Origin of the sequence: Hyphomicrobium sulfonivorans, assembly GCF_013306565.1 — a bacterium.
Lineage (GTDB): Bacteria > Pseudomonadota > Alphaproteobacteria > Rhizobiales > Hyphomicrobiaceae > Hyphomicrobium_A > Hyphomicrobium_A sulfonivorans.
Window position 1 is genome coordinate 572,658 of sequence record NZ_PZPO01000004.1, and the last position, 57,671, is coordinate 630,328.

Consider the following 57,671-nt stretch of genomic DNA (forward strand, 5'->3'; position numbering starts at 1 on the left):
TCAACGATTTCGAACGTCACGCGCTGCGGCAGCTCGATCGCGATCGGCACGCCCTCATGCAGCGACAGCGTGCAGGTCATGCCTTCCTGCAGCCACTGGGCCTGATCGCCTATCACGTCGCGCGAGACGGTGATCTGGTCGTAGGTTTCAGGGTGCATGAACGTGTAGCCGATCTCGTCTTCGTAGAGATAGTTGTAGTCCTTTTCCTCAAGGTAGGCGCGCTCGACCTGATCGGTGGTGCGATAGCGCTCCGTTACCTTCACGCCATCGGCAATGCGGCGCATTTCAAGATGGGTGACCGGCGTGCCCTTGCCGGGATGAATATTCTCGGCATGGATGACGACGGCGAGCTTGCCTTCGAGATCGAGCACGTTGCCCTTGCGCACCGAAGAGGCGATGACCTTAGCCACAGAGTTCTCCATTAATTCAAAAGGGGCCGGACCGGCGCTCGGGGGTGCGCTTCCTGCGGCCAATAGCGGTAAGTTTCGGCGCTCTCATACCCTTTCCAGGGCCAAACGCCAAGGCGCACCCGGCGCCGGAAGCCGACATTACCGCACCATGCCCCCCTGCTCCCGGGCGCCGCAATGGATTATGCAGGCACCATGAGCACTGACAGACCCTGGTGGAACGCCGAAGTCCACGCCGACCGCCGCCCGGCCCTGCTGGCCCGCGGGCGTATCAAGAGCGCCATGCGCGCCTGGTTCGATGAGCGCGGCTTCGTGGAGGTGGAAACCGCCATTCTCCAGACCTCCCCCGGCAATGAGGCGCATCTGCACGCCTACCGTACCGAACAGATCGGCACCGACCTGGAGCGGCGCGCCCTCTATCTGCACACCTCGCCGGAATTTGCCTGCAAGAAGCTGCTGGCCGCCGGCGAGAAGAAAATTTTTACCTTCGCGCCGGTGTTCCGCAACCGCGAGCGTGGCCCCCTGCACGCGCCCGAATTCACCATGCTGGAATGGTATCGCGCCGATGAGCCATATACAGCCGTGATGGATGACTGCGGCGAACTGCTGAAGCTGGCGGTAAAGACTGCCGGTGCATCGCTGGTGTCCTGGCGCGGCCACACCGCTGACGCTCGCGCTGCCCCCGAGCAGCTCTCGGTGGCTGAAGCATTCAGCCGTTATGCCGGCATAGACCTGATGGCGACGATCAAGCCCGCAGGCAACGACCGGGAGGCACTGGCCACGGCTGCGACGGCCGCCGGCATCGCACCGCGTGCCGATGACGATTGGGCCGACATCTTCGCCAAGGTGCTGACCGCACTCGTCGAGCCCAAGCTCGGACTGGGGCGCGCGACACTACTTACGCATTATCCAGCATCGGAAGCGCCTCTCGCCCGAGCCAGCGATGACGACGCGCGCCTGGCAGAGCGGTTCGAGATGTATTGCTGCGGTATCGAGCTGGCTAACGGCTTCGGTGAACTGACTGACCCGCAAGCCCAGCGCCGGTTGCTGACAGCGGAGATGGATCGCAAGCAAGAGCGTTACGGTGAGCGCTATCCGGTGGACGACGACTTCATCGCCGCGCTTGCGCATATGCCGGCCGCATCGGGGTGTGCGATGGGCTTCGACCGCGTGGTGATGCTGGCAACTGGCGCAACGCGTATCGATCAGATCCTATGGACGCCGCAAACCGCCGGAGAGGTGATTGCGTCCTAGAGTGCTTCCGGAAAAGTGGGAACCGATTTTCCGACAAGAAGCACGACAAAACAAACAGCTAGAGCCGATCCGCAATTCAATGAAACGCTGAAAGGCTCTAGAGTTGGAGAAGCGCAGGCGATGCGCCATATTCCATCCATGACTACTGAGCCCGAAGTCGAACTGACCGACAAGCAGGTTGCGCTGATCGCCCGCGCCCTGGCCGAGCCGCGGCGCCATCAAATTCTGGAGCAGATCGGCGCAGCTACGGACGGCCTGCCCTGCCTCGCGCTGGCGCAAAAGCACGACATCAGCGCGGCCACCATCTCCCATCATCTGAAGGAGCTGGAAACCGCTGGCCTCATCGACGTCACGCGCGTCGGCAAGGCGATGAGCATGACGGTGAACCGAGCCGTGCTGCGCGCGTATCTGTCCAAGCTCGCCAGCATCTGACGCGGTTGCGGGTCGCCCCACACAGGGCCGCCGCCGTTTCAGGCAAACCATTGCCAAAACCAGCATCGCCCCGCGCAAGGGCCTGCGCCTGAGGGCACACCAAGCGCGGACCAGGCGTCTGCGGCAGCGTGGCTTGGTACGCGATGCGGCCCCGCACCCCTAAGCGCAAAAATCCATCCGCCCCCCTTGATCAGCATGCTTCGATACTTAGATGATCGTCGAAGCGACGCCATCAGGCCACCGAAGTGGAGAACAATCGTGGGCAAACTCGACGAAAAAGTAGCAGTCGTGACCGGTGCTTCCAAAGGCATTGGCGCAGAGGTTGGGCGGGCACTGGCGGCTGAGGGCGCCTCGGTTGTCGTCAATTACGCATCCAGCCGGGAGGGTGCCGACCGCGTCGTAGCGGACATCACTGCGGCAGGCGGCAAAGCCATCGCCGTGGGCGGAGACGTCTCCAAGAGCAATGACGTCACAGCGTTGTTCGATGCTGCGAAGCAGGCCTATGGCCGCGTCGACATCCTGATCAACAACGCCGGCGTCTTTGACTTCAAGCCCCTTGAAGAGATCACGGAATCCCACTTCGAGCGCCATTTCCGCATCAACGTGCTGGGGCCGATCCTGACGACACAGGCGGCCGTGAAGCACTTTCCCAGCAGCGGCGGCGTCATCATCAACGTGAGTTCGGTAGTTGCGTTCAGCCCCGTGCCGAATTCGTCCGTCTATTCGGCCACGAAGGGCGCGCTCGACACCCTCACCCGCACCTACGCGCAGGAACTCGGCCCGCGCAACATCCGCGTGGTGTCGCTCAATCCAGGCCTTGTTTCGACGGAAGGAGCGCAGTCCTTGGGCGTAATCGGCTCTCCGTTCGAGCAGCAGGTGATCGCGGAAACGCCTTTGCGCCGGATTGGCCTGCCGACCGACATCGCAAAAGTTGCGGTGTTCCTCGCCTCCGATGATGCCGGCTGGATCACCGGCGAAATCATCACCGCATCGGGCGGCCAATCATAGCAAATGCGCCCAATACGAAAGCAACCGGCGTGGTGCGCCGGTTGCTCCAGAAGCCTTGCCCGCTAGGCGCGAAAGTTTTGACCTGATGGCGCGCTTAGTAGCCGAACTGGATCGAGTTGAAGCGATAGTTCAGACCAAACCGCACTAGGTTTCCGTCGGTCTCGACATGCCATGTGTTGGCGCCGATGCCGCCCCCCGCAGGCGTGGTCAGCGAAACGGTGCCCAGGTCGTAATAGAGATATTCGACCTTCGCCGTCCAGCCGCCCTGCAGCATCGTTTCCAGACCACCACCCAGCGTCCAGCCGTTGCGGAAACCCGTTGATGAAGCACTGACCACCGGCGATGCGCAGAACAGCGTGCAGGCTTCCAGCACCGACACCTGTGTATCGGCACCGAGGTAGCCGCCGGTCACATACCAGAGCCAGCCGTTCGCGACCACGCCAAGGCGGCCGCGCAAGCTGATGTAGAAGTCGGAATCCGTTGTGGTCGAAGCGTCATAGGCAAACGGCAGATAGTATCCGCCCGTGCCTGCGAGCCCGAGATAGCCGATATCGCCTTCAACGCCGAACACCACCGGCCCGGTCTGCCAATTGTAGCCAAGCGTTGCACCGGCCACGACGCCGCTAGGCGAAAAGCTCCAGGAGTCGTAAAGGATGGTGGCTCCGCCGACGTCGCGGGCAGTTGAGCTGCCCCAGGTTCCGCCGATGTGGGCGCCGAAGTACAATCCAGCCCAGGATTTGGGATCGGGCGGATAATAGTCGAAGCCCCCCGGTGTTCCCCCGGCCTGAGCCTCAACGGCGGCCCCGAAAATTCCTGCAAACGCAACGCACGCGGCAAACAAATGACGACGCATAAACGCCTCCTCAACAACCCACTACGGAGTGACTTCAACTGACGGGACGCATGCACTGGTTGGCCTCATCCGTACGCGAAAAGCGGCGTCCTGTAGTGTGGTTGTTCAGGCGTTTCCCCGCTATCAACAACGGCCGCAGCAAACTTTTTGCGCCGTGGCGCATTCATCACGCGGGCCATCCGGGGCCATTTTCGGAGGCGGCAACCGCAGCGTTTTCTGTTGAAGGCACAGGCAAAGCATGACGGCATTTCGCAGAACGCTAACCTCCACCGACGATCTGGCCGATGCCGGCCTGATCCCGGCGCGGCGTGCTGACGAACTGGCGCCGGTCGGCAGCCGGTATGCGGTTGCCGTTACGCCTGCGATGGCGGCACTGATCGATACTTCGAACCCTGACGATCCGATTGCGCGTCAGTTCATTCCCGATCCGCGCGAATTAGACATCCTGCCCGAAGAGAATGCCGATCCCATCGGTGACACACTGAAAAGCCCCGTGCCGGGCATCGTTCACCGTTACCCCGATCGCGTGCTGCTGAAGCTGGTGCATGTGTGCCCGGTCTATTGCCGCTTCTGCTTCCGGCGTGAGATGGTCGGCCCCGGCAAAAGCAACACGCTCGGCGAACATGAACTGCAGGCGGCGCTCGATTACATCCGCGCAACGCCGCAGATCTGGGAGGTCATTCTCACCGGTGGCGATCCGCTCATTCTGTCGCCGCGCCGCATTGCGGAAGTGACGGCTGCGCTTGACGCTATCGACCATGTGAAAATCATTCGCTGGCATTCGCGCGTGCCCGTGGTTGCACCCGAGCGCGTGACCGACGCAATGGTCAAAGCGCTGAAGGCGCCGCGCAAAACGGTATACGTCGCGCTGCACGCCAATCACCCGCGCGAGTTGACCGATGCGGCCCGCAACGCATGCTCACGCATGATCGACAGCGGCGTCGCCATGGTCAGCCAGACGGTGCTGTTGCGCGGCGTGAACGACAACGTCGAAACGCTGGCAGCATTGATGCGCGCCTTCGTCGAAAATCGCATCAAGCCCTATTACCTGCACCACGGCGACCTTGCGCCCGGCACAGCACATTTGCGCACGTCCATCGAAGAGGGGCAGGCGCTGATGCAGGCGCTCCGCTCCCGTATCTCCGGGCTCGCGATGCCGACCTACGTGCTGGATATTCCCGGCGCACACGGCAAGGTTCCCATCGGCCCGAACTACGTTCATCGCGACGGCGACAGCCTGTGCGTCAGCGACCCTCGCGGCGAAACGCATGCCTACCCCGGCAGCAGTACGCGCTGAGCCCGATTCGCGATCGCGCGGCGAGCCAATCTGAATTCGACCTGCATTTGGGTGACCTAACCGTTGCGCGCAACAACGCGTCCAACGCATCTGGGTGCGCTTCCCGGCCCCCGCTTGATCGACGTCAGCATCGATGCCAAAGTGCCGCATGACGCCCTCTATGGCGCGATAGAGCCATCCTATTGCTGCCGCTGAGTGCAATAACAAAAGACGTCGCTGGGGAGGCGCACAATGGACGATCAGGCAAAGCAGGAAACCTATTTCGGTGCCTGCCCCCACGACTGCCCCGATACCTGCTCGATGCACTACGAGGTTGAGGACGGTAAACTCGTCAACGTGCGCGGCAACAAGGATCATCCCATCACGCGCGGCACCCTGTGCGTGAAGCTAAAGGACTTCCACGATCACCACGCCAACCCGGAACGGCTGATGTATCCGCTGCGCCGCGTCGGGCCCAAGGGTTCCGGCCCCAACGGCGGCAACAATTTCGAGCGCATCACCTGGGACGAAGCGATCTCAGAGATTGGCCAGCGCTGGCGCGCGATCATCGATGAGCACGGCGCCCAGGCGATCATGCCCTACAGCTATCTCGGCAACATGGGGCTGGTGCAGGGCATCAACTCCGGCGATCCGTTCTTCAATCGCCTCGGCTCGACCGTCAACGAAAAGACCTTCTGCACATCGGGTTCATCGTCGGCTTGGCTGCTGACGAATGGCCCCACCGGCGGCGTCGATCCGGAAAGCTTCGTGCACGCGAAGTATATCGTCATCTGGGCGTGCAACACCATTTCCACCAACCTGCATCACTGGCCGTTCGTGCTAGAAGCGCGCAAACGCGGCGCGAAGGTTGTTGTCATAGATGCGTTCCGCTCGCGCACCGCCAAGGGCGCCGATTGGCATATCTGTCCGCGTCCGGGCACCGATGGCGCACTGGCAATGGGCATCATCAATTCCATGATCGAGCAGGGTCTCGTCGATCAGGAGTACGTCGACAATTACACGGTGGGCTTCCCCGAGCTGAAGGAGCGCGCCAGGGAATTCACGCCGGAATATGTGCAGGCAATCACCGGCGTGAAGGCCGCCGACATTATGAAATTTGCGCGCGAATACGCGACCTCGCAGCCGGCTGCGATCCGTATCGGGGTTGCTATCGAGCGCTCCGCCGGCGGCGCACAGGCTTCGCGCGCCATCTACTGCCTGCCTGCGCTAGCCGGTGCGTGGCGCCATGTCGGCGGCGGTGTGCTGCAATTGCCGCTGTGGGAGTTCCCGGTCGACTGGGCCAAGGCCGCACGGCCGGACTGGATCAAGCCCGGCACACGCGTGGTCAACAACCTGCGGCTGGGGCAAGCATTAACCGGCGAGATGCACCTCGATCCGCCAATCAAAAGCCTGTTCGTGTTCTGCACCAATCCGGTCAGTCAGGCTCCCGAGACAAACAAGATCTGCGCCGGATTGCAGCGCGAAGATCTTTTCACGGTCGTCGCCGAGCACTTCATCACCGACACGGCGAAGTACGCCGACATCATTCTGCCAGCGGCCATGGCGGCCGAAGCGGAAGACATGATGTGGTCGTGGGGGCACTTCTATCTCACCTATAACCAGAAGGCCGTTGAGCCACCGGGCGAGTGCAAACCCACCAGCGAGATGTGGCGCCTGCTGGCAAAGGAGATGGAGTTTGACGATCCCATCTTCCAGATGACCGACAGTGAACTGTGCGAAGCCTATCTGCTGTGGGACGATCCGCGCATGAGCGGCATCGACATGGAGCACTTCCGCACGCACGGCTATTTCCGCGTCAATGTCGGCACCGCCGACAACCGCCTGCCCCACGCTGAAGGCAACTTCCCGACGCCATCCGGCAAAGTCGAGATGCTGCTGAACGACGCCCGCAATTTTGTCGCTCCGCCGTTCCGCGCCATGTACGAGGGCGAACAGGACGGCGACCTGCTGGACCCGCTACCGGGCTACGTTCCCAATCGCGAATCACCACAAACCAGTCCTGAACTGGCGCGGCAGTATCCGCTCAACATCATCTCGCCCAAGAGCCACGCGTTCCTCAACTCCTGCTATGCGAACGAACCGCACAAGGTGCGCATTCAGGGCGAGCAGTATGTGCTGATTTCGCCGCTGGATGCGAACGCGCGCAACATTCGCGAGGGCGATCCGGTACGGGTTTCCAATGCGCGCGGCAATTTCGAAGGCGTTGCCCGCGTAACGGACGACGTGAACCCCGGCATCGTTGTCGCCACGCTCGGCTACTGGCGTTCGCGCAACCGCTCCGACGGTTCGGTCAATTCGATATCGTCTGACGCATGGTCGGGCATTGGCCGCGCGCCGACCTATTCCGACAATCTCGTCGAGGTCACACGCGTCAATTGATGTTCTGGCTTCTCGCTCATCCAACAAAGGGGCGCGGCATCCGCCGCCCCCTATTTTTGTTGCCACACCCGGCGCCAAAACCGTCATCGGCCACGGTGGCGGCACGCCTCCATCTCACGATGCCAATTGCGCGACGTCGCGAATCTCTAGAATTAACAATTGTGAATGCCGTCGTCTGATTATCACCACTCAATCGGTGTCATTGCAGCGGGCTTGGCGTCTCTATGCAGTTTGCCTGCGATTATGTTTCGTATTTCTGACATCTAACATTTGAACCCGCCAACACGCGGAGATCCTCCATGCTGTTAAAACCAACGGTTTTAGCAAGTGTTCTGCTGTGTGCTCTGTTGTTGCCCGGAGCGGCGACAGCCGGCGAATTACCGGCTGTTTCCGGTCCAAACGGCAAACTCAGTGTGGAAGGCGGCACATTCGATGATGAAGCCGCCGGCCTGGCGCTCGGCAGCTTTTCGCTCCCCCTCGGACATAATCTTGGCGTGCAGTTTGACGGCGCGGTCGGCAACGTCGATGGTGACGTTTTGGGTGGCGGCGGCGTGCATCTGTTCACGCGAGATCCGTCCAGCTATCTGCTCGGCGTGTATGGCAGCTATCACACTTGGGATTCCATCGACATCTGGCGCATCGCTGCCGAAGCCGAACTTTACCTCGGGCGATTCACAGTTTCCGCGCTGGCCGGATATGAGAACATCGACATGCCTTCGCTGGCGAGCGGCTTGCCGGTGCTGACGCAGGACGAAAAAAGCTTCTTCGGCATCGGCGACGTTGCCTATTACATCAACGATGATTTCAAGATCTATGGCGGCTATCGCTACGTTGCCGAGACCAGCCTCGGTGCAGCGGGTGCTGAATACCTGCTGCGCGATCACGGTGTGCCCGTGTCGCTGTTCGCCCGCGGAGATTTTGGCAACAGCGACTTCAACAGCATCACCGGCGGTGTGAAGATCTATCTCAGCGACGACCGCAACAAATCGCTGATCGACCGCAACCGCCGCGACGATCCTGAAATTTATGTGCCGGTGTTTCCGAAGGTGGTTACACAGACGGCAAAGCAGCAAGGATCCAACCAATGTGTTGTCGGTCCAAGCCCTGATTATAAGGTTGCGTCGAACTTCAGCTGTACGTGCCCTTCCGGCACGCCACTCTCCGGCCAGCAGCCGCAATTCATTCCAGCATTGGGCGGCTTCTATACGTGCGGAAATCCGGTCTAAATTGGCGATATCGTCAGCCGACGTACATTTGCCACTTAATCCGGCTATGTAAAAAGTGTTGGGATCTAAACGCGATTCACTCCATTAACTTTTAACTGTTGATGGAATGTCGCGGGCGCTGGTGTCGAATTCCCGTCAAAAAAATAGAACGGGAATATGACCATGCTGGCAATGGCGAAGCCTGTCCTGTTGGCTCTCCTCGTGGGTAGCTCGATTGCAGTAGCCGCATCCGCAAATGACTTATCCGCCGTGTCTGGACCAAACGGAAAAGTCAGCGTTGAAGGTGGCTCGGTTGACGACAGCGGCGCAGGCATCGCCACCGGCAGTCTCTCATTACCGCTTGGCCATACGTTCGGCTTGCAGGCCGATGGCGCGGTTGGTTCCATCGACGGCCAGATCATGGGCGGCGGCGGGCTTCACCTCTTTACCCGCGATCCATCCAGCTATCTGCTAGGCGTGTTCGGCAGCTATCACACCTGGGATTCCATCGGCATCTGGCGCGTTGCCGGCGAAGCCGAATTGTATCTCCAGCGCTTCACGCTGTCCGGCCTTGCCGGTTACGAATACATCGATTTTCCGCGGCTTTCCGATGGTCTGGCCGTACTCAACAAAGACGATGGAAACTTTTTCGGCCACGTCGATGCGGCCTACTACATCACCGACAATTTCAAGGTTTCGGCAGGCTATCGCTATGTCAGCGAGATGAGCCTTGGTTCGGCGGGCGCCGAATATCTTCTATCGGGAACCGATGTGCCGGTTTCGCTGTTTGCACGCAGCGACTTCGGCCGCAGCGATTATGCAAGCATCACAGGCGGCCTGAAGATTTATCTCAGCGGCGACAACAACAAGTCGCTGATCGATCGCAACCGCCAAGACGATCCGGAAGCGTATCTGCCTGTGTTCCCGAAGATCGTGAAGGCGCAATCAACGCCTGCGCCTGCGGGTCCCACCTACTGCTCAGTCGATAGTTCGTACCACGCCATCGTGTTGTCTGGCGCACCCAATTGTCTCTGCCCGGCCGGATCGATGCTGGAAGATTTGACACCGTATGACGACACTGTCGACCATGGTGTCTTCCGCTGCGGCGCGCCCATCTAGAGCCGCTCCGTCGCTGACGCTCCATTCGCAAGGTGGTTATGTCGTCGACGCATTTTTCGCCGAGAAAGTTGCCGATCGCGCTTTGATCGCCCACATTGCTCTGCATGACATCGCACCTGAGCGGACGACATCTGGTCGGCGACATCGGCGCCACGAATGCGCGTTTTGCATTAGCTGACGCCGATGGAAAGCTGTCGCATTTCGCAAGCTTCCTGTGCAGCAATCACTGTAACCTCGATGCGGCGATTGCAGCCTATCTCACCGACGTGCGCGCGCCTGCACCGAGACGCGCCGTTCTGGCAGTGGCGACAACACCCGACGGCGATCAGGTTCGTTTCACCAATAACCCCTGGTCGTTTTCAATCGTGCATCTGGCGCAGCGCACCGGCATCGGCGACTTACACGTCATCAACGACTTTCACGCCAACGCGCTGGCGCTACCCTATCTGCAGAATGAAGATGTCTTGCAGATCGGCGGCGGCAATCCAGCAACCTATGCTCCCATGGCAGTGCTCGGCCCCGGCTCCGGCCTCGGTGTCAGCGCGTGCGTATGGTCGGGCGAGCGCTACATCGCGTTGCCGGGTGAAGGCGGCCACGTGACCATGGCCGCAGGTGACAGTCGCGAAGCTGCCGTGCTGGATATTCTGCGCGCTCGTTTCGGGCACGTCTCGGCCGAGCGGCTGCTGTCCGGGCCGGGCATCACCAACATCTATGCATCACTGTGCGTCATCGATGGGCTGGGTGAGGCTCAACTGACACCTGCCGCCATCTGCGAGTCCGCTCTCGCCAACTCCGATGCACGCGCAGCCGAAGCGATCGCCATGTTCTGCGCAATGTTGGGTACTGTTGCGGGCGATGTCGCGCTGACAATCGGCTGCCGCGGCGGCATCTATATCGCGGGCGGAATTGTGCCTCGGCTGGGCAGCCACTTCGCAGCATCGCCGTTTCGCCAGCGCTTTGAATCGAAGGGTCGCTTCAGCGACTATCTGGCGGCAATTCCAACCTATGTCATCACACGCCATGACGCAGCGCTGATCGGCGCTGCCGCCCTGATGCGCGCGCCTCGCACCGGATTGTAAACGAAAATGCCGCGCAACCGGAGCAGCGCGGCATTCACGTATTCAAAGCGCTTGATTATATCGTCTGCCGATCAACCTAGCCGCGGCGACGTCACTGCGCCTTATTCAGCTTCAGGCCACTTGTCCAAAACTGCGATCGGCTTCGTCCTCATCAATCAACAGCGGCGGCTCATGCAGATAGCGCGTGGCCTTGCGCTTCGCCTCGATGTCCTGCCACACCAGCGTAACCTGCTCCTCCGTCAAGCCCGTTGCCTGCGCGACGGCTTCAGCGGTTAGCGCGTGCTCCAGCCCATAAAGGCACAGATCCATCTGCTCGTAGGGTAGCGCAAAATAGAATTCTTCCTGTGTCTGCGCCATCGACCAGGTGTCAGTCGTCGGCGGACGCTGGCGGATTTCAGCCGGGATGCCAAGTTCTTCAGCAAGCTGATAAACCTGCGACTTGTAGAGATGCGCGATCGGCTTGAAGTCGGCAGCGCCATCGCCGTTCTTCACGAAGAAGCCCTGATCGTACTCCAGCCGGTTCGGCGTACCGGCCACGGCATAGTTCAACCGGTCGGCGTGGTAGTATTCAAGCTGCTTGCGGATGCGCTGCTTCATGTTGGTCGCTGCCACCACCGCCTGATAAACGCCGATCGGCATCCGCGCCTCGCGGCGCTCACCGGCTGGCGTTTCAACCACAAGCTTGGTCAGGCTATAACGGTTGCCATGCAGCACGTTCGACAGAACAACCTTGCAGCTCCAATCGGAACCGAAATCCGGAAATAGCTCGCGGATGGCGCCATCGCGGCGCAGATAGCAGCCCGCGGCCGAAAGCGTCGGCGCGATATCCTCAACCACATGGCCAATGCCATAGGTCTCCGCAACCAGACGGCCGAGACGCAGGCTGTCGGGATCAGAATCCTTCTCCGGCATCAGCACGGCCATCACGTTCTGAGGCCCGAGAGCAGCGGCGCACAGCGCTGCAGTCACGCTTGAATCGATGCCGCCGGAAAGGCCGATCACAGCACCGCGACGGCGCAAGCGACGCAGCACCTGGTTGGAAATGCCCTGCGTGATCGCGCGCACAGCCACCGCAGCATCAAGCTGCAACGTCTCACGCGAGAACTCACGATCGACCACAGACGAAATATCAGAGCGCTGCATTCTGCCCTCTCTCGGCCTCACTGACGAGGCGACGGCTGATCTTTCCCGAGTCCGTCTTTGGCAGCGACGGCCGGAATTCTACAAGTTTGGGAACCATGTAATCTTCAAGAAAGCGCGCGCAGTGGCGGATGACGTCCTGCGCGCCGATGTCCGTATCGGGCTCCAGTGCAACAACCGCCTTGATAGCGCTGCCCAGCACTGCATCCGGCACGCCGATGACGGCAACTTCGGCGACGCCCGGCAGCGCATAAATGACGTTCTCAACTTCCTTCGGCGGAACTTTCTCGCCGCGCGATTTGATGATGTCGTCCTTGCGACCGACAAAATAGAGGAAGCCGTCGCTGTCGGTGCGGAACAGATCGCCGGTGTAAAGCACGTGCTCCCACGGATATGGCCCCGGACGCAGCGCCTTGGCGGTTGCTTCCGGATTTTCCCAATATCCCTTCATCACGTGCGCGCCACGGATCACCAGCTCGCCGACGACATCCGGCCCGACGCGCCGGCCCTCATCATCGACGACATAAGCTTCCGTGCCGGGAATGGCGACGCCGACAGACGAGATGCGGTTCTTAAGCTCGGTCGGCGGCAGCCACGTGCAGCGTTTGCATTCCGTCAGGCCATACATCGAATACAGCGCCACGTGTGGAAACAGCGCCTGCAGCTTTTCAATGTGCGTCGGCGGCAACGCCGCAGCGGTATTGGTGATGTAGCGCAGATGTGGCAACGCACCCGGTGCAAGGTTGCGCTGCCCTACGAGAATTGCCGCCATCGTCGGAACGAGTGGCAGGCCCGTCACGCGCTCCTCTTCACAGCGCTTCAGAATGACTTGCGGGAACGCAAATGACTTTTCAAGTACCAGCGTGGCGCCGACCTTGATGGCCATCAGCACCTGATACAATCCGTAATCGAACGCAACCGGCAGCACGTTGAGAATGATGTCGTCGGCCGTGTTCTCAAGGTACGTCGTGATGGATGTGGCGGCTGCGACGACATTCTGATGTGTCATCATCACGCCCTTCGGGAACCCCGTCGAGCCCGACGTATAGATCAACATCGCCAGATCGACATTGATGCCCGGTGCGCTCTGCAGCAGCGAAAACTCTGGTACTGCGAGCACATCATTCCAATGCAACGCGCCAAACCCGGCCGGCACCGATTCACCATCGGCGATCACACTGAACGCTACCGATGGCGCCGCTGCAATAGCATCCGCCGCAACAGATGCCGTCTTCTGCTGGGCAATGATCGCCTTCGCACGGCAGTTATTCAGGATGTAGCTGAGCTTATCGGTCTTGGTCGAAGGATTAACCGGACTGAAGACAGCACCGGCCTTCAAAACGGCAAAAATTGAAACAACCGCTTCAACGCTGTTGTCCAGAAACAGGACAACACGATCGCCCCTTTCGACGCCGCGATGGATCAACCCCTGCGCCAGCTCGTCAGAGATATCGTCGAGCTGGCTGTAGGTCAGGCGCCGATTGCCGGCAACGAGCGCCGTCTTATCGGGAAAGCGCATCGCACTTGCACGCAGAAACGATTCAAAGCGCATCGCCGTACCCCACCACCAGTTGACCGTATTTCAGAACGTGCGTTTGCGTCGGCTCAAACCGCAATGCCGGTAATCTTGGCGCCCTGCTTGCGAGCTACATATGCCGCAATCAGATCGATGGAATCGAGGTTTTCCGGAACGATCTCGTCATCCTCGACGGTGATGCCGAAGTTGGTTTCAAGATGCTCCACGAGCTCCAGGATGCCGGTAGAGTCGATGAGCCCGGCGGCGAGCAGCGATTCTTCGTTGGTCAGACCGTTTCGACCTTCGCGAAAAAGAAAGCTCGCTTCTACGAATTCGCGGATCGACGTTTTGAGTGCGTTTGACATGGTCTTGATACTCACCCGTACATTACGAATTGACGGCAACCGGCGCGCGGCCGTTGCCATCAGAGTTAACTGGCTGGGACGAAGCAAGCGGCGTGCCAATGCCCGCAGATGCCTGCTGCACAAAGGTCTCGTGCCAAACCTGCGTCGACAGCACACCGACAAAAGCCAGGTTGTCCCTGAAGCCTGTCGATGCAAATCGCGTGCACTTATTGACCAGCCGATCAACGAGCGCGCCGTCGAAATACCCCGCATCCGCAATGCTGGAGCGGCTCATACGCGTCAGCATCTCTGCTCCCGCCGCGGTGCCGACGAACGCGCGACTTTCCGGTGCGCGATAGGGCTGCTTGGGACGCCGCGCGATATCCGCCGGCAGAAGATCAGCAACGCTTTCACGCAGGATGTGCTTTTCACGCAGTCCCTTCAGCTTCAGGCGCGGCGGGATGCGCGCTGCAAATTCCATCAGGCGATGATCGAGGAACGGAAAGCGTCCTTCAACCGCGTTCGCCATAGCGACCCGATCGCCCTGCGATGACAGAATGTAGCCCGGCAACAGGTACGCACTTTCCAGATACTGCGCTTGTGAAAGCGGATGCCAGCGCTGGAATTCAGCCGGCAACCGCTCGCGCAGATCATCCAACGCGTCGTAGTCGCCAAGTTCATCCCGCAGCTCCGCCGAGAAAAACGCCTTCGCGCCCTGGCTGGAGCGGAAGCGCGGCAGATGCGAATAGAGCGGATCGCTGATGCTGTCCTGATGGTTGCCGAAAAACGCTTCCAGATAGCGCTGCGACTGCGCATTCATGCGCGGCATATAAGGATAAAGGCGACGCAGAAGCAGCGGCCGCAAACGCGATCCCGGCTGCGCGGCACAGAAGCGGCGCACCTTGGCTTCCTTGAACACATCATAACCGGCGAACACTTCGTCAGCGCCCTCGCCCGTCATCACAACCTTGATGCCGTTTTCGTGCACCAGTCGCGACAGCATGTACATCGGCGCCGGCGCTGTACGCATCAGCGGGCGCTCGGTATGCCGGATGACATCGCCCATCACCGCCGCGATATCGTTTTCCTGGCACACCGTCACCGCGTGGTTGAGATCGAGCGCCGCAACCATCTCCTGCTGAAAGGCGCTCTCGTCGAACTCTGCGTTGGCAAACGCAACCGAGAACGAACGCAACGTGTCGGGGGTGAATGTACGTATCGCAGCGGTGGTGATCGATGAATCCAGCCCGCCGCTGAGATACGCGCCGACCGGAACGTCAGCCCGCAACCGAATACGCACCGCGTCCAGCAGCAGCGCGCGCACTTCTTCCGTCAGGCGCGCTTCTTCCTTTGCTGATACCGGTCGGTCGTCCGCCGCATCGGGATAGTCGAAGCGCCAGTATTGATGCGTCCGCGCACCATCGTGATTGACGATCATCACGTGGCCCGGCGGCAGCTCGCTGATATTCTTGAATGGTGTGCGCGGCGCGAGCGGAAACCAGAACGTAAACATCTGATCGAGTGCGATCGGATCAAGCTCAGCTCTGACGCCAGGCAGCGTCAACAGCGCCTTGACCTCGGACGCGAATGCGATGCCGCCGGCGCTTTCCGTATAGTAAAGCGGCCGTACACCAGCGCGATCGCGCGCCAGCACCATGCGTTGGCGTTTGCTATCCCAGATGGCGAATGCAAAGTCGCCGTTGAACATCTCGACACAGTCAGGCCCGCGCTCTTCATACAGATGCACGATCACTTCGGTGTCGGACGTTGTTTTGAAAACGTGCCCGCGCGCGATCAAGCCCTCGCGCAGTTCGACGTAGTTGAAAATTTCACCGTTGAACGAAACCCAAACCGTGCCGTCTTCGTTGCTCATCGGCTGACGGCCACCGTCGACATCGACGATGCTGAGACGCGCATGGGCCAGCCCGGCATCGCCGTCGACATAAACGCCATCGCCGTCCGGCCCGCGATGGGCGAGCGTGCGGATCATGCGCTGCAGCTGACCGCGCTTGCGGTCAGGCGCAATCGGCAAACGATAAAAGCCGGCAATGCCGCACATCGTTACTCTCCCAGACGCCTGAAGCGTTACGCGAACTCGCCGCCGACCAAACGAGTCCAGGACTCACCCGCGAGCCCCGTCAGCAGCGCCGGTCCACTACGTACCTCCCGCAGCAATTCCTTGTCGCGGGCATGCACCAATGTCGATGCGCCGTGGAACAACACACAGCGACGTGCAACCAGCGCATCGAGCAGGACGTCGTCCGCACGGCCACGGATGGCGACGCATCCCAGCTCCTGCGCACGGCGGAACAGCGCATCAAGCGCGGTGCCGACGTGTTCGGGCAATGCCAACACCTGCAGAACGCGCGCGATCTGACCGCGGCGCGCATAAAACAGGTAGCAACCGACCGGCTTGCCGCTGCGGTCGAGAACGATACGACGCTGCAACACGCCATAGCGTTCTTTTGCTTCCGCATGGGTCAACAGCATTGACAGCGAAGGGGTGTGCCAGTCGGGATAGAGCGTATAGGTGCGGCTCAGCTCCGGGATCAGGCTTTCAATGTCCGCCGCCGTTGCTTCGACATCGTGCACGCCATCCTGCGCGGCGGGCAATGCAAGCGGATTACGATCCAGCCGCTGCAGCAGCATATCGAAACCCGATGCAAACGGCCGCATGAGCCCAGCCGGTCGGAACACATGCTGTGCCGCCGCAACCGCGGTTCCCGCAGGGCGCACAACGCGCAACCAGTCGAGGCTGCCGGCAGACAACTGCGAGCCACCCACCTTCTGCCACATGCGCTGCGAGATGCCGTTGGCGGTTTCGCTGAATGAAAGATCCTGCGGACCGGATAGAAAACTGCGCAACAGACGTGCGCCAGCGGTTGGGTGCAACTCTGGCTGATCGACCATCATCGACCCAGCCACCGCTGCGCTGATGGGGCGTCCGTTGAGTTGCATCTGTCGCGACCAGATGCCTATGAAGCCGCGAACCTCGCCGGTGTTATCGGTGAACACGCGCGAACGTGGTTCTTCACCGGCACCCACGCCCGTGAAAACCACATCTTCGAAATAGCGCCGCAGCTCTGTGCTGCCGCTGCCTTTGCCGTCACGGAACGAACGCGCAAACAGCCCCGCCAGTGCGTCGACATCGTCGCGACGGCACGGTCGGATCGCTTCCTGTTTGCCTGATGTGTAACTCACTTAACTACCTCTGCACGCGGACTGCGACAGCAGTTCCACGCCTAGCCCTGCATAGCCCGGACCAACCGTCGGTCAGCGCGACACAGACAAAGCGGCCCCTCTCGAAGGACCGGACGGTGCGCCCAGAGTGTTGATAATTTGAATACGTCCGTTAACCGCTTCCATCGGACGAATTGACATCAATGTGGTCGCAACAAACTGATTTACATTGATAATTCTGGATTTAGTCAGCGACTGGACTAATTGAGACCAAACGGCCCGTTTGGCTCAAATGGAACGGATTGTGAAAGCACCGTTAGGGAATCGTAAATTCGACCGGCGGTTTTCCGCAGGAACATTTCCCAACTGCGGCAGCAACGCCGCAGGCCCTTCAGCCGGGACGCGGCATTATATCGTGGCGCGATAATATGCGGGCGCCCACGCCAAGTTCGCGGCCGCCCGTCATCCACTCAACGCTGTTTCAAAATTGAATTGGGCGTCCCGGTCAGGGATTGTTCCAGGCGCCCTGTGTCGGCCGCTCCTCGGCGAGGTAATAGCGGTTAACCCAGCCCTTCAGGCGGCCGTATTGCACCGGACACCAAAGGTTACGGCATGCGCCGACGATGCGGACGCCGCGTCCATCCGGGCCGATGGCGCCAATGCGCGGATGATATTCGGATGGCCCCGTGCGCACGTTCAGGCGATCGCCAATCTGGACGTTGGATACGCGGAACGATGCCAGACGGCGGTTGCTGGCCTGCCGCGTATCTGTAGCCGGCTGCTGCCTGCGCACTTCTGGTGCGGCGGCTGGTTCAGATTCCGTATCAGCGATGTCGTCATAGGGTCTTGTGACATTAGCCGCCGACGCCACCCTTTGCCGGGCGGCGTTCTGCTGTGCAGCCTCAGAGTTGAGGATCTGCGGCATCTCCGGCGATCCTTCAACGGCATCTGATGCACTTGCTTCGGCGCCCAGGCCGAGGCGATAGGGCTCGGGCTCCTTCGGTGTCAAAGCCGACTTCAGCCATTCGCCCAGCGCGGCGGTGGTGAAGCGCGGCGGGACTGCCAGATCGACAGGTTCATATCCATTGCGCGCAGCCGGAACATCAGTCGATGCGACGACAGTCTCTTCCTGGTTGTTCGCATCGCCAGCGGCAATCGTCGTCGGAGCAGGCTGCTTGGGTTCAGGCTGCGGTGCCGGTGCGGCAGCGGTCTGCTGCGGCGGTGCAATCGGCTGCTTTTCCGCCACCTGAGCGACGGGACGTGCCGGGGCTTGCTTTGGCTTGGCCGTCACGGCGGCAACCACGGGCTTGGCTTCGGTGATCGTAGCCGTGCCGCTTTCGCCGCTGGCTTCCGACCAGTGCACGCGATTGCCTTCACGGCGCAGAGCCATGCAGCGGGGCTTGGCGTCGAACCAGCGGAACCACTTCATGCAAAGCTTGTCGCCTTCGGTCCACCAGCGGCCGCGATCCTTGGTGGCACCGAGCGTCAGCCCCAGTGCGCCCGCTTCAGCGGACATCAGGCCGTTCGTGCCGACCTTGACCGGAATGGTCATGCGCAAAGGCGTGTCAATTTCCAGCAGCGCGCCGGGCATGGCTCGCTTGATCTCTTCGCCGGACATGCGCACCGGAGCAGCCATCGCGGCGCTCACACCTGCCAGCAAACCGACAACAGTAACCAAACGCAACATCACTACCCCTACCCGCTCCGCCCGGAGCCCCTTCATGGTCTCAGAAAGTGGCGAGAACCCGGTTGCAAGCACCGGATTTTTCGCCCCAGACCAGACGCTTGCGCCCCACTATGGCCGCTTTTTCAAATCGCGTGCCGAAGTGCGCATTGTTGCCGATGCAAGGGCACCGGATACATCAAACGCCTGCCAGTCGCGCCGCCGGGAGGCAGCCACGGACCACCAAACAGAATCGCTCCGAAGGCTTAAGAAGTGGTGGCAATCTGCCCGGCGGCATCGGGTTGCTGGAGCATTTCGAGGCAACGCTACGCCGAACTGACGGCCAGCCGGACCGGGCGGAGGATTTCAGAGCCTGCCGACGCCCCGCACAGAACAGGTTGCTAAGTGCCGCGCGGCTTGGCGCGCGCCGTCGGCAACGCCGATGCCGGATCGTCGGGCCAGGGGTGGCGCGGGTAACGCCCTTTCATCTCCGCCTTCACCGCCGCCCACGAACCACGCCAGAAGCCCGGCAGGTCGCGCGTGATCTGAATGGGCCGGTGCGCGGGCGAAAGGAGATGCAGCGTCAACGGCAGCTTGCCGTTGGCCAGCGCCGGGTGTTGCTTCAACCCGAACAGCTCCTGCACCCGGATATGCAGCGCCGGTCCACCCGCAGCGCCATAGTCGATGGCATGGCGGTTGCCGGTGGGCGCCTCGAAATGCGTCGGCGCTTCGTCGTCAATCCGGCGCCGCACGTTCCACGGCAGCAACGCATCGAGCGCCGAGCCGAGATCATCAGCGCCGATATCCGCCAGCCGCGACTTGCCATTGAGAAACGGCGCCAGCCAATCCGCCACGCGCGCGGCCAGCGTATCGGTGCTCAGATCGGGCCAGCTGTCATCGCCGGTTGAACGCAGAAACGCCAACCGCTCGCGCAGTTGCTGCTGCGGCTTGCTCCACGGCAGGCGCTCGATGCCGTATCTGCCAAGCGCCTCGGCAAAAGCGCGGGCTGTGTCCGCTCCGTGTTCAATCGCACGCGGTTCGCTGGCCAGCACGATCGCATCGAGACGACGCACATGGCGCGCGCGCAATGCCGACGACGCCGGATCAAAATCGACTTCCACAGCCTCATGCACACGCCCTTCAGCCGACGCCAGAACGTCCGCTTCATTCGCGCCGGCGCAAAGCAGAATACGTGTCGCAGCGGCGGCACCGGAAAGCTCGGCCGCCACGATGAAGCCGGAACGCGCCAGCGGATGCAGCGCGTCCATCACCGCGCCTCTGCCGTTGGCGAGCAGAAACTGCCCTCGTGCCCCGCGCGCCTTGCCCAGTCGGTCCGGATACGCCAGCGCCAGCAGCCGCGCGGTTGACAGGTTCTCGGTTGAATTTTCGCCGCCCTGCGCACCGCTGCGCTTTTCCGCCGCGCGCGCCCAACCCGCCGCAAGCTTGCGCATGTCGGTTGCGCGCCGTCCACGATCGCGGCGAAAGTTCTCCAGCCGGATGTCGAGATCGACGTCGTTACCGCCAAGGCCGCGCTCAACCATAACGGCAGCGATGTCGGCCGCGTCCTGCGCACAGTCCTGCTCCGCCGCAGCAATGATCATCCGCGCCAGTCGTGGCGGCAGCGGCAGCGATCGCAATGCGCGCCCGCCCGGCGTTATCCGCCCTTCGCCATCAAGCGCGGCCAACGCCTGCAACTCTTCACGCGCGGCATCGATTGCCGCTTGCGAAGGTGTGTCCAGCCATCGCAGCGCGCGCGGATCGTTTGCACCCCACTCGGCGCAATCCAGCAGCAGTGAAGCCAGATCCGCCGAACGAATTTCGGGCTCCGCAAATGCGGGCAGGCTCTGCGTTTGAGCCTCATCCCACAGGCGATAGCAGACGCCCGGTTCGGTGCGCCCAGCACGCCCGCGCCGCTGATCCGCCGACGCGCGTGATGTGCGCACGGTTTCAAGCCGCGTCACGCCAACGTCAGGTTCAAAGCGCGGCACGCGCGCCAATCCGCTGTCGATAACGATGCGCACGCCCTCAATGGTGATCGACGTTTCCGCAATCGACGTCGCCAGCACCACCTTGCGCGTTCCGTCAGCGGCCGGTTCCAGCGCCAGATCCTGCGCCCGCACGTCCATCGCACCATAGAGCGGCGCAAGTATCACCGACGCGTCGGTGATGCGTTCGCGCAAACGCTCCTCAACGCGGCGGATCTCGCCCTGCCCCGGCAGAAAAGCCAGTATCGATCCGCGCTCCTCGCGCAATGCGCGCAACACCGCATCAGTCATGCGATCTTCCATGCGCACATTGGCATCGCGCCCGACATAGCGCGTCTCGACGGGATAGGCGCGGCCCTCGCTGACGATTGCCGGCGCATCGCCCAGCATCTGCGCCACGCGGCCGCCATCCAGAGTTGCCGACATCGGCACTATGCGCAGATCCTCGCGCAGCGCGCTCTGACAATCGAGCGCCAGCGCTAAGCCCAGATCGGCATCCAGCGAGCGTTCGTGAAACTCGTCGAACAGCACCGCGCCAACGCCATGCAATTCCGGATCATCGAGAATCATGCGCGTGAAGATGCCTTCGGTGACAACCTCTATGCGCGTCTGCGCGCTAACCTTTGTCATCAGACGCGTGCGCAGGCCAACGCGCTGCCCCACGGCTTCACCCAACGTGTGCGCCATGCGTTCGGCGGCGCCGCGCGCGGCAATGCGGCGTGGCTCCAGCACGAGAATTTTGCGCCCCGCAAGCCAGGCTTCGTCCATCAGCGCCAGCGGCACGCGCGTGGTCTTGCCCGCACCCGGCGGCGCAATCAGCACGGCAGCGTTGCGCGCCACCAGCGCAGCGCGCAATTCTCCTAAAACCGTATCGATGGGCAGGGCTGCAGCGAATTCCATGGCGCTGTATCGGAGAATGACAGGCCGGGCGCAACTGCCTATGAGTCACGATTCTCTGGCCTGTGGGGCTCAACCTCCCCCTATAAATGCCACTATTGAGCGAAAAGTCGCTTGCCGGCGCCGCAATCCACATACCATTTGCGCGCACTTGACCACCCTGCCCCAAGCATTGCATGAGGCCCGTTCCCAAGGAGCGCAGCATGGACAAAATCAACAAACGCATCGCCGCCGAGCTGAACGTGGGCGCCAATCAGGTGCTGGCCGCAGTGGAGCTGCTGAATGAGGGCGCCACCGTCCCGTTCATCGCGCGTTACCGCAAGGAAAAGACCGGCGGCCTCGACGACACGCAGCTCCGCAAGCTGGAAGAACGGCTGGGCTATCTGCGCGAACTGGAAGACCGGCGCGGCACGGTGCTGAAAACCATCGAAGGCCTTGGCAAGCTCACACCGGAACTCGCGCGCCAGATCGACGGCGTCAGCACCAAGATCGAGCTTGAAGATCTTTATGCGCCTTACAAGCCCAAGCGGCGCACCCGTGCGCAGATTGCGCGCGAAGCCGGCCTTGAACCGCTGAGCGACGCGCTGCTGGCAAACCCGAATCTCGATCCGGTTGCCGAAGCGGCCAAGTACATCAACGCCGAAGGTGGCTTTGCCGATGCCGACACCGCGCTGGAAGGCGCGCGGCACATTCTCATCGAACGCATTGCGGAAAAGCCGGAAGTTGTCGGCACCCTGCGCGAATGGATGTGGGGCGAAGGCGAGTTGAAGTCCGCCGTGCGCAAGGGCAAATCTGGCGAGGGCGAGAAGTTCGCCGACTACTTCGCGTTCGGACAGCGCATTCAGGATATGCCATCCCACCGCGCGCTTGCCATGCTGCGCGGCGCAAATGAAGGCGTGCTCGATCTGGAACTCGACATCGCGCACGAGAAGGACAAGCCGCATCCGGCGGAAGGGCGCATCAAGAGCACGTTCGGCATCGCCGAGCGCGGCCGCCCCGCCGATGCCTGGCTGGGCGAAACGGTGCGCCGCGCGTGGAACGATAAACTTTCCGTATCGCTGCAGTCGGGCCTGCTTTCGCGCCTGAAAGAGCGCGCCGACGCCGAAGCGATCACGGTGTTCTCGCGCAACCTGAAGGATCTTCTGCTGGCCGCGCCTGCTGGCCCGCGCACGACGATGGGGCTCGATCCGGGCATCCGCACCGGCGTCAAGGTTGCCGTGGTCGATGCCACCGGCAAGCTGCTCGACACCACTACAATCTATCCGCACGAGCCGCGCCGCGACTGGCAGGGTTCGCTCGCAGCGCTGGCCATGCTGTGCAAGAAGCACCGCGTTGAAATCATCAGCGTCGGCAACGGCACCGGCAGCCGCGAGACGGATAAACTGGTTGCCGAACTGATCGGCAAGATGCCGGACCTGAAGATCATCAAGGCGATCGTGTCGGAAGCGGGCGCGTCGGTCTATTCAGCCTCGGAACTGGCGGCCAACGAATTTCCCGATCTCGACGTCAGCCTGCGCGGCGCCGTTTCCATCGCGCGCCGACTGCAGGATCCGCTGGCGGAGCTAGTCAAGATCGAGCCCAAGGCCATCGGCGTCGGCCAGTATCAGCACGACGTCGATCAATCCGGCCTCGCGCGCTCGCTCGATGCAGTTGTTGAGGACTGCGTGAACTCGGTCGGCGTTGACGTGAACACCGCATCGGCGCCGTTGCTGGCGCGCGTGTCCGGTCTCAACCGCACGCTGGCTTCCAACATTGTTGCCTTCCGCGACGAGAACGGCGCGTTCAAAACTCGCACGGCGCTGAAGAAGGTGCCGCGTCTTGGCGCCAAGGCGTTCGAACAGGCGGCCGGCTTCCTGCGCATCATGGACGGCAAGAACCCGCTCGATGCTTCTGCGGTGCACCCCGAAGCCTACATCGTGGTCGAGAAAATCGCCGACGTAACCAAGCGGCCGCTGAAGACGATGATCGGCGATCGTGCGTTTCTGAAGTCTGTCCGACCGGCCGATTTCGCCGATGACGCGTTCGGCATTCCCACCATCACCGACATTCTGGCCGAGCTTGAAAAGCCCGGTCGCGACCCGCGCCCTGAGTTCAAGACCGCCACGTTCCAGGATGGCGTCGAAACCATCGGCGACCTGGAACCCGGCATGCAGCTTGAAGGTGTCGTCACTAACGTCGCCGCGTTCGGCGCGTTCGTCGATATCGGCGTCCATCAGGACGGACTGGTGCACGTCTCCGAACTGGCCGACCGTTTTGTGAAAGATCCGCACGAAGTGGTGAAGGCTGGCGACGTGGTGAAGGTGCGCGTGAAGGAAGTCGATGTCGCCCGCAAGCGTATCGCGCTGACGATGCGTTCCGGTGCCGTTGACCGTTCCGCATCCGGCCGAAATGACCGGCAGGCTTCTCCGCCATAGTCCCAGCGCGGCAGTGGCGCGCCGATCCCGCGCCAGTCATCGCCATCGCAGTCAGGTGGTGAAAGTGCGCTGGCCGCCGCGCTCAAGCGCGCGCAGGAAAAGGGCCAGCACTAAACTCCTTTGACGCTTCGGGCGCTGTCAGTCCGAAGCGTCAATCCGCCGGTTTCAGCAATGCGAGTTGCATACATCGCACTACGATGCTGCCAACAATGTCGCCATCAGACACGCGACGCCCATGACGGCAGGCGGACAGGCGGGGGCGAAGCCCTACCCGCCCCGCGCTCCATGAAGCAAAGCAGAAGTTGCCGTAGCTGCCTGCTATGACGTCGGCTGATCCGACTCGGGCAAAGGCTCCGGCCGTTCAGCCTCCTCCGGCAGACCGGGCGGCACCGGCACACTAGGATCACCGATAGCCCAGTCGCGGCGCAAAGCAGCGCTGACGAGCAGCATCAGCGTAACCGGCGTCGTTATGGTGACGAAGATGGCAATCAGCACCTCGTGCACCACCAGTCGCTGCTTCACCACGGAAAAATAAAGCATCGACGCCAGCAGCACACAGCCAATACCCAGCGTGGTTCCCAACGTCGGCGGATGCACGCGCGAATAGAAGTTGTTCAGCCGCACCAGGCCGATGGTTCCGATCAGCGTCAATGCTGCGCCCAGCAGCACAAGAATGGACGTAACGATCGCCACCCAGGCGGGCAGAGTGGGAGAAACCTCCATCATTCGATTGGCTCCCCGCGCATAAGGAACTTGGCGAGCGCGGCCGTGGCGACAAAGCCCACCAGCGCAATCACCAGCACCGCTTCAAAATAGAAGATGTCCGACGTCTCGATGCCGAACGTGAGAATGAGGATCATGCCGCACACGTAAAACGCATCGAGCGCCAGCACGCGATCCTGCGCCCGCGGCCCCTTCAGCATGCGATACGCCGCGCACGCCATGGCCAGCACGATCATCATTTCGGCAGTCGCGACCGACCAAATCAGAATCGAATGCGCCATCATTCGAAGATCTCCTTCAGCAGTCGCTCGTATCGGTTCTTGATGAGATCCGTCCACTCGTCCTCATCGACGAGATCCAGCACGTGCAGCAACAGCTCGCCCTTGGCGCTGTCGAAATTTACCCACACCGTTCCGGGCGTGGAAGTCACCACGCACGCCAGAATCGCAAGCGCATATTCGTTGCGAATATCCAGTTTGACGGTCAGGAAGCCCGACTTCGCCACCCGCCCCGGCGTCAGCACAATGCGCGACACCGCAATGTTGGAACGGATGATGTCGTACAGCACGATAAACGCGAACTGTACCAGCAGGTGCAGGTTGCGCACCCGGCCGGAGGGAATCTGCAGCGACGAAGTTGCAAGACCGCCAGCAACGCCAATGATCGAGCCGAGGATCAGATGGCCGGGCGAAAGCGACTGGTTTAGCAGCAGCCACATGATCAGCAAAAACACCGACAGCAGCGGATAAGGCAGCACCCGACGGGTTATTGCGCTCATGGGCTCACCTCCTGCGTAGTAGTGGGCGCTGTGGCAGGCTGGCCGTCAATCACCGGTTGCTCGGGCCGTTTGCGAGGCTTATCCAGCACACCGCGCACATAACCTTCCGGCGCGTGGATGCTCTTTGCCGTCGCGTCCATGAAGCGCGCCACCGGCCCCGCCTGCACCGTCAGCGTCGCACACAGCAGCAGCAGAGCAACGATCGGCACCACTTCCAGAAAGCGCACCTTTGGCACCGTGCTTTCCATCGGCACCCAGAACACGCGTACGCCGGCGCGCGCCATCGCCACCATGACTGCGAAGCCGGACATGAGCAGCACAGCCATCAGCGTCCAGCTCAATGCCCCGAGCGTCGGCGTCGTGCCGTTGACCTCATGGGCACCGACCGCCACGCCATCGGGCAGAAACATTGCGTGCAGCATAAGGAACTTGGCAACGAAGCCGGTCAGCGGCGGCAGTCCGGCCAGCAGCAGCGCGCACGCGGCAAAGCCGATACCGAGAATGGCCATCGTCGCGGGAATGGCGATGCCAACCGGATCGGCAGCGTCCGGTTCCTCCTCGTCTTCCTCGCTCAGCGCTTCCATGGTGACGACGAGCACGTCAGCGCCCGGAATACGTCCACGCTCAATGAGATCGATCAGCAGGAAGAACGCACTGACAGCCAGCGTCGAACTGATGAGATAGAACAGCGCGCCGGCCGTTACGCCCGAACTGCCCGCAGCAATTGCCGCCAGCAGTGTGCCGGACGAAATGATCACGTTGTACGCGGCCATGCGCGGCAGATCCTGCGACGCCAGCAGGCCGATGACGCCGAACGCCACCGTCAGGATGCCGCCCACAAGCAGCCAGTTGCCGCCAAAGAACGCCGAAGCGCCCGCATCCACGCCGAACACCATCGGCCACAGGCGTAGGATCACATAGATGCCGACCTTCGTCATGATCGAGAAAATGGCTGCGACCGGTGGCACCGCCAGCGCATACGCCGATGGCAGCCAGAAGCACAGCGGCCACATGCCCGCCTTCACCAGGAACGCGACGCCGAGAATGGCGGCGCCCGCCTCCATCAGCATGCGCTCATCATCCGGCAGGATCGGCACCCGCGCCGCCAGATCGGCCATGTTCAGCGTGCCCGCAGCGCCATAAATGAGGCTGGCGCCGATCAGGAACAGCGACGATGCAGCAAGGTTGACTGCGATGTAATGCAGACCCGCCTTCACGCGCGGCGCGCCCGATCCATGCAGCACCAGGCCGTAGGACGCCGCCAGCATAACCTCAAAGAACACGAACAGATTGAACAGATCGCCGGTGAGGAAGGCGCCGTTCAGGCCCATCAGCAGCAGCTGCACCAAGGCATGGAAGAACATGCCGGCGCTGTGCCAGCGGGCAATTGAATAGAGCTGCCCCGCCAACACCACCGTACTGGCCAGCACCAGCATCAGCGAAGAAAGCCGATCGACCACCAGCACGATGCCGTAGGGCGCGGCCCAGTTGCCGACCAGATAAACGCTGATCGCCGCCGGCTCGCCTGCTGGCGCGCTATCGGCGAACAGCAGCAGCGACACCGCAATGCCGAGCGTCATCATCGTGGAGATGACACCAAGCACGGCCTTGATGGTTCTGCGCCGTTCCCCCAGCGCAACCATGATCGCCGCCGTTGCGAGCGGCAGCAGGATCGGCGCGATCGCGAGATGATTGATATTCAGCGTCACGGTCAGGATTCTCGCCCATCGACATGGTCGTTACGCGTCAGGCCGCGCGCAACCAACAGAACAACCAGAAAAAGTGCGGTCATTGCGAAGGTGATGACGATGGCCGTCAGCACCAGCGCCTGCGGTACCGGATCGGTGTAGTGAGCCAGCGTATTGGGCACCCCCTTCTCAAGGATCGGCGGCGCATCGGTGCGCAGCCGCCCCATCGAAAAGATGAACAGGTTGACCGCATAGGACAGCAGCGAAAGCCCGATCAGCACCTGATACGTGCGCGAGCGCAGGATCAGCCAGACGCCGGAACCGGCAAGCGCACCGATACTGAGAGCCAGAATGATTTCCATCAGGCGGCCTCCTCGGCAGCAGTGGCTTTAGGCTTGCGGTGCGTTCGGATCGACTGGTGAGCGAGCGCGATGATGATCAGCACCGTAGCGCCGAGCACAATCGCCAGCACGCCGAGATCGAACAGCAGCACCGTCGAAAGATGCAGCGACCCAATGACCGGCAGATGCAGATCGTAGGCGAAGGCCGTCAGGAACGGATAGCCGAACGCCAGCGCGATGCCGCCGCCGGCCAGTGCGAACGCAAAGCCAACCGCCATCCAGCGCAGCGGGAACACGCGAATGCGGTCCTCCACCCAGGCCGCGCCGCCGCCCATGTATTGCAGGATGATGGCGATCGCCAGCGTCAGTCCCGCCACGAAGCCGCCACCGGGCAGATCATGGCCGCGCAGGAACAGATAAATTCCGAGCGTACCGATGACCGGGAACAGCAACCGCATGATGACCGACGGGATCAGCAGATAGTCGGCAATCGTCTCGCCCGGACGCCGGTCGGGATGGTCGACGTCGAACGCCTCCTGAATACGCTTCTGCTCGGGCGAGCCGATGCTTTCCGGCGACGGCCGGAAGCGGCGTAGCAACGCGAACACCACCAGCGCGACGATGCATAGCACCGTGATTTCACCCAGCGTATCGAAGCCGCGGAAGTCGACCAGAATGACGTTGACGACGTTTCGACCGCCGCCTTCAGCATAGGAGCGATGCAGGAAGAACTCGGCCAGATTGTACTGCGGCGCCGGACGCGTCATGACCGCAAACGCCAGCATGGCAAGGCCAGTGCCGACAACCATCGCGATGGTCAGATCGACATAACGGCGCATCAGCATGGACGAGTCCGTCTTCAGCAGACGCTCGTCACGCTTGGGCAACCAGCGCAGACCGAGCAGGATCAGCACCGTCGTCACCACCTCGACAAGAAGCTGCGTCAGCGCAAGGTCCGGTGCCGACAGATAGATGAAGGTGAGGAAGGTGGCGATGCCGGCACCGCTCATGAAAATCAGCGCTGCAAGCCGGTGGAACTTCGCCTGATAGGCGGTCGCCAGCGCACACACAACGCCGATGATCCAGACCAGCGCGAACGCCGCATCGATCTTCGTCAGTTGCAGCGTTTCAGGAAACAGCGTCCGACCGACCAGCGGTGCCAGCCCGGCCACGAAGGCGAAACACACTACCGAACGCAGCTGCGGCTGCAGCGAACGCGTACCGATCCAGCGCATCACCGAGCGGGCCGTGGTGCCTGCGAAATCGGTAGGAATGTAATCTCCGATGGCTGGCCACGGGATCTTGCGGCTGTCAAAGTTGTAGAGCTTCAGGAACGCATAGACCGCGATACCGCCCGCCATCGCCACGATGCTCATCACGAACGGCAGCGTGAAGCCATGCCAGATGGCAAGGTTGAACTTCGGTGCCGTGCCTCCCAGCACCGAGGCCACCGCGACATTGAGGAACGGGCCGATCGTGTAGTTCGGGAACATGCCTACCAGCAGACAGACAACGACCAGCAGCTCGATGGGGAAACGCATCCAGTGCGGCGGCTCGTGCGGCTCACGGGGCAGGTCAGTCGGCGGCGGTCCGAAGAACACATCGCGGATGAACCGCAGCGAATAGGCGACGCTGAACGCCGCCGCCACGGTGGCGAAGTATGGCAGCAGCGTATCCATCAGCGAGCCATCGTGCGTCTCAATGGTCTCGGCGAAGAACATCTCTTTCGACAGGAAGCCGTTGAGCAGCGGTACACCCGCCATTGCCGCGGCCGCCACTGTCGCCAGCGCGGTCGTCACCGGCATGTAGCGGTAAAGCCCACTGAGCTTGCGGATGTCGCGTGTGCCGGTTTCGTGGTCGATGACGCCCGCAGCCATGAACAGCGACGCCTTGAAGGTCGCGTGGTTCATCACATGGAAAATTGCCGCCACCGTCGCCAGCGGCGCATCCATGCCTAGCAGCAGCGTCGTCAACCCAAGATGGCTGATGGTCGAATAGGCCAGCACGCCCTTCAGGTCGTTCTGGAACATCGCCAGATACGCGCCAGTCACGAAGGTGATGAGGCCGGTCGTTGCCACTAGCCACAGCCAGGCTTCCGTTCCCGACAGCACCGGCCACAGGCGGATGAGCAGGAAGATGCCTGCCTTCACCATTGTCGCCGAATGCAGATAGGCGGAAACCGGTGTCGGCGCCGCCATCGCGCGCGGCAGCCAGACATGAAACGGGAACTGCGCGCTCTTGGTGAAAGCGCCGAGCAGGATCAGAACGAGCGCCGGCAGATATAGATCGTGCGAACGGATCAGCACGCCCGAGGCCAGCACTTCATCCAGATCGTAACTGCCGACGATCTCGCCCAGCACCAGCACGCCGCCAAACAGGCACAATCCGCCCGCCGCGGTGATCGTCAGCGCCAGACGGGCACCCGACCGCGCACCCGCATCGTGATGCCAATAGGCGATGAGCAGGAATGAGAAAACGCTCGTCAGCTCCCAGAAGAAAACGAGCTGGATCAGGTTACCGGAGAAAACGATGCCCAGCATGCTGCCCATGAAGGCGAGCAGAAACGAAAAGAACCGCGGCACCGGATCTTGCGGCGACATGTAATAGCGCGCGTAAAGGAACACGAGGCCGCCGATGCCGGCGATGAGCAGCGCAAAGATCCACGACAGACCATCGATGCGCAGGACAAAGTTCAGCCCCGCGGTGGGCATCCAGGCCCATTCGCTGCGAACGACCTGCCCATCTGTGATTGCCGGATAGAGAACGCTGAAGATCCCAATTTCCGCAAGCGCGACAGTCCCGGCGAGCCAGGCTTCGAGGTTACGGGCATTGGTCGGAAGCAGCGCAGCGACGAGGCTGCCGAGGAAGGGAATCGCGATTGCGGCGAGAAGCAGCGACTCGTTCGATATCATCGTTCAGCGAAAACCTTATCCCCTGGGACCAATCGCACGTGAACACGACAAGTCGGCACACCAACCACACGCTGCGGCGTTATCCGCAGAACAAGAATATTGCGTGGCGATTCTGGATTGCCATCGATTCCCGGCCCAGCAGTGCCGATTTTTCGCACCACTGATGCCAAACGGCACCCTTAGATTCACAGCGGAGCAAACGACGTATCTCCGGTCAACCCGACTGTGGTCAAATCCCGGTGTACACATCCGCGCACCTGGCGCTTTTCAGCCGTGAAACTTCCGGTCTTCAGGTCAATGAATCCAGGTGCGCTTGTTGCTCGTGCGCCGGCAAACAAAAAAGCGCCGCGGCGGATCGCTGCGGCGCTTTTGACAAAAATAAATTCTCGATCCCGCTGCGGGCAGCCCGCGGACGTGAGCTCCGCCGACGGCAAACCACCGCTGCTCAACGATCCAGCCGCTCACAGTGCGGGTTGATATAATAGGTGAGCATCAGCATCGCCATCAGTATGGCCGAGAACAGAGCCGCGATGGCACCCAGCACCCCACTTGAAACGTAGGTCGCTGCAGTATCGAGCACCTCCTTGGCTGCAAGGCTGCCGGCAACGGATGCGATCAGCGCATAGACAATCACTACCGAAGGGATGTTGAACTCGTTGAGACCAACTCCCGCAATGCGGTTGACGATCGTGTTGCGGGCGAACAGCGCCGCGAGCGTTCCGCACAGGCCTGCGATCAGCGCCAACCACGTAGGCGCGGCCGAAGCAGCACCGAGGATCGCACCGACAATCGCACCCACAACCACCGACACAAGCAGCATGACGATCAGGTTTGCGGACGTGCTTCGCTCCGGAACAATCGACTGTGTGATGTCTGCCATGCAAGATCTCCGTTGGGATTGGGGCCAAGCCAGCTCTTGGCCTGCCATCCATGGAGATCATCGTGCGCCCCGAGTCATTGCCGGCCCGCGAATGCCAAGCATTCGACCTAGCTCAAATTCAAGCGAAAGAATGCCGATATTTTAGCTTGGCGCGGGAGCAGGAACGGGCGCGCCAAATGCATCGCGCTCCTGTTCACCACTAAGCAGGCATTTCAGCGCTCAGGCCCCGGAGCGGGCAGCGTCCATCAGCGCGCGCATGCGCGTCACCGAAGTATCGAGGCCGTCAAAGATGGCCTCGCCGATAAGGAAGTGCCCGATATTCAACTCGACCATCTCCGGCAGCGCTGCCACCGCGCCCACCGTGTTATAGGTCAGCCCGTGCCCCGCATGCACCTCAAGCCCGGCGGCATGGGCCAGTCGGGCGGCTTCCGTGATGCGCTTCAATTCATGCGCCACGGCGCCGGAATTTTCTTCCAGTGCCCGCTCGCAGTATGCCCCGGTATGCAGCTCAACGATGTCCGCGCCCATGCGGCTTGAGGCTTCGATCGCCGCAGCGTCCGGCTCGATGAACAGCGAAACGCGGATGCCCGCCTGCTTCAGCTCGCCGACCAGCCGTTCTAGCCGCGCGCCGCCGCCGACGACATCAAGGCCGCCCTCGGTGGTGCGCTCCTCGCGCCGCTCCGGCACGATGCAACAGGCGTTCGGACGGTGCTGCAAGGCAATGGCCAGCATTTCATCGGTCGCCGCCATCTCCAGATTGAGCGGACGGGTCAGCTCCGCTTTCAGGCGCGCGATGTCCACGTCGCGGATGTGACGCCGGTCTTCGCGCAGGTGCGCCGTGATGCCATCGGCCCCGGCAGCGATCGCGATATTGGCCGCGTGCACTGGATCGGGATGCATACCACCGCGCGCGTTACGCACCGTTGCTACGTGATCGATGTTCACGCCAAGGCGCAGTTGGGCAGAGTTAGACATGTGATGAAAACCGGGATGAAAAACTTGAAACTGCTTTCCTGAGCATCATTCCGACGCTGCAGTGCCGCTAGCCATATGGCGGGAGCGCCAGGCGCGCACCGAATTGCGCGAAACATAGTAGACGACCGCCGCCGTCAACAGGCCAATCGGCAGACTGCCCGCCAGCATCGGCCACAGCAGCGGCCAGAACAGCGCGGCGGTGGCATCCAGCAACTGCGGCGACGGGTCGAGCAGCGCATTGCCCAGCAACTCGATGTTGCGCTGCACCGCAGCGGCATCGAACGCGCCTTCGAGCCCAACCATCTGCAGGCCCATCAGATAGGTCGAAACCCAGATAAACGGCCAGCTCAGCGGGTTGCCGATGAATGTTCCGACAATCGCGGCGGGCACGCTGGCGCGGAGCACAAACGCCATCACGATGGCCATCAGCGTCTGGACACCCAGCAGCGGCGTGATCGAAACGAACGCGCCCAGCGCGCATCCCAGCGCGATCTCGTGAGCCGTAGCGCGCTGTTGCAGCATCCGCCGGATGGAATCGCGCGCACCCTGCAACCAGCCCCATTCCTTGAATGGCGCCAGCAGAGCGCCAAAGCGCTCCGTCAGGTTATGCGGGCGGGATTTCTCCATACCTAAAATGCTACTCCAATCCCGGCAGGGACGTCCGGCCGAGCTTCATACCCATCCGCCTGCCAGATTCTGGTATCAATCGAATACCCGTTCAACCTTGTTGACCACTGCTTTCTCGCGAAGCCCCGCGATGATGTGGTTCAAATGCACCAGATCGAGCACTTCAAGTTCGATCCGCATCTCGGTGAAGTCGGAAGCCCGCCGCACCATGCGCACGTTGTCGATGTTGCCGCCGGCCTCTCCTATTACTTTGGAAATCTGCGCCAAAGTTCCAGGTTCGTTCAATGCGGTAACGCTGATGCGGGCCGGAAACCGTTGCGGCGTATCGGGATCGACGTCCCAGGTCACATCGATCCAGCCTTCATGCTCGTAGTCACGCAAATGCGGCGAATGGATCTGGAAGATGCGAATGCCCTCGCCCGGAATCATCACGCCGACGATGCGGTCGCCCGGCACGGCGCCGCCCGGCTCGAACGTCACCGGCAGGTCATCGCGCACGCCGCGAATGGCAAGGCCACTGCTGGCCCCGGCGACACTCTCGCCGTTCTCGTCGCCACCTTCGCGGAATTTCAGGCTCATCACCCGGTCGATGTTGAACCAGCCCTCCTGGCCGCTCGCACGACCGAAGCGCCGGGTGCGCCGGTAGCCTTCCTGCTTGTTGGCCGCCTGCTCCAGCGCTTCGGGGATGGCCGCCTTCAGCACGTTCTCGATATCGAGTTCGTCGCGCCCAACCGCAGCCAGCACGTCGTCCGCCGATTTGTAGCCCAGCCGCGGCAGCGCCTTTTTCAGCACGTCGTCGGTCAGCTCCTCGCCGAGGCGATCGAACTGTGCCGCGATCAGTCGACGGCCAAGCTCGGAATACTGACGCCGCACCGCATCGCGCGCAGCACGCCGGATCGCCGACCGGGCGCGTCCCGTAACAACCAGATTTTCCCAGGCCACCGGCGGCGTGTGATTCTTCGCCGTTTCGATCTCGACCTCGTCGCCGTTGCGCAACGTGCTGTCGATGGGAACGCGGCGACCATTGACGAATGCGCCCACCGCCGCGTTGCCAACGTCGGTGTGCACCGCATAGGCAAAGTCGAGCGGCGTCGCCCCGCGCGGCAGCGCGATAAGCCTGCCCTTCGGCGAAAAGCAGAATACCTGATCCTGAAACAGCTCGAGCTTGGTGTGCTCCAGGAATTCTTCCGAATTGGAGCCTTCCAATAGCGTTTCGACCAGCCGACGCAGCCACACATAGGGGCCGCTGTCGCGCTGGAATTCATCCGACGACTGAACCTGCGACTGGGCCTGCCCGTTGAGCCGCGCCGCATCCTTGTAGATCGCATGCGCCGCCACACCGTATTCGGCGATCTCATGCATCATGCGGCTGCGGATCTGCAGCTCGACGCGCTGATGGCGGGGGCCGACAATCGTCGTGTGGATCGACTGATAGTTGTTCTGCTTCGGCGTCGAGATGTAGTCCTTGAAGCGCCCCGGCACCGTGCGCCAGGTCGTGTGCGCGACACCCAGCACACGATAGCAGTCATCGATCGACTTGGTGATGACGCGGAAGGCGTAGATGTCGGACAGCTGCTCCAGGCTGATCTGCTTGTTCGCCATCTTGCGCCAGATGGCATAGGGCTTCTTTTCGCGCCCCGAAACCTCGGCATCGATCCCGACCTCGGCCAGCTTCGCGGCCAGCGCGGCGCGGATCTCCTCGACGAGGTTCTGGTTGGTCTTGCGCAGCTCGGCCAGCTTGGCAGTCACCGCCGCATAGGCATCCGGATGCAGCCAGCGGAACGCGTGATCTTCAAGTTCTTCGCGTACCTGCTCCATGCCCATGCGGGCCGCCAGCGGAGCATAAATATCGAGCGTTTCTTCCGAAATGCGTTTGCGCGATTCCGGCTTCATGTATTCCATCGTGCGCATGTTGTGCACACGGTCCGCCAGCTTCACCAGCAGCACCCGGATATCGCTGGAGATGGCAACCAGCAGCTTGCGGAAGTTCTCCGCCTGCTCGGCCTTCTTGGTCACCAGATCGAGGCGCCGGATCTTGGTCAGCCCGTCCACCAGGCGGCCAATCTCGGGGCCGAACAACTGGTCGATCTCCGCCCGCGTAACCGGGGTGTCCTCGATGACGTCGTGCAGCAGAGCCGTGACGATGGTGGCGTCGTCAAGCTTCAGGTCGGTGAGGATCGCGGCAACTTCCAGCGGGTGCGAAAAATAAGGATCGCCCGACGCGCGCTTCTGGTTGCCGTGCGCCTTCATGGCGTAAACATAGGCGCGATTGAGTAGCGCCTCGTCCGCCTTCGGATCGTAGCTGAGAACCCGCTCGACGAGTTCGTACTGCCGCATCATGGCCGCGGTTTCCTTGGAAGCCGCTGCCAGAACCTGCTCCCGCAGCGGATGTCAAAACCGCTGCAGGCGCCGTTCTAAATGTTCAACGGCTGGGCTTGAATGCTCAGCGACCGCGTTCGCGCGGGGCACCGGTGGGGCCGGTGTTGGCTGACGGCTCGGTCGGCGTCATGCTCTCAAGGCCACGCAGAAGCTGCTCTTCGGTCATCACGTCGACAACCGTGTCGCTGGACTGGTCATCGCGGCCAAGAATCGGGCTGCTGCGGCGATCCGGCGGCAGAAGCGGCGCGGCGACGGCTTCAGGCTCATCAACCTCGACGTTCTTCTGGATCGAGTGGATCAGCGACTCGCGCATATCCTCAGTCGGGATCGTCCGCTCGGCGATCTCGCGGAGCGCAATAACGGGGTTCTTGTCGGCGTTGACTGGAACCGTGACCGCGCTGCCTTCCGCAATGGAGCGTGCGCGATGGGCCGCCAGCAGAACCAGCTCAAAGCGGTTCGGGACCTTATCGACGCAATCTTCAACGGTAACGCGCGCCATCAGCGACACCCCTTTTTGCGATTATCTCGGACGGTACAAAAGCGCACCCGTTCCGCCGCAAGGCAGAACGCGCACTTTTGGACACTTCTAGTTGCATGAAAGATGCTGCAACGCAAGCTGCGAAGAAGCATTGGTGATGCTTCAATCTCTTGCTATGTCATTAATACGGTCGCTATGTGCGACAAGTTAAACTATGCCATTGAACGACCCCGTGCTCGGATCGATATCAATTTACTGCTGCTAAGTCTCTGAGATTTCTGGTGCTTCACATTGCCGCCAGATATGAAGACAATATAATGTTTTGCCAGCGATCGAAGATGATAAGAAACCGACAATTGGTAAGCGGCTCCTATTCAGAGCGACGCTTCCATTCCAAATACATCTACTGCGAATGTGCTTGCCGGCACTAGCGGCCTAAGGGTGAACGAATGCATTTCTATCAATCCGAACGCATCGCCCTGTTTATCGACGGTGCCAATCTCTACGCGACAGCCAAGTCGCTAGGGTTCGATATCGACTACAAGCGTCTGCTAGGCCTGTTCCGACAGAAGGGTCAGCTCGTCAGGGCCCTTTACTATACGGCGCTGGCCGAAGATCAGGAATATTCATCCATCCGTCCGTTGATCGACTGGCTCGATTACAACGGCTTCACGATGGTGACCAAGCCCACCAAGGAATTCACCGACGCCGCCGGTCGCCGCAAGGTGAAGGGCAACATGGACATCGAGCTCACGGTCGACGCCATGCGTCTGGCCACTTCGCTCGATCACATCGTGATCTTCTCCGGCGATGGTGACTTCCGCAGCCTCGTTGGCGCGCTCCAGCAGATGGGCAAGCGCGTGTCCGTGGTGTCGACGCTGCAGACGCAGCCGCCGATGGTCGCCGATGAGTTGCGCCGTCAAGCCGATCAGTTCGTCGATCTGGCCGATCTCGAGCAGCAGATCTGCCGCGATCCCTCCACCCGCGTCGGTCGCGAAGACAACCGTCGTTCGGGCTTTGGCGGTCGCGCGCCGTCGTATTCTCGCGATCAGGCGGCCTATGAAGACAACGACGATCTGCCGGAAGAAGTCTGATAGGCTTCCGGTATGATGGACGCGGAAGCGGCTCAATTCGCGCCTGAGGCGCCGAAGCTGTGCGGCCTGTGCCCGCGCCTCGTTGCCTACCGCGACGAAAATCGCCTCAAGGCGCCCGATTGGTATAACGGGGCTGTTCCATCCTTCGGGGATGAAACGGCCCCTTTGCTTATCGTTGGCCTCGCGCCGGGCGTTCAGGGCGCCAACCGCACCGGGCGTCCCTTCACCGGCGATTATGCCGGCGATCTGCTTTATTCGACGCTGCTGCAGTTCGGCTTCGCTAAAGGCAAATTCGATGCCCGCCCCGATGACGGCCTCAAGCTCGTCGGCTGCATGATCACCAATGCGGTGCGCTGTGTGCCGCCGCAGAACAAGCCTACGCCGAACGAAATCGCCACCTGTTGCGATTACCTGCGCGCCCGCATGGCCGCACTGCCAAACCTGCACGCCATCGTTGCCCTCGGGCGCATCGCCCATGACAGCGTGCTGTCCGCATTCTCATGCCGCAAGGCGTTGTTTCCCTTTGCGCATGGCGCGCAGCACGACATCGCAGCCGGCGTGCGGCTGTTCGATAGCTTCCATTGCTCGCGCTATAATACGAACACGCGCCGGCTGACGCCTGAGATGTTCCACGACGTTTTCACGGCGGTGCGAGCGCACATAGACGGTCACCCCAGCGCGAAGCCCGTTCGATCCGGACGGCAGCGCTCCTGAGCCTGAGCCGGATGCTCCTCCTAGGGAATTTTCCGGCGAAGTGGAGCCAGGTTTTGTCGCAAGAAAGTGCGATCAATCAAAAGACGAGAGCGTGCGATCCGATGGAATCAGATCGAACACTCTAGCCCGCGTCGAGAACGCGGCGCTTCTCATCCAGCCAGTCGAGAATTTCGCGCGCATGCTCGCCGGGGCGCTCAACCGGATAGAACGTATGCGCGATGATGCCGTCGCGGATGAATAGCGTCAGGCGGCGCAGGTACAGCTCATTGCCAGCCTGAAACGTCGGCAGCGCCAGTGCGCGCTGGAACGCGAACATCTCATCGCTCAAGAGCTGAAACGGCACCGCCAGCCGCGCAGCCAGCTCCTGCTGGTGTTCGTCGGATTGGGTGCTGACGCCGAACACTTCGATCTTCTGGCTGCGGAACCTCAGGTAATGGTCGCGGAAGCCCTCGGTCTCCGGCGTTGAACCATGGGCGCCTGGAATGTCATCCCAGCCCGGCGGATCGGAAACCCCAGGACGGCCGGTCCACGGATACACGTAGACAGCAGCAGCCCCGCGCCGCTTTGCCAGGTTCACGCCCTCACCGCGATGGGAAAGCAGCGTTATGTCCGGCAACTCGATTCCGGCAACGAGGTGGCGCACGGCACCGTCATCACCGATCCCCGTTCCGCTATCAGCATCACTCATGTTCGATGTACTTTCAGCCATTCCAACACTTCAGCAGCATTCCGATCGGGCGGCCAGACCGGATAGAATACGTGTTCAACGCGCCCATCGAAAATGATCAACGTCATACGGCGCAACAGCACCGCGTCGGCCACGGTCATGCTTGGCAGGCCCATGGCGGCCGCAAACCTGAGGTCCGCATCCGACAGCAGCGCAAACGGGAGATGCAGCCTGTTTGCTGCTTCGCGTTGATCGTCTGGCGTTTGCGTCGAAAGCCCAAACACCTGCGCCGCGCCAGCGTGCAGCAATTCCGCGTGATGATCCCTGAACGCACAGGACTGGGGCGTGCAACCGCGCGCGCCAGGAATATCATCCCAGCCATCGGGCAACGCGACGCCGGGTTTTGCCGTCATCGGATAGATGTAGAGGACCGTCCGGCCGGTCAGGCTCGCCAGCGAAACCGCTGAACCATCGGTAGCCGCCAACGCAATGTCCGCGACGGTGGCGCCGCGAAGATGACCGGCGGCGCCATCGTTCTCCGGGCGCGGCAGGCGCGACCAGTCGACATTCTGCAGCTCGTGCACACCGGGGCCGGACATCGATCACCCCTTGTCGCGCATGATCCGCTGCTTTTCGCGATCCCAGTCGCGCTTCTTCGCCGTCTCGCGCTTGTCGTGCAGCTTCTTGCCTTCCGCCAGCGCGATCTTCAGCTTGGCGCGGCCGCGATCGTTGAAATAGAGCTCCAGCGGGATCATCGTCATGCCGCGCCGCTCAATCGCGATTGCCAGCTTATGGATTTCCTTGGCGTGCATGAGCAGCTTGCGCTTGCGCCGCGGCTCGTGCTGGTAAAACGGCCCAGCACCCTTGTACTCGGGGATGTACGAGTTGATCAGCCACACGCCGCCATCCTCAATCGAGGCATAGCTCTCGGCGATGTTCGCCTGGCCCTTGCGCAGCGACTTCACCTCGGTGCCCAGCAACTGCAGGCCCGCTTCCAGCGTCTCGTTGAGGAAGAACTCGTGACGGGCCTGCCGATTTTCGGCAACGATGCGGCGGCCGTCCTTTTCCTTGGCCGCCATGGCCGCTGTCCTTCTCGATTGAACGGGGCCGGCCGCGCATCATGCGTGCCGCCGCCCCGCTGCATATTGTTGTTCTGTCAGTTATTCAGCCGCGCGGGCCTGAACAAGACCGACCTGCGCCAGCGCCGCATCGACGATGCGCTTGGAAGCTTCCGAAATCGGCACCAGCGGCAACCGCGTATCCGGCTCGCAAAGACCAAGACGGTAAGCGGCATATTTCACCGGCCCCGGATTGGCTTCGCAGAACATGGCGTCGAACAGCGGCATCAGGCGATCCTGAATCTCCAGCGCCTTCTTGAAGTCGCCAGCAAGACACGCATTCTGCAGCTCCGAGCACAGACGCGGTGCCACGTTGGACGCCACCGAGATGCAGCCAACGCCGCCGTGCGCGACAAAGCCCAGCGCGGTTGCGTCTTCACCCGAAAGCTGGATGAAGTCACGGCCCAACGCCACCCGCTGCTGCGCCGGACGGGCCAGATTGGCGGTTGCATCCTTCAGGCCGACAACGTTCTTCAGCTCATAGCACCGGGCCATCGTCTCGATGCTCATATCGACGACTGAACGGCCTGGAATGTTGTAGATGAAGATCGGAATGTCGATGGCGTCGTTGATCGCCTTGAAGTGCTGATAGAGCCCTTCCTGCGTCGGCTTGTTATAATACGGCGTCACCACCAGCACCGCATCGGCACCGGCCTGCTGGGCATGCTTGGCGAAATCCACCGCCTCGCTGGTCGCGTTCGAGCCCGCGCCCGCCATCACCGGCACACGCTTTTTGGCCGCCGCGATCGTCACCTCGACAACCCGTTTATGCTCATCGTGCGACAGCGTCGGGCTTTCGCCCGTCGTGCCGACCGGAACCAAACCGTGCGTGCCTTCGCTGATCTGCCAGTCAACGAAGCGGGCAAGCGCCGCCTCATCCACCTGCCCGTTCTTGAACGGTGTGATCAGCGCGGTGAAAGATCCCTTGAACATGTCCCCGATACCTTGCGAGCTGAGAAGCCCATTCTTACGCGGTCTAAAAACCGAATGTGAGAGGAAAAAATACCTTAACGCCTTGCTATCGCCCAACAGGACAGCATGCTCAGCGCCTTGTCCCTTGGTGGGGGAGTTGGTATTTTTAATGGCGCGTTGGTGATGGTGGAGTCGCAGCGCCCTGTCGAGCGGGACATTAGGGCCTTGCCATGGGGCCTGCAACCCGGACGGGCCCGCAGTGCCTGTGGAAGGACGGACATTGCCCCAACACAAGCCCCGATTGCAGAAAATTCCGGCTTATCGCCGGTTCGGGCGCCTTTTTACGGCTTCCCCGTCGCACCAACGGTGGGGCCGCATTTCGCTGTCCGCGGCCACACTTTGTCTGGCCCTCGGCGCAGCCACGGCTGAAGCTGATTCGAATCAGCACGAGCCCGACATCGTGCTCGCCCAGGCAGCCATTCCCGTTGCGCCCGCCCCCAAGGCCGCAGTGCGCGAACAACCGCCGCCGCCCCTGGCCAAGGCTCAGCCTCAGTCCAAGGCAGCCGCCAATGCCGCCGCACCGACCGCCGGCAAAAACGCTGCCGTGAACGAGAAGGTCGCCGCCGCTGTCAAACGCGACAACGCGTATATGGGCAAGCTGGACGGTCTCGTTGCCCCGCTCTCGAACTACAAGATTTCCGACGCTGACATCGCCAACATCCAGGCCGCCTTCAAAGCGCTGGCCGCAGGAGACGTCGATCGCGCCAGCGAACTGCAGCGAGCCGTCGCCGATCCGGCCGGACAGCGACTGATCACATGGGAACGCCTGCGTCGCGGCAAGGGTGCGACCGCCAAGGACTACATGGCGTTCCTCACCGAAAATCCGGACTGGCCCAGCCGTGAGCTGCTGACCCGGCGCATGGAGGAGCAGCTCTTCACTGAAGGCGGCGACACCGACACCCTCTCCACCTTCTTCAAGGATGGCAACGCGCAGAGCGCCGCCGGCATGGCGGTTCTCGCTTCGATGCATCTGGCATATGGCGAACAGGCTCAGGCGAAAGAGCTCGCGGCTAAGATCTGGCGCGAAGAAGACCTGCCGGAGAAGCTGGAAAAAGGCTTCCTCGCGCGCTTCGGCAAGATGCTGACGGAAGCGGACCATAAATGGCGGCTCGATCGACTGCTGATCGACGACCTGCGTTACAAGGCCAGCCGCGAGGAACGCGCAGCGCTTGCAAAGCGTGTCATCCCGCACCTGTCCGACAACGAGCAGAAGATCGCCGAAAAGCGGCTAGCCGTTTTCCTGCGCAACGACAAGACCAAGCTTGGCGATGTGAAGCCTGGTAAGGATGCCGACTGGGGCGTCATATTCCACAAGATCCAGAAGCTGCGCCGCGCCGGTGAAATTGACGAGGCTGCCAAGCTGATGCGCAGCGCACCGCGCGATCCGCAGCAGGTTGCGAATCTGGATGAATGGTGGACGGAACGGCGCAACCTCGCCTATCTGGCGCTGAAGGAAAACAAGCCGAAGCTTGCCTACGAACTTGTGCGCGATGCAGGCCCGCTGGGCGCAAACGCACTCAATGATCAGACCTTCATGGCAGGCTGGCTGGCGCTGCGCTATCTGCGCGATCCTAAGGCGGCGGAAAAGCACTTCACCGATCTGATCGCCAACGCCGATGGCCCGCTGTCACGCGCCCGCGGCAATTACTGGCTCGGGCGCACAGCCGAGGCCAGAGGCGACAAAAAAACTGCGCGGGCCAGCTATGAGAAAGCAGCCAGCTTCAACGATACGTTCCACGGATTGCTAGCGATCCAGAAGCTGAACCCCGGTTCCCGCGCGCTGCGTTACGATCCACCCGCAATGCCGTCGGCCGATATCGCCAAGCGTTTCACGTCCCATCCGGCCATGCGCGCCGCCGCAATTGCCGACAAGGCGAAACTGGGGCGTCACATAACGCGTGTATTCCTGCTCAGCGGAGCGCGGATCGAAAACGATGAAGCATGGGCGGCGATGGCGGCGCATCTGGCGCGCGCAACCGATGACACACAAACCAGCGTACGCATCGGCAAGGCTGCCATCGCACGTGGTCACAACCTGATCTATTACAGCTATCCCATTCACGCGCTGCCGAAGTACGACCCGCTCAGGCCTCCACCGGAAACAGCTTATCTGCTGGGCCTTGCGCGACAGGAAACCGAATTCAACACATCAACGGTTTCAGGCGCAGGTGCGCAAGGAATTCTGCAGGTGATGAAGATCACCGCCAATCACGTCTGCAAGGACTACAAGATCAAATGCAACCACGGGCGGCTGCTCAACGACGCTTCGTATAACACGATGATCGCATCTGCTTACGTTGCCGACCGGCTCGACGACTGGAAAGGCTCGTACGTTCTCGGCCTGCCCAGTTACAACGCCGGACCGGGACGCACGCGCCAGTGGGTGCGCGAGTTCGGCGATCCGCGCGAGGCCGGCATCGATCCCGTCGACTGGATTGAGCGTATCCCGATCGAAGAAACGCGCAGCTATGTTGCGAAGGTTCTGTCCAACATTCAGGTTTACCGTGCACGTCTCGGCGTCGCTTCCCCGCTGCGCATTGAGGACGATCTCTACCGTGCCGCCGCACACAAGCCACGCCGGCCTGTAACCGGCAGCAACACCGACACCGCCGATTCCACCAGCGACTGATCATCCGGCCGCCGCTCGCCCACTTCGACGCGGGCACGGCAGCAACCGTAATTGTCTTCAATGTCCATCGGGACGGGTAGCCAGGTAAACCAATGACGTCGACGTCCGGCGAACTCTACGACGACATCTACTACACGTCGCGTGATGGGCTGCGGCTGCATGCGCGCAAGTATGCAGCGCCTTCCGGCGCGCCGCCCGCACGACCGGTGCTGTGCCTTGCGGGATTGACGCGCAACGGACGCGACTTCCACGATCTGGCCGTTTCACTGAGCCGCCATCCTGCATCACCGCGCACTGTCTACACGCTGGATTATCGCGGCCGTGGTCAGTCCGACTTCGACCCCGACTGGCGCAACTATTCACTGCCGGTTGAAATGCTCGACGTGCTCGATTTCGTCACCATGACCGGGCTGACCGATGCCGCGTTCATCGGCACGTCGCGCGGCGGGCTCATCACCATGCTGATCGCAGCCGCGCAGCCGACCGCCATCGGCGTCGCAGTGCTGAACGATATTGGCCCCGTGATCGAACACGAAGGGCTCACGCGCATCAGCAGCTATGTCGGGCGCATGCCGCTGCCTATATCGTGGGACGATGCAGCACGCATGGCACGCGATCTCAATCGCCGGCAGTTTCCAGCTCTCAGCGATGATGTATGGGCCGAACTGGCGCGCCAGTGGTACAACGAAAAAACCCGCAAGCCTGCTGCGGGCTATGACCCCAACATCGGCAAGGCGCTGTCCATTCTCGATGGTCCGATGCCAACGCTGTGGCCGCAGTTTGAGGCGCTGAAGCGCGTGCCGCTGCTTGTGCTGCGCGGCGAGAACTCGGACATTCTGACCGCCGCTACGGTTGATGAAATGCGCCGCCGTCACCCGGCCATGGCAACAGCTACGGTCGAGCAGCAGGGCCATGCACCGCTGCTGAAGGACACGCCGACAATCGAGACCATCCGCCATTTTCTTTCGGCTACGGATGTCAGCGCCCAGTCCGCCGCCGCCGTATCAGCGTACTGACCGGCGGCGCAGCGCAGTGCGTTGCGTTACTAGTCGTGTGCTGCGGTCGCCGAGCCAGCCGGCGCAGGAAACAGCGCGTCGGTGCGCCCGCTCAGCCAGTTGACCACCAGGCCGATCCACTCCTTGCCGGCGATATCAACCTGGTTCAGTCCTTTGACCGGATTGTCGATCAGGTACCACATGTCGTCCCAGCCAAGAGTGCGGTAGTCCACCGGCCATGGCTCAACGTCAAAACCGGCCTTGCGGAAATTGCCGATAGCGCGTGGCATATGCCACGCTGACGTCACCACGACCCAGCGCTCACCGGGCTTTGGCTGCACCAGATCCCTCGTAAAACGAGCATTCTCCCAGGTGTTGCGCGAAGCATCTTCCAGTATCAGGCGATCATCGCCGATGCCCAGACCACGCAGCATTGCACCGCCCGCTGCTGCAATGCTCACAGGATGGCGCAGAATTTCTGTCACCCCGCCCGCATAGACAACCTTTGCCGCCGGATAGCGGCGCGCCAGTTCCACAGCCTCCGTAATGCGCTCGCCTGATCCCGTCAGGCCGTGCACACCACGTCCGGCAGCACTTCGCGCATCCTCGCCGCCCCCCAGAATGATGATGCCGTCGATCGGCCGGTCTCCCAGCTCAGGCCGGTGAAAGCGCTCCTCAAGCGGAACGAGCATCCACGTGCTCAACGGCGATATTCCGCCGACAACCAGCAACGCCAGCGCTGCAATCAGCAGACCTTTGGCCGTGCGCTGGAAGCGCGTCGCCAGCAACAAAAGCCCGGCTGTCAGCAGCACAGCCAGCAGCATTCCCGGCCGCGACACGCCCCAGAACAGTTTCGAGATGTAGTACAAAGCCGTCATCTCCCGCGATCATGCCCACGGTTTTGGTTGCCGCGATTTTGTGGCCCGGCACTCTTACCCGGCCCGTTACCGGTTCTGAAACCCCTGCCGGGTCAGTGTGGTTATCGGCAACCGCCACTGTCGACACATGCAATCAGGACCATCGGTGAATTACGGGGCATCCATGATCGAAATCGCCCGCGTTACGAGCGAGGCGCTCGATGTTGTAGCGTTTGTTGTCATTCTGCTGGCGGTCGCGGTATCGACGGCCGTGTTCCTCACCAAGGTGGTGCGCACCGGGTTCCTTGCGAACTATCGCGAGTATCGCGCCAACCTGGGACGCGGCATCCTTATCGGCCTGGAAATCCTGATCGCCGCCGACATCCTGAAATCCGTCGTGGTCGATCCCACGGTGGAAGGCATCATCGTGCTCGGTGGCATCGTTGCCATCCGCACCTTCCTGTCGATCTCGCTCGATGTTGAGATCAACGGCCACTGGCCGTGGCAGTCCACCCGGCTGTCACAGGAAAACAGTCCCCCCTACCCGGAAAAGCAAGACGTCGCCTGATCGATTTGGCCTGACGTCGTCGCCGCACCACGTCGACCGTTGCCCGTGACCGCACCGGAAAGCCGCAGCTCTCCGCCCGCTGTGAACAATTGCATGGACACCCCCGGTGATCCTAGGCGATCAATCGGGCTGCGGGCCCACCCACAAAACAGCTGTGCCCGGCAGCGCCATCCGCGGGGACACACATCAAGTGATCACGTCACGATACCAGACTGCCTCGCACGGGCCGGACAGCGGCTCGGACATCGCGTTCCAGTCGGCCACGGGATTGCATATCCATGCGACCGACAGCCCGGATAGCCCAATCCTGGAAACGTTCTATGCCGGTTACGACCGCGCCTTCGTGCTCGCCAACGAGAAAGAGGAGCTCTCCGGCTTTCGCGAGTGTCTCGCCCTCAATCATGGTGCCGCTTATGAAAACCTGGCCCGACAGTATGGACCTTTCCGCGAGATCGTGGCGATCGCACTGGATCCGGAAAGCGGCCGCTGCATTGCTGGCGCCAATCTGATTGCCTTCCCCGCGCGGGCGCGCTCCGGCTCGCAAACTCTACGCGCAACCATCAATCTCAATTATGTGTTTGTCGCGCCTGAAGCCCGTGGCCAGGGACATTTGCGGCGCATGGCAACAGCTGTCAGCGAGATTGCGTCCGCGTGGCTTTTTAACGATGCCACAGGGGACCAGCCGCCAGCACACCACGACACGCTGGTGTTCATCGAACAGAATGATCCGCTGCGCATCAGCCGCGCGGATGCCGAGAAGGACACGGCCCATTCCGGTATCGGTCAGTTCGATCGCATCCGCATCTGGACCGCCCTCGGTGCCCGCATCATCGATTTTCCCTATGTTCAGCCGCCGCTTTCAGCGCAACAATCCGCCGACGACAGCCTGCTGCTGTCGGTCTACGGTGCATTGCCGCCACGGCTCGACGCTTGCGACTTTCAGCACCATCTGGAACGCTTTTTCGCCATATCGGTGCTCAAGGGGCGTGATCTGATGCAGGAACCGGTCGCAGCATCGCAGGTGCGGCTGCTCGAAGCTGCGTGTCAGGCTCAGCGCCCGTTCGCACTGTTCGATCCTTCGACTGCGCTGGACGAGGCAGAACATGCCTATGCCAAAAACAATGCTGCTATAGGTTCGTTGAGGGAATTTTTGCGCCCTGAAGTTTGAGGGCATCACGCATACTAAGAATGCGAATGAAGCGCTGTCATCCCGCGCCGATTTCGGGGGACCAGTAATGAACGAGTACATTGTTCACCACGGCGAGCGCTCATTCTCCGATAGCTCCAGCTGGGAGACGTGCGAAGACAAAACTCTTTATTGGACCCTCTCGCTTTATATCGATCCCGATCAGCTTCCAGCTACGCTGCGCGAAAGGCTGCATCCCACCAACAAGCTGCGCGTCCAGGCGAGCTATCTTGGCTCCATCGATCTGCGCGACACCATCGAACCTTTGTTCAACGACATCGCCGATCGCGAGCGGCTGTCACAGGTCGATGATTTTCTGCTCGACGTGCCCGGCCCGCGTCAGGGCGAACCGGTCATCATAACCGTTCCCGAAACGATCACCTGGTCCACGGAAGGCACAACGTTCCAGGCCCAGTTTCGCGAACCGATATCGCGCACACTCCGTTGCCGGCGCTTCTGGTATGTCCATCTCAACGGCGCGCTCTCGTATCACATATCGTTCGCATTCCGGTATCAGCACACGCCCGCCGACTTCTACTTCATCTCGATGTTGCAGAAGGTGGTTGCGCCGAAAGAGTTCACACTAGACGCGCCGCCAACGGGCGAATTTCTCACCGCAACTGAGCGACACCTGAAGCTGTTTCCGCTTGAGAAGATGACTGCGCGTTCGCCAAGCTCAGGCCCCGCTCCGCTCAAATTCTGGGACTTCATCCGGGCAACGTTCGATCAGCATGCCGACCACCTGTTCCGGCACATGCGCGTTTCGTTACATGCTCCGCGCGGCGATGAACGTTTCGTCGATAAACTGAAGCGCCAGGTCGAAGCGTTGCTGCCAGCCGCGCCCCGCCAACACTCATACTTTGACCAGCTTATCGCCAACGACCCGTTCATCGAGGTGCCCCGGCTGGCAATGCCCCGCGCGCGGTTCCTGTTTCTGTTTCAGGACCGCACCTTCTTCCAGGACCTGCTGCCGAAAACAGCCGACGGCGCGCCCCGGCCCCGACGCGAGCTGGTGACCGACGCCGACTATGACTGTTTCAAGGAATGGATTCAGGAGCGGATCAGCGAGGCCAAGCTTGCGTCTGCGCTCAACAAAACGAAACCTGTCGTTGTCATCTCGCACGAGTTTCTTGACTACCTGGCTGCGGAAACGCCGGATCGACTGCGCTACCTGTTTCTGGCCGGCTTCAATCAGAACATCATCGATTTCATCAATCAGGAAGCGTCGGAAATTCTCGACAGCACCGACCCGATTTATCCCAGAACCAGCGAGCAGGAAGAAGAAAGCTTCTTTGTCCGTTATGCCAATCCGCGCGCGCTGATCCAGTTCGTTCGCGCCTCACGCAGCCTCGAGACCGGCAACGATTTTATCGGCACCTGCCCTTACGCATTCCTGGTTCACACCATCGCTCTGCATAATGAGTTTCTGGTGCGCCAATACGAACAGCAGGTTGAGAAACTGACGCGCGATATCGGCGGGCTCAATGCCAAACGCCAGCTCAGCCATGCGGCGCGGCGCTTCTATAATTTCCGCACCCAGACTTACACGCAGTATCGCAAATTCCGTTACGCCAATATTTTCCGCTACGACACGGAAGCCGATGTTTTCAAGGAAGTGGAGCGGCGGCGCGGCAGCCTCAGAAAAGATCAGTATCTTGAGCAGATCGTCATCAACCTGGAGGCGCAGACCCGCGACCTTGAAGGCCGCATCAGGTCCAACGAGGATCGCCAGCTCACCACCCTCGTTGCCGGCGTCGGCGCCTTCAGCATCCTGCAGGTCGTGCTGCAGATCCTCGACTATTTCGAGAAGCACATCGACGATCCGCAGACCAGCAAGGTGTTCTTCGGCATCAACTTCGGCAACATCGCGAACATCAATTACATCGCGAGCCTGCTGATCCAGTTCACCGGCTTCGTGCTGGTGATGCTGGCCGCGCTGGTCGTGTTTTTCTACATCGTGAAGCCGCTGGGCGTGCGCATCATCCGCCTGTTCACCCGCACCCGGTAACGGGCACATCCGGCGCCGGAAAAGGCAACGCCCCCGAAGATGGCTTCGGAGGCGTTAGGTAACTGCCTGAACTGTTCACTGGTGCGGACGAGAAGACTCGAACTTCCACGGGTTGCCCCGCTACCACCTCAAGGTAGTGCGTCTACCAATTCCGCCACGACCGCAAACCGGCGAACAGGAAGCGCTCATATAACCAAGTTACGCGCCGGGAACAAGATCACCCGAACACTATTCCCGGCCCCAAATGCGAGAAATTTCGCCCCATCGGGCGGCAAATCGCCTCCCACTGCCCGATCGGCCATCTGGCACTCGGCGCCACGTGGCCGTAGACCATGATTGCTTCGAGCTTCTATCCCTCCGAAGCGTGAATCACCGGCCCGATCAAAAGGCTAGGCCACATCGCAATTCGCAGCGAAGCGATTGTGCTCTAGAATGTCACAATGCCGCCCAGCGCACCCGACCTGCAGCCGACCAATCCCGATGACGCCCCCAGCGCGCCGTCATCCGGCCTCTGCCGCCGGATGTCCGCCCTCGCCGCCGACTGGGCCAGCAGCAGCGCCCCCATCCCCTACCCGGAAGCCGTCGCCTTCATGCAGCAGCGCGCGGCGGCCATCGCCTCCGGCCGGGCACCCGAACTGGTATGGTTGCTGGAACATCCCCCGCTCTACACCGCCGGCAACAGCACCCGCCCCGAAGACCGCCCCGCGCCCGCGCGCTTCCCCGTATTCGAAACCGGACGCGGCGGCCAGCTCACCTACCACGGTCCCGGCCAGCGCATCTGCTATCTGATGCTGAACGTCAAAGCCCGCACTGGCGACGTGCGCGCGTTCGTCTCCGCCCTTGAGGACTGGATCATCGCCAGCCTCGCCGACCTCGGCGTCAAGGGTGAAACCCGCTCCGGCCGGGTCGGCGTCTGGGTCGCCAGACCCGAGCGCGGCCGGAGCGCCGAAGACAAGATTGCCGCCATCGGCCTGCGGCTAACACGATGGGTCAGCCTGCATGGCATCAGCCTCAACGTCGATCCTGACCTCAGCCACTACGACGGCATCGTCCCGTGCGGCATCCGCGAACACGGCGTCACCAGCCTCGCCGACCTGGGCGCACCCCACGACATGCCCTGCGTCGACGCCATACTCCGCCGCCAGTTCGAACAGCGCTTCGGTCCGACGCAGGATGCCCCCGCGCCATCAATCGGCAAAAGCGATGCAATTGGAAAAAGCCAGATCGGCGCAGAATAGCGCGGATGAAAGCGCCCGCCCCGTCGCCGCAATCCCCACAAACTGAAAGCCCGGCCGTCGAGGGACCGGGCTTCCAACCGTCCTGATGACCGGATGTCACTCTATTCGTTGCGGGGGACCTCTGGCCGGTCCGCATCATCGCCAACCGCTGGCGCAGCGGCCGCCGGAGGCGCATCGTAATAAAGTAATCCGTCCTCAATCGATACGACGTCCGTCCCTTGCAGGGTGTACCCGTCGTGGTCCGGATCGCGATTGAGGTGTAACACACAGCCTCCGGCGCAGATGCCAGTCACCGTTGCGGACGGGGCAAGGTTATGCTCCGCCACCGCATTTTCCTCGACGATACTGATCTCGTAGGCCGTATCATCGCGGTTGGTGATCGAGGATGCGAGCGCATCCGCATGCACGCCCAGAACGCTGGCAAGAGACGCCGCAACGGCTAGAACCAATCTCGCGGCAGCTCCCTTCATCGCGCGAAAGACCCGATTACTTCTTCTTCGCAGCGGGTTTCTTAGCAGCCGGCTTTTTCGCAGCAGGCTTCTTCTCAGCGGGTTTCTTCGCCTTAGCAGCAGCAGCCATGTTCGTCGTCCTTCAGTTGCCTGCCCGCATCAAGGATCGTCATGAGTTACCTCGATCGGGACACAGATCAATCTGGGGAGAATCAACCCTATTCACAAACGGATTTTTCCGAAGGACACTATCGGAAATTTCGATAGATAGCGGTCCGTTGTCCGCTCTTCGGAGCACCACGCCATGGACGTCAATCTCGCACGCACCTTTCTGATGGTGACGGAGACCGGCAGCTTCATCCATGCCGCGCGCAAGATGAACCTCACCCAGTCCACCGTCTCGGCACGCATCAAGGGGCTTGAGGACCAGCTCGGAAAGCCCCTGTTTGCGCGCTCCAAGGCCGGTGCGGAGCTCACCGCAGCGGGCGAACAGTTCCAGAAGCACGCGCTGGCGCTGGTGCGCATCTGGCAGCGTGCCCAGCTTGAAGTCGGCATTTCCGACCAGCACTCCGATCACCTCGCAGTCGGTGCGCCGAGCATGTTCTGGGATGCGCTACTGCTCGACTGGTTCGCTTCTCTGCGCGCCGACACGCCGCAAATCGCTCTGTCAGCCAGCACCGGTTTATCCACAGCCCTGATGCAACGGCTGCTGGAAGGCACGCTCGATCTCGCGGTCCTCTACCGTCCGCGCCAGCCGCGTGGCCTGATGATCGAACATCTGTTCGACGAAGAAATTGTGCTCGTAACGAGTGTGCTGTCACCGCAGCGGCGTCACGCTGGCGATTACCTGTTCATCGACTGGGGTCCGGATTTTCAGCAGGATCACGCCGCTGCCTTTCCCGAGCGCGCCAATCCCGCCATCAGCCTCGACCTCGGCTCGATGGCGCTGGATTACATGCTGGCCAACCCAAGTTCGGGATATTTTCCAGCGCGGCTGGTGAAGCCGCACATCGCAGCGGGGCGGCTGCGGCTCACCAAGCGTGCCCGCAAATTCACTTACCCCGTCTACGCGGTCTATCCCGAAGCCCGGAACGAGGAAGCCTACGAACCCATTCTCGACAGTTTGCGCCAGTTCGTTTCGAAGCACGCTTGAGCGGCCCGCCTCGACATCAAAGCCATGTCGTCGCTCTGTCGACCCGCAGTTTCCCGCCCAAACCAGCCGTGCCTTGTGACGGTTCGGATGAAGCGCGCCAAAACAAAATGGCACCCCAGGAGCCCTGGAGTGCCATTGATGTTTGCAAATTGACCGTGCCCTCAAGCCAATCAGGCTTCGGGCTTCAGCGCCGTCACTTCGATCTCGATCAGCATCTTTTCGTCGACCAGCCCGGTCACCATCACGGTGCACGCCGGACGAACGTCGCCGAAATACTTCTGCAGCACCGGCCAGATCGGCTCGAAGTCCTCGCGGCGCGTCAGCAGATAATGCACCCGCACCACATCCGCCAGCGACGAGCCTGCCTTCTCCAATGCCGCCGCGATGTTGCGGAAGCACTGGTCGGTCTGCTCGACCACGTCGGACGAGATGGTCATCGTGGCGTAATCGAAGCCGGTCGTACCCGACACGAACACCCAGCGCCCATCAGCGACCGCACGCGAATAGCCGATCTTCTTCTCGAACTCCGAACCGGAGGAAATAAGCTCGCGACCGGCCATCATTCGAACTCCAGAATAACGGCATCAACCGCAAGGCTGTCGCCCGGCTTGGCGTTGATCTTCTTGACCTTGGCGTTGCGCTCGGCGCGGAGAATGTTCTCCATCTTCATCGCCTCGACGATGGCAAGAGCGTCGCCCACCTGCACCTCAGCGCCTTCCTCGACGTTGATGGCCTTCACGAGACCTGGCATCGGGCACAGCAGATACTTCGAGGTATCGGCGGCCTGCTTGATCGGCATCAGCGCGACCAGTTCCGCCTCACGCTCGGTGTAGACGTAAACCGGCGACTGCATGCCGCCATAAGCAAGGTTGACGCCATTGAGGATCGGGCGCACCTGCACCGCAACCTGCTTGTCGTCGATCGTGCCCGACCATACAGGTTCGCCGGGCAGCCATTCCGATGTCAGCTCAAGCTCTGCACCGGAGTCCGGGAACGCAACTGAATAGTTGCCGTAACCACCTTCAACTTCCACCGGCAGCAGCTGATCGGCAACCTTGACGACGCGACGGCGCGCGAAAGCCACCGGCTGGCCGGACATCTGGTGCGTGATCTCGCGACGGCGGATGTTGTTCTCGTGATCGATCACCGCCGCGACAGCAGCAACGACCTGCAGCGCTTCGCCTTCCGGCTGGCGCGCAGTGAAGCCGTCAGGGAACTCTTCGGCGATGAAGCCGGTCGAGAGCGCACCTTCGCGCCAGCGCGGGTGGTGCATCAGCGCGGACACGAACGGAATGTTGTGCTGAATGCCGTCGATGTAGAAGCTGTCCAGCGCCTTCGCCTGTGCGTCGATGGCCTCGATGCGCGTCGGTCCGTGCGTCACCAGCTTGGCGATCATCGGATCGTAGAACATCGAGATTTCGCCGCCCTCGAACACGCCGGTGTCGTTGCGGACGGTGATGCCATCGCTGACACCTTCCTCAGGCGGACGATACTTCACCAGACGGCCAATCGAAGGCAGGAAGCCGCGGAACGGATCTTCGGCATATACGCGGCTTTCGACCGCCCAGCCGTTGATCTTCACGTCCGACTGCTTGAACGGCAGCTTTTCGCCGGCTGCGGAGCGGATCATCAGTTCGACGAGATCGACGCCGGTGACAAGCTCCGTAACCGGATGCTCCACCTGCAGGCGGGTGTTCATCTCAAGGAAGTAGAAGCTCTTGTCCTGACCGGCGACGAACTCAACCGTACCGGCCGAGTCATAGCCGACAGCCTTGGCCAGCGCGACGGCCTGTGCGCCCATCGCCTGACGGGTTGCTTCGTCGAGCAGCGGTGACGGGGCTTCCTCGATCACCTTCTGGTTACGGCGCTGAATGGAACATTCGCGCTCAGCCAGATGAATCACGTTGCCGTGCTTGTCGCCGATGAGCTGAATTTCGATGTGGCGCGGATTGACGATAAACTTCTCGATGAACATGCGATCATCGCCGAAGCTCGCCTTGGCTTCCGACTGGGCCAGCGAATAGCCTTCTTCCACTTCCCTGCGGTTGTTGGCAATGCGCATGCCCTTGCCGCCACCGCCGGCCGAGGCCTTCATCATCACCGGATAGCCGATCTCTTCGGCGATCTTGATCGCGTGCGCGGTGTCGGTGATCTCACCCATGTATCCGGGAACGGTCGAAACCTTCGCGGCAGCAGCGGCGCGTTTGCTCTCGATCTTGTCGCCCATGGCCGCGATGGCCCTGGGGTTCGGACCGATGAACACGATGCCAGCCTTCTCCAGCGCGATCGGGAATGCTTCGCGCTCGGAAAGGAAGCCGTAGCCCGGATGCACCGCTTCGGCGCCGGTGCTCTTGCAGGCCTCGACGATCTTGTCGATCAGCAGGTAGGATTGCGCGGCGGGTGGCGGCCCCAGGTGGACGGCTTCATCAGCCATCTCGACATGGAGCGCTTCACGGTCGGCATCCGAATAGACCGCGACGGTCTTGATACCCATCTTACGCGCGGTTTTGATGACGCGGCAGGCGATCTCGCCACGGTTGGCGATCAGGATTTTTTTAAACATTTTCCCCGCTGGTCCACTAGGTAGGCGCGGCCCGGGATCGGGGCGCCAGCCGGTTGCGTAGCTGTCGTTCTAAACGGCCCTTTGAGGGCCGTAAACTAGCGAATTCACGAAAACCCGGGCGGAAATCCACTCTATTCACAAACCCGCAAGCGGGCCGTTTCACAAAACATCCGCCAGCGCCGGCTTAAAGCAGCGTGGGTTTCTTTGCCGTTGATATTTCAGGCAAAAAATTGTGCAGCGTGCTGTTTTGAGCGCGAATTTACGCACCATGCCCCAAATCGTGGTCCGCTAGGCATGACAAAAGGCCGCTCGGGCAAAACCCGAACGGCCTCCTGAAATCTCAATCGATTAAGCAGCTTCGGCCAGGCGCTGCACCTTCGCCTGCAGTTCCGGATGGATTTTCCGGCTCTCCTGGCTGAGATACGCCACCAGCGCCGCTTCGCTCGCCGTGAGCCGGCCCCGGCGACCAATCCGACCGCAAAGCCATGCCGCATCGGCCGCTACGATCTCTTCGTTGGTGATGATTTCGATCCGCTGCATCTCCAGACGCATCAGCGCCCGCTCTTCAGACGACTGCTCGCGATAGCCCGAACGGATGCCCTTGAGGCTGGACGAAACCATCGCTGACAGCAGCGCGAGCTGCGACAGCTCACCGGTCGCTTCCATCAGCCACGGATCGCGCCGCAGCGATTCTTCGCGCGTCGGCACTGCCTGTCCGGAGCACGCCATCGCCACGTTGGTGAGCGCCTTCACGAACAGATCCATCCAAGCGGCATTCGCCTGCGGTTCGCAGATCTGGTCATTGATCTCGAACAGAACGTCAGCTTCCGCCTGCGTGATTGGCACCGCTCCATCGCCGCCGAACGCATAAAGAATGCGCCGAACCAACTCGACTTCGCTTTCACGAATGGTGCCGGATTCGCCCGGATATGCAGCTCGCAATGGGCCTGAGCCAGTGGTGACGGCATGCTTCACCTGATTCAGCGCAGCGCACGACAGGCTGACAGGCGACCAACGGGATTTGGTGAGCACGTTGACCAGAAGGTCCAAATCGGTCTTTCGCTCGACAAAACCTTCAGACGAAATGCGCTTGAAAAAGCGGTGAGCTTCATCCGCAGTCAGATAGCCTTCGGGCAGAACCTGCGCGACGACGTAATCCGTCAGCGCCTCGACATAAAAGCCGTCCCAGGTCGAATGCTGCGACTGGCAGGTTTCATTGAGCGCAAAGAGGGCCTCGGCCTCATCGGCTGTAATCGCACTGTCGTGGTGAAACGCGCTCTTGAGCCTGAGAACATCAACTTCGTGGATGCTTCCACGCTGCAACATCTCGGTAATCGGAAGCGACTGCAACGCACTCATCTCGGGCCCCGCTCGCATAATAAAAAAACTCGATGCCGAAACACTAGGAAAACAGGCTTACTAATTGGCTAACAGGTGCCTCGCCCCGGAGCAGATGTTGCGTTTTTCGCAACTGGCTCCATCCCCGAACGCCACGCGCCCAATCATTGCGGGCAAAAAAACGGGCCGCTGAGGGGGCGGCCCGTAAGTGTTCCGGGGGGAGTAACGCGTAAGGAAAGCTGAAACGTAACGTGTGAGGGGAAACTTTCGTTCGATGTACCTGCTCCGCAAACCAGTCGGAGCAAGTGATTTTCGTTCGGCTTACTTGCCGACGCGCGGCAGCCAGGTCGGGCGGCGCTTGGCGTCGTGGCGCTCCTTCGTAATGTTGTAGGAGGCGTCACGCTGCATGCTGTTCAACTCGCGGCGATCCGACTTGGTGAGATAGCCCTTCGAATTCAGCTGCGCCTTGCGGTTGGCGATACGCTTCTGCTCCGCGCGCAGCTTCAGGCCTTCCGTCCAGGTGATCGATCCGCTCTTGCGGCCCTGCTCGATCCGGTCGAGCTGGCGATCCTGCGTGCGGTTGATGCTACCCGCTGAGGCGGCAACGGACGTGGCGGCGACAGCGGTAACCAGCGTGGCAGCGATGAGAGCGATCTTGTTCATGGGTCCATCCTCTTTCTTCGGTTCGCGCCGTCGTTGCTGAGGCGCCGTTGATCTGATGAAAGGAGATTGCCCGCTCCGCCTTGAACCCGTTCTGAATACCGGTTGCAGGTAATGTTCATTATTTATTAGGCCCGGCGACTCCCCTGCGGGGAGCCGGCCGCCGGGCCTGATTGGGAGTGTGGGCGAACCGCAGCGCCGCCAGGCCAGAAAGCCATTCGCCACTGGATATAAACAAGTGGTCGCAACCGATCAGCGAACGGGTAACCACCGCCACTCAGCAGTAGGCGCCTACACCGCGACAAAGAACCATTTGTGAAGAAATGCGCCTCAATAGTTTCACGAACCGGAGGTCGCCGTGAAATTTATAAATCGCTTTATCGCCGACGATAACGGCACCACGTCGATCGAATATGGCGTGCTCGCGGGCTTCTTGAGCATAATGATCGTCGCTGGCGCTTACGCCATCGGTGAAAATCTGGTGCCGATCTTCGACCAAATAGCGGAGTACCTGCGGCAGTAGCGATGCGGCCCTAATATCGTACTCCGAGCCTCAGCCCGACGTCTCTCAACCCACGCGCAACAGCATCACGGGCGCTCGCGCGGCACGGCCCAGTATTCCGGGCTTCAGTTGAAAAACAATCTTCCCACGACACCCGCCTGCGTCAGCGCAAAATAAAAGGGCGAGAGCGCGAAGCTGGGATTGATCATCCACCGCCTCGGCGCTCTCGCCCTATTGTTCAACACTCGCTTAGAGCGGGATGTTGTCGTGCTTCTTCCACGGATTTTCGAGCGTCTTGTTGCGCAGCATGTCCAGCGCACGCCCGATGCGCCGACGCGTGCCGTGCGGCAGGATCACTTCGTCGATGTAACCACGCTCGGCGGCAACGAACGGATTGGCGAACCGCTCCTGATATTCGTTGATGCGCTGCTGGATCTTCTCCGGATCGCCGAGATCCGAACGATAGAGAATTTCCGCTGCACCCTTGGCACCCATCACCGCGATTTCAGCGGTCGGCCAAGCATAGTTCACGTCGCCGCGAATATGCTTTGAGCTCATCACATCGTACGCGCCGCCGTAAGCCTTGCGGGTGATGACCGTAACCTTCGGCACCGTAGCCTCGGCATAGGCGAACAGCAGCTTGGCGCCGTGCTTGATGAGACCGCCGTATTCCTGCGCCGTTCCCGGCAGGAAGCCCGGAACGTCGACGAAGGTGACGATCGGAATCTCGAAGCAATCGCAGAAGCGCACGAACCGCGCCGCCTTGCGCGATGCATCGCTATCGAGCACGCCCGCCAGAACCATCGGCTGATTGGCGACGATGCCGACCGTGTGGCCGTCCATGCGGGCAAAGCCGGTGACGATGTTCTTCGCGTAAGCTTCCTGGATCTCGAAGAAGTCGCCCTCGTCGGCAACCTTCAGGATCAGTTCCTTGATGTCGTAAGGCTTGTTCGGATTGTCCGGGATCAGTGTATCCAGCGAATAATCTACGCGGTCCAGGCTGTCAG

At 61.4% G+C, this 57,671-nt stretch carries 50 protein-coding genes and 1 tRNA gene (2 of these 51 cut by a window edge); 19 read left to right on the plus strand and 32 right to left on the minus strand.

The features are described from left to right. A protein-coding gene (efp, locus tag C6Y62_RS10885; protein WP_068459164.1) for an elongation factor P crosses the window boundary here: on the minus strand, positions 1 to 410 show its 5' portion. It extends 160 nt beyond the left edge of the window; the window shows 410 of its 570 coding nt (coding positions 1-410); the start codon lies at positions 408 to 410; the stop codon falls past the left edge of the window. A gap of 192 nt (positions 411 to 602) precedes the next feature. On the opposite strand from efp, the gene epmA reads away from it, so the two are divergent. The 3 genes from epmA to C6Y62_RS10900 all read left to right on the plus strand — a co-directional run bounded on the left by epmA (position 603) and on the right by C6Y62_RS10900 (position 3,101). Beyond that, a complete protein-coding gene (gene epmA, locus C6Y62_RS10890; RefSeq protein WP_173953923.1) occupies positions 603 to 1,661 on the plus strand; it encodes an EF-P lysine aminoacylase EpmA in 1,059 nt (352 codons plus the stop codon). A gap of 15 nt (positions 1,662 to 1,676) precedes the next feature. After that, a complete protein-coding gene (locus tag C6Y62_RS10895) occupies positions 1,677 to 2,093 on the plus strand; it encodes an ArsR/SmtB family transcription factor (protein ID WP_338074477.1) in 417 nt (138 codons plus the stop codon). 258 nt (positions 2,094 to 2,351) lie between these two features. Beyond that, entirely contained in the window at positions 2,352 to 3,101 is a 750-nt protein-coding gene (locus C6Y62_RS10900; protein ID WP_173953924.1) for a glucose 1-dehydrogenase, read from the plus strand. Positions 3,102 to 3,195: 94 nt separating this feature from the next. Here the strand turns inward: C6Y62_RS10900 and C6Y62_RS10905 are convergent, their stop codons facing one another. After that, positions 3,196 to 3,954: an outer membrane protein gene (locus C6Y62_RS10905; protein ID WP_173953925.1), complete on the minus strand. Its 759-nt coding sequence runs from the start codon at positions 3,952 to 3,954 to the stop codon at positions 3,196 to 3,198. A 238-nt stretch (positions 3,955 to 4,192) separates the two neighbouring features. Between C6Y62_RS10905 and C6Y62_RS10910 the strand changes: the two genes are divergently transcribed. The 5 genes from C6Y62_RS10910 (at position 4,193) to glk (ending at position 11,033) form a co-directional block, all read left to right on the plus strand. Then, on the plus strand, positions 4,193 to 5,251 hold the full coding sequence (locus C6Y62_RS10910; protein ID WP_173953926.1) for a lysine-2,3-aminomutase-like protein: 1,059 nt from the start codon (positions 4,193 to 4,195) through the stop codon (positions 5,249 to 5,251). Between the two features lie 231 nt (positions 5,252 to 5,482). Beyond that, on the plus strand, positions 5,483 to 7,630 hold the full coding sequence (locus C6Y62_RS10915; RefSeq protein WP_173953927.1) for a molybdopterin-containing oxidoreductase family protein: 2,148 nt from the start codon (positions 5,483 to 5,485) through the stop codon (positions 7,628 to 7,630). A gap of 299 nt (positions 7,631 to 7,929) precedes the next feature. Further along, complete coding sequence (locus C6Y62_RS10920) at positions 7,930 to 8,856, plus strand: hypothetical protein (protein WP_173953928.1); 927 nt, start codon at positions 7,930 to 7,932, stop codon at positions 8,854 to 8,856. A gap of 249 nt (positions 8,857 to 9,105) precedes the next feature. Beyond that, positions 9,106 to 9,954 (plus strand): hypothetical protein, encoded by an 849-nt coding sequence (locus tag C6Y62_RS10925; RefSeq protein WP_173953929.1) that lies wholly within the window; start codon positions 9,106 to 9,108, stop codon positions 9,952 to 9,954. A 104-nt stretch (positions 9,955 to 10,058) separates the two neighbouring features. After that, on the plus strand, positions 10,059 to 11,033 hold the full coding sequence (gene glk, locus C6Y62_RS10930; RefSeq protein WP_173953930.1) for a glucokinase: 975 nt from the start codon (positions 10,059 to 10,061) through the stop codon (positions 11,031 to 11,033). Positions 11,034 to 11,144: 111 nt separating this feature from the next. On the opposite strand, the gene nadE is transcribed toward glk, so the two are convergent. The 7 genes from nadE to hrpB all read right to left on the minus strand — a co-directional run bounded on the left by nadE (position 11,145) and on the right by hrpB (position 21,761). Next, positions 11,145 to 12,176: an NAD(+) synthase gene (nadE, locus tag C6Y62_RS10935; RefSeq protein WP_173953931.1), complete on the minus strand. Its 1,032-nt coding sequence runs from the start codon at positions 12,174 to 12,176 to the stop codon at positions 11,145 to 11,147. Beyond that, positions 12,163 to 13,725 carry a class I adenylate-forming enzyme family protein gene (locus tag C6Y62_RS10940; RefSeq protein ID WP_173953932.1) on the minus strand — a complete coding sequence of 521 codons (1,563 nt, stop codon included), beginning with the start codon at positions 13,723 to 13,725 and terminating at the stop codon, positions 12,163 to 12,165. The genes nadE and C6Y62_RS10940 overlap by 14 nt, the downstream gene beginning before the upstream one ends. Before the next feature lie 53 nt (positions 13,726 to 13,778). After that, positions 13,779 to 14,054 (minus strand): acyl carrier protein, encoded by a 276-nt coding sequence (locus C6Y62_RS10945; RefSeq protein ID WP_173953933.1) that lies wholly within the window; start codon positions 14,052 to 14,054, stop codon positions 13,779 to 13,781. Positions 14,055 to 14,076: 22 nt separating this feature from the next. After that, entirely contained in the window at positions 14,077 to 16,092 is a 2,016-nt protein-coding gene (gene asnB, locus C6Y62_RS10950) for an asparagine synthase (glutamine-hydrolyzing) (RefSeq protein WP_173953934.1), read from the minus strand. 26 nt (positions 16,093 to 16,118) lie between these two features. After that, positions 16,119 to 17,234: a hypothetical protein gene (locus C6Y62_RS10955; protein ID WP_173953935.1), complete on the minus strand. Its 1,116-nt coding sequence runs from the start codon at positions 17,232 to 17,234 to the stop codon at positions 16,119 to 16,121. A 484-nt stretch (positions 17,235 to 17,718) separates the two neighbouring features. After that, complete coding sequence (locus C6Y62_RS10960) at positions 17,719 to 18,900, minus strand: SH3 domain-containing protein (protein ID WP_173953936.1); 1,182 nt, start codon at positions 18,898 to 18,900, stop codon at positions 17,719 to 17,721. Between the two features lie 377 nt (positions 18,901 to 19,277). Then, positions 19,278 to 21,761 carry an ATP-dependent helicase HrpB gene (gene hrpB / locus C6Y62_RS10965; protein ID WP_173953937.1) on the minus strand — a complete coding sequence of 828 codons (2,484 nt, stop codon included), beginning with the start codon at positions 21,759 to 21,761 and terminating at the stop codon, positions 19,278 to 19,280. A 200-nt stretch (positions 21,762 to 21,961) separates the two neighbouring features. Between hrpB and C6Y62_RS10970 the strand changes: the two genes are divergently transcribed. Further along, complete coding sequence (locus C6Y62_RS10970) at positions 21,962 to 24,172, plus strand: Tex family protein (protein WP_173953938.1); 2,211 nt, start codon at positions 21,962 to 21,964, stop codon at positions 24,170 to 24,172. A 318-nt stretch (positions 24,173 to 24,490) separates the two neighbouring features. Here C6Y62_RS10970 and mnhG read toward each other — a convergent pair whose 3' ends face one another. The 11 genes from mnhG to rpoZ form a co-directional block, all read right to left on the minus strand. Beyond that, on the minus strand, positions 24,491 to 24,898 hold the full coding sequence (mnhG, locus tag C6Y62_RS10975; protein ID WP_420844154.1) for a monovalent cation/H(+) antiporter subunit G: 408 nt from the start codon (positions 24,896 to 24,898) through the stop codon (positions 24,491 to 24,493). Next, positions 24,895 to 25,176 carry a K+/H+ antiporter subunit F gene (locus C6Y62_RS10980; RefSeq protein WP_173954027.1) on the minus strand — a complete coding sequence of 94 codons (282 nt, stop codon included), beginning with the start codon at positions 25,174 to 25,176 and terminating at the stop codon, positions 24,895 to 24,897. The genes mnhG and C6Y62_RS10980 overlap by 4 nt, the downstream gene beginning before the upstream one ends. Further along, the gene (locus C6Y62_RS10985) at positions 25,176 to 25,673 is read right to left on the minus strand and encodes a Na+/H+ antiporter subunit E (RefSeq protein ID WP_173953939.1); all 498 of its coding nucleotides are present in this window, start codon (positions 25,671 to 25,673) and stop codon (positions 25,176 to 25,178) included. The genes C6Y62_RS10980 and C6Y62_RS10985 overlap by 1 nt, the downstream gene beginning before the upstream one ends. Further along, positions 25,670 to 27,382: a monovalent cation/H+ antiporter subunit D gene (locus C6Y62_RS10990; RefSeq protein WP_173953940.1), complete on the minus strand. Its 1,713-nt coding sequence runs from the start codon at positions 27,380 to 27,382 to the stop codon at positions 25,670 to 25,672. The genes C6Y62_RS10985 and C6Y62_RS10990 overlap by 4 nt, the downstream gene beginning before the upstream one ends. Before the next feature lie 2 nt (positions 27,383 to 27,384). Further along, complete coding sequence (locus C6Y62_RS10995) at positions 27,385 to 27,723, minus strand: Na+/H+ antiporter subunit C (RefSeq protein ID WP_068459102.1); 339 nt, start codon at positions 27,721 to 27,723, stop codon at positions 27,385 to 27,387. Further along, entirely contained in the window at positions 27,723 to 30,614 is a 2,892-nt protein-coding gene (locus tag C6Y62_RS11000; protein WP_173953941.1) for a monovalent cation/H+ antiporter subunit A, read from the minus strand. Before C6Y62_RS11000 ends, C6Y62_RS10995 begins: the two co-directional genes overlap by 1 nt. Before the next feature lie 445 nt (positions 30,615 to 31,059). Continuing rightward, complete coding sequence (locus C6Y62_RS11005) at positions 31,060 to 31,494, minus strand: hypothetical protein (protein WP_173953942.1); 435 nt, start codon at positions 31,492 to 31,494, stop codon at positions 31,060 to 31,062. 219 nt (positions 31,495 to 31,713) lie between these two features. Continuing rightward, positions 31,714 to 32,469 carry a pyridoxine 5'-phosphate synthase gene (locus C6Y62_RS11010; RefSeq protein ID WP_173953943.1) on the minus strand — a complete coding sequence of 252 codons (756 nt, stop codon included), beginning with the start codon at positions 32,467 to 32,469 and terminating at the stop codon, positions 31,714 to 31,716. Between the two features lie 45 nt (positions 32,470 to 32,514). Then, positions 32,515 to 33,096 carry a DUF2062 domain-containing protein gene (locus C6Y62_RS11015; RefSeq protein ID WP_173953944.1) on the minus strand — a complete coding sequence of 194 codons (582 nt, stop codon included), beginning with the start codon at positions 33,094 to 33,096 and terminating at the stop codon, positions 32,515 to 32,517. A 75-nt stretch (positions 33,097 to 33,171) separates the two neighbouring features. After that, entirely contained in the window at positions 33,172 to 35,436 is a 2,265-nt protein-coding gene (locus C6Y62_RS11020) for a RelA/SpoT family protein (protein ID WP_173953945.1), read from the minus strand. A 103-nt stretch (positions 35,437 to 35,539) separates the two neighbouring features. Beyond that, positions 35,540 to 35,974, minus strand: coding sequence for a DNA-directed RNA polymerase subunit omega (gene rpoZ / locus C6Y62_RS11025; protein ID WP_068459096.1), 435 nt, complete (start codon positions 35,972 to 35,974; stop codon positions 35,540 to 35,542). Positions 35,975 to 36,402: 428 nt separating this feature from the next. Here rpoZ and C6Y62_RS11030 point away from each other — a divergent pair, with 428 nt between their 5' ends. Together C6Y62_RS11030 and C6Y62_RS11035 are read left to right on the plus strand one after the other, a co-directional pair. Next, the gene (locus tag C6Y62_RS11030; RefSeq protein ID WP_068459095.1) at positions 36,403 to 37,047 is read left to right on the plus strand and encodes a LabA-like NYN domain-containing protein; all 645 of its coding nucleotides are present in this window, start codon (positions 36,403 to 36,405) and stop codon (positions 37,045 to 37,047) included. A 12-nt stretch (positions 37,048 to 37,059) separates the two neighbouring features. Further along, positions 37,060 to 37,761, plus strand: coding sequence for a uracil-DNA glycosylase (locus C6Y62_RS11035; RefSeq protein WP_173953946.1), 702 nt, complete (start codon positions 37,060 to 37,062; stop codon positions 37,759 to 37,761). 121 nt (positions 37,762 to 37,882) lie between these two features. Here C6Y62_RS11035 and C6Y62_RS11040 read toward each other — a convergent pair whose 3' ends face one another. The 4 genes from C6Y62_RS11040 to dapA form a co-directional block, all read right to left on the minus strand. Beyond that, entirely contained in the window at positions 37,883 to 38,470 is a 588-nt protein-coding gene (locus C6Y62_RS11040; protein ID WP_246274575.1) for a peroxiredoxin, read from the minus strand. Further along, entirely contained in the window at positions 38,446 to 39,027 is a 582-nt protein-coding gene (locus C6Y62_RS11045; RefSeq protein WP_173953947.1) for a peroxiredoxin, read from the minus strand. The genes C6Y62_RS11040 and C6Y62_RS11045 overlap by 25 nt, the downstream gene beginning before the upstream one ends. A 3-nt stretch (positions 39,028 to 39,030) precedes the next feature. Further along, the gene (gene smpB, locus C6Y62_RS11050) at positions 39,031 to 39,507 is read right to left on the minus strand and encodes an SsrA-binding protein SmpB (protein ID WP_068459092.1); all 477 of its coding nucleotides are present in this window, start codon (positions 39,505 to 39,507) and stop codon (positions 39,031 to 39,033) included. An 81-nt stretch (positions 39,508 to 39,588) separates the two neighbouring features. Next, positions 39,589 to 40,479, minus strand: a complete 891-nt coding sequence (dapA, locus tag C6Y62_RS11055; protein ID WP_173953948.1) for a 4-hydroxy-tetrahydrodipicolinate synthase — start codon at positions 40,477 to 40,479, stop codon at positions 39,589 to 39,591. A gap of 439 nt (positions 40,480 to 40,918) precedes the next feature. On the opposite strand from dapA, the gene C6Y62_RS11060 reads away from it, so the two are divergent. Continuing rightward, positions 40,919 to 43,147: a lytic transglycosylase domain-containing protein gene (locus C6Y62_RS11060; RefSeq protein WP_338074355.1), complete on the plus strand. Its 2,229-nt coding sequence runs from the start codon at positions 40,919 to 40,921 to the stop codon at positions 43,145 to 43,147. A 92-nt stretch (positions 43,148 to 43,239) separates the two neighbouring features. Next, positions 43,240 to 44,163, plus strand: coding sequence for an alpha/beta fold hydrolase (locus C6Y62_RS11065; RefSeq protein WP_173953949.1), 924 nt, complete (start codon positions 43,240 to 43,242; stop codon positions 44,161 to 44,163). Between the two features lie 29 nt (positions 44,164 to 44,192). Here C6Y62_RS11065 and C6Y62_RS11070 read toward each other — a convergent pair whose 3' ends face one another. Next, the gene (locus C6Y62_RS11070; RefSeq protein ID WP_173953950.1) at positions 44,193 to 45,020 is read right to left on the minus strand and encodes a YdcF family protein; all 828 of its coding nucleotides are present in this window, start codon (positions 45,018 to 45,020) and stop codon (positions 44,193 to 44,195) included. A gap of 163 nt (positions 45,021 to 45,183) precedes the next feature. Between C6Y62_RS11070 and C6Y62_RS11075 the strand changes: the two genes are divergently transcribed. From C6Y62_RS11075 to C6Y62_RS11085, 3 genes are all read left to right on the plus strand, one after another. Further along, positions 45,184 to 45,567: a DUF1622 domain-containing protein gene (locus tag C6Y62_RS11075; RefSeq protein ID WP_068459087.1), complete on the plus strand. Its 384-nt coding sequence runs from the start codon at positions 45,184 to 45,186 to the stop codon at positions 45,565 to 45,567. Between the two features lie 190 nt (positions 45,568 to 45,757). Then, complete coding sequence (locus C6Y62_RS11080) at positions 45,758 to 46,735, plus strand: hypothetical protein (protein ID WP_173953951.1); 978 nt, start codon at positions 45,758 to 45,760, stop codon at positions 46,733 to 46,735. 67 nt (positions 46,736 to 46,802) lie between these two features. Continuing rightward, positions 46,803 to 48,761 (plus strand): hypothetical protein, encoded by a 1,959-nt coding sequence (locus C6Y62_RS11085; protein ID WP_173953952.1) that lies wholly within the window; start codon positions 46,803 to 46,805, stop codon positions 48,759 to 48,761. Positions 48,762 to 48,840: 79 nt separating this feature from the next. Here C6Y62_RS11085 and C6Y62_RS11090 read toward each other — a convergent pair. Then, positions 48,841 to 48,925: transfer RNA gene (locus tag C6Y62_RS11090), tRNA-Leu, on the minus strand. Positions 48,926 to 49,282: 357 nt separating this feature from the next. On the opposite strand from C6Y62_RS11090, the gene lipB reads away from it, so the two are divergent. Further along, entirely contained in the window at positions 49,283 to 49,999 is a 717-nt protein-coding gene (gene lipB / locus C6Y62_RS11095) for a lipoyl(octanoyl) transferase LipB (RefSeq protein ID WP_173954030.1), read from the plus strand. Positions 50,000 to 50,100: 101 nt separating this feature from the next. Here lipB and C6Y62_RS11100 read toward each other — a convergent pair whose 3' ends face one another. Next, positions 50,101 to 50,448, minus strand: a complete 348-nt coding sequence (locus C6Y62_RS11100) for a hypothetical protein (RefSeq protein WP_173953953.1) — start codon at positions 50,446 to 50,448, stop codon at positions 50,101 to 50,103. A gap of 304 nt (positions 50,449 to 50,752) precedes the next feature. Here C6Y62_RS11100 and C6Y62_RS11105 point away from each other — a divergent pair, with 304 nt between their 5' ends. Beyond that, complete coding sequence (locus C6Y62_RS11105) at positions 50,753 to 51,601, plus strand: LysR family transcriptional regulator (protein ID WP_173953954.1); 849 nt, start codon at positions 50,753 to 50,755, stop codon at positions 51,599 to 51,601. A gap of 170 nt (positions 51,602 to 51,771) precedes the next feature. Here C6Y62_RS11105 and C6Y62_RS11110 read toward each other — a convergent pair whose 3' ends face one another. The 4 genes from C6Y62_RS11110 to C6Y62_RS11125 all read right to left on the minus strand — a co-directional run bounded on the left by C6Y62_RS11110 (position 51,772) and on the right by C6Y62_RS11125 (position 56,165). Continuing rightward, positions 51,772 to 52,164, minus strand: a complete 393-nt coding sequence (locus C6Y62_RS11110) for a RidA family protein (RefSeq protein WP_246274578.1) — start codon at positions 52,162 to 52,164, stop codon at positions 51,772 to 51,774. Continuing rightward, positions 52,161 to 54,164 carry an acetyl-CoA carboxylase biotin carboxylase subunit gene (locus C6Y62_RS11115; RefSeq protein ID WP_068459079.1) on the minus strand — a complete coding sequence of 668 codons (2,004 nt, stop codon included), beginning with the start codon at positions 54,162 to 54,164 and terminating at the stop codon, positions 52,161 to 52,163. The genes C6Y62_RS11110 and C6Y62_RS11115 overlap by 4 nt, the downstream gene beginning before the upstream one ends. Before the next feature lie 348 nt (positions 54,165 to 54,512). After that, positions 54,513 to 55,523: a hypothetical protein gene (locus C6Y62_RS11120; RefSeq protein ID WP_173953955.1), complete on the minus strand. Its 1,011-nt coding sequence runs from the start codon at positions 55,521 to 55,523 to the stop codon at positions 54,513 to 54,515. A 300-nt stretch (positions 55,524 to 55,823) separates the two neighbouring features. Continuing rightward, positions 55,824 to 56,165, minus strand: coding sequence for a hypothetical protein (locus tag C6Y62_RS11125; protein WP_068459077.1), 342 nt, complete (start codon positions 56,163 to 56,165; stop codon positions 55,824 to 55,826). Positions 56,166 to 56,520: 355 nt separating this feature from the next. Here C6Y62_RS11125 and C6Y62_RS16450 point away from each other — a divergent pair, with 355 nt between their 5' ends. Beyond that, entirely contained in the window at positions 56,521 to 56,685 is a 165-nt protein-coding gene (locus C6Y62_RS16450) for a Flp family type IVb pilin (protein ID WP_173953956.1), read from the plus strand. Between the two features lie 228 nt (positions 56,686 to 56,913). On the opposite strand, the gene C6Y62_RS11135 is transcribed toward C6Y62_RS16450, so the two are convergent. After that, positions 56,914 to 57,671, minus strand: partial view of an acyl-CoA carboxylase subunit beta gene (locus C6Y62_RS11135; protein ID WP_068459076.1) — the final stretch only. 775 nt of this gene lie beyond the right edge of the window; only the last 758 of its 1,533 coding nucleotides appear in the window; its start codon lies off the right edge, out of view; it ends in the stop codon at positions 56,914 to 56,916.

Excerpts from the sequence above, each read along its gene's own strand:
- C6Y62_RS10910 (WP_173953926.1), top strand. The coding sequence starts at position 4,193 with ATGACGGCATTTCGCAGAACGCTAACCTCCACCGACGATCTGGCCGAT.
- smpB (WP_068459092.1), bottom strand. The coding sequence starts at position 39,507 with ATGGCGGCCAAGGAAAAGGACGGCCGCCGCATCGTTGCCGAAAATCGG.
- C6Y62_RS11010 (WP_173953943.1), bottom strand. The coding sequence starts at position 32,469 with ATGTCTAACTCTGCCCAACTGCGCCTTGGCGTGAACATCGATCACGTA.
- lipB (WP_173954030.1), top strand. The coding sequence starts at position 49,283 with ATGTCCGCCCTCGCCGCCGACTGGGCCAGCAGCAGCGCCCCCATCCCC.
- rpoZ (WP_068459096.1), bottom strand. The coding sequence starts at position 35,974 with ATGGCGCGCGTTACCGTTGAAGATTGCGTCGATAAGGTCCCGAACCGC.
- C6Y62_RS10980 (WP_173954027.1), bottom strand. The coding sequence starts at position 25,176 with ATGGCGCATTCGATTCTGATTTGGTCGGTCGCGACTGCCGAAATGATG.
- C6Y62_RS10920 (WP_173953928.1), top strand. The coding sequence starts at position 7,930 with ATGCTGTTAAAACCAACGGTTTTAGCAAGTGTTCTGCTGTGTGCTCTG.
- C6Y62_RS11065 (WP_173953949.1), top strand. The coding sequence starts at position 43,240 with ATGACGTCGACGTCCGGCGAACTCTACGACGACATCTACTACACGTCG.
- C6Y62_RS10960 (WP_173953936.1), bottom strand. The coding sequence starts at position 18,900 with ATGTTGCGTTTGGTTACTGTTGTCGGTTTGCTGGCAGGTGTGAGCGCC.
- dapA (WP_173953948.1), bottom strand. The coding sequence starts at position 40,479 with ATGTTCAAGGGATCTTTCACCGCGCTGATCACACCGTTCAAGAACGGG.
- C6Y62_RS10985 (WP_173953939.1), bottom strand. The coding sequence starts at position 25,673 with ATGAGCGCAATAACCCGTCGGGTGCTGCCTTATCCGCTGCTGTCGGTG.
- C6Y62_RS10995 (WP_068459102.1), bottom strand. The coding sequence starts at position 27,723 with ATGGAAATCATTCTGGCTCTCAGTATCGGTGCGCTTGCCGGTTCCGGC.
- C6Y62_RS11120 (WP_173953955.1), bottom strand. The coding sequence starts at position 55,523 with ATGAGTGCGTTGCAGTCGCTTCCGATTACCGAGATGTTGCAGCGTGGA.
- C6Y62_RS11115 (WP_068459079.1), bottom strand. The coding sequence starts at position 54,164 with ATGTTTAAAAAAATCCTGATCGCCAACCGTGGCGAGATCGCCTGCCGC.
- C6Y62_RS11085 (WP_173953952.1), top strand. The coding sequence starts at position 46,803 with ATGAACGAGTACATTGTTCACCACGGCGAGCGCTCATTCTCCGATAGC.
- C6Y62_RS11015 (WP_173953944.1), bottom strand. The coding sequence starts at position 33,096 with ATGGAGAAATCCCGCCCGCATAACCTGACGGAGCGCTTTGGCGCTCTG.
- C6Y62_RS10905 (WP_173953925.1), bottom strand. The coding sequence starts at position 3,954 with ATGCGTCGTCATTTGTTTGCCGCGTGCGTTGCGTTTGCAGGAATTTTC.
- C6Y62_RS11035 (WP_173953946.1), top strand. The coding sequence starts at position 37,060 with ATGATGGACGCGGAAGCGGCTCAATTCGCGCCTGAGGCGCCGAAGCTG.
- glk (WP_173953930.1), top strand. The coding sequence starts at position 10,059 with ATGACATCGCACCTGAGCGGACGACATCTGGTCGGCGACATCGGCGCC.
- C6Y62_RS11110 (WP_246274578.1), bottom strand. The coding sequence starts at position 52,164 with ATGATGGCCGGTCGCGAGCTTATTTCCTCCGGTTCGGAGTTCGAGAAG.
- C6Y62_RS11070 (WP_173953950.1), bottom strand. The coding sequence starts at position 45,020 with ATGACGGCTTTGTACTACATCTCGAAACTGTTCTGGGGCGTGTCGCGG.
- epmA (WP_173953923.1), top strand. The coding sequence starts at position 603 with ATGAGCACTGACAGACCCTGGTGGAACGCCGAAGTCCACGCCGACCGC.
- C6Y62_RS10915 (WP_173953927.1), top strand. The coding sequence starts at position 5,483 with ATGGACGATCAGGCAAAGCAGGAAACCTATTTCGGTGCCTGCCCCCAC.
- asnB (WP_173953934.1), bottom strand. The coding sequence starts at position 16,092 with ATGTGCGGCATTGCCGGCTTTTATCGTTTGCCGATTGCGCCTGACCGC.
- hrpB (WP_173953937.1), bottom strand. The coding sequence starts at position 21,761 with ATGGAATTCGCTGCAGCCCTGCCCATCGATACGGTTTTAGGAGAATTG.
- nadE (WP_173953931.1), bottom strand. The coding sequence starts at position 12,176 with ATGCAGCGCTCTGATATTTCGTCTGTGGTCGATCGTGAGTTCTCGCGT.
- C6Y62_RS11020 (WP_173953945.1), bottom strand. The coding sequence starts at position 35,436 with ATGATGCGGCAGTACGAACTCGTCGAGCGGGTTCTCAGCTACGATCCG.
- C6Y62_RS11005 (WP_173953942.1), bottom strand. The coding sequence starts at position 31,494 with ATGGCAGACATCACACAGTCGATTGTTCCGGAGCGAAGCACGTCCGCA.
- C6Y62_RS10970 (WP_173953938.1), top strand. The coding sequence starts at position 21,962 with ATGGACAAAATCAACAAACGCATCGCCGCCGAGCTGAACGTGGGCGCC.
- C6Y62_RS11125 (WP_068459077.1), bottom strand. The coding sequence starts at position 56,165 with ATGAACAAGATCGCTCTCATCGCTGCCACGCTGGTTACCGCTGTCGCC.
- C6Y62_RS11040 (WP_246274575.1), bottom strand. The coding sequence starts at position 38,470 with ATGGCTGAAAGTACATCGAACATGAGTGATGCTGATAGCGGAACGGGG.
- C6Y62_RS10940 (WP_173953932.1), bottom strand. The coding sequence starts at position 13,725 with ATGCGCTTTGAATCGTTTCTGCGTGCAAGTGCGATGCGCTTTCCCGAT.
- C6Y62_RS10945 (WP_173953933.1), bottom strand. The coding sequence starts at position 14,054 with ATGTCAAACGCACTCAAAACGTCGATCCGCGAATTCGTAGAAGCGAGC.
- C6Y62_RS11030 (WP_068459095.1), top strand. The coding sequence starts at position 36,403 with ATGCATTTCTATCAATCCGAACGCATCGCCCTGTTTATCGACGGTGCC.
- C6Y62_RS11045 (WP_173953947.1), bottom strand. The coding sequence starts at position 39,027 with ATGTCCGGCCCCGGTGTGCACGAGCTGCAGAATGTCGACTGGTCGCGC.
- mnhG (WP_420844154.1), bottom strand. The coding sequence starts at position 24,898 with ATGATGGAGGTTTCTCCCACTCTGCCCGCCTGGGTGGCGATCGTTACG.
- C6Y62_RS11000 (WP_173953941.1), bottom strand. The coding sequence starts at position 30,614 with ATGATATCGAACGAGTCGCTGCTTCTCGCCGCAATCGCGATTCCCTTC.
- C6Y62_RS11075 (WP_068459087.1), top strand. The coding sequence starts at position 45,184 with ATGATCGAAATCGCCCGCGTTACGAGCGAGGCGCTCGATGTTGTAGCG.
- C6Y62_RS11105 (WP_173953954.1), top strand. The coding sequence starts at position 50,753 with ATGGACGTCAATCTCGCACGCACCTTTCTGATGGTGACGGAGACCGGC.